Raw genomic sequence first — 41092 nt, forward strand, 5'->3', positions numbered from 1 at the left:
CTACTAAGAAGGAAATAGAGAAGGCAAGAATTTCAAGACAGATGGGCGAACATGTTGTTCCAGCCGCTGCTTTTGAGATAACATCTGTTAAACCAAATTTATTATTAGATTCAATTCGAGTGTTTTTTAAAAGTAAATGGTTTTTATCAAAGAGGAAGAACTATATTCGTTCTATTGTCAAGCCTCATTTTCATGAAGAAGGGGGAATTTTATCTATTTCTAAAAATGCTGTGAGACAAATTATTGAGCATTGTGTTTCTGAATATAACAAAGATTATATTGTTTATAATTTGAAGATTAAAAAAACCCAAGGTAGTTATTCTTTTAAACTCTTTTTGGATGTTCCACTTGAGAATAACTTGTTTGATAATGCAGAAATGCTTAGAAGTTATATTATTGCAAATGTATTGAAATATACAGTAATCAACATATCTAGTGTTGATGTTGTAATACATAAATTTTTTGATCAGAAAGGTGATTTGGAGAAAGAAGATTATGTATATTGACTTGGATAATTTAAAGAATGTCTTTTTAGTAGGAATCAAGGGTTCTGGGCTTTGCTCACTTGCTTGTTTTTTAAATGCTAAGGGGTATTTTGTAGAAGGAGTTGATGTTCATTTAAAATTTTATACAGAAGATATATTAAATAGCAATAATATAACTTATTATGAAAATATTTATGAGTTCTCACTAAAGGCTTGTAATAGATCTTATGATATTTTAATATATTCACCAGCTTATGATAAGGATAGTTTGGACATTTTGTTAGAAGCACGTGAGCTTAGAATTCCTATTTTATCTTATCCTGAGATTATCGGAAAGATTTCTAGTAAATATTATAGTATTGGCGTTGCAGGTTCTCATGGTAAAACTACTACAACAGCATTTTTAGGTATATTGTTTAGTATTCTAGGACTTGAACCTAATGTGATATTAGGTGCTAGTGTTAAGGATTTTGGAGATAAATCTAGTCTTGTTGGGCGAAGTGATATATTTATTGCAGAGACCTGTGAATATAGAAATCATTTTTTGAATTTTTCACCAAATATGATTGTTTTAACTAATGTTAATTATGAGCATGTTGATTTTTTTGAAAGTTATGAAGCCGTTGAAGATGTTTTTTTGCAATATATTAATAATTTAAAGAAAGGTGGGATATTAATAATCAATGCTGACGAAGTTAATTTGATTAAGATTAAAAATAGAATTTTAAGAAAGGATATTAAAGTGTTTAGTTTTGGTTTTAATTCTTTGGCTGATTTTAAGATTGAACGTTTTGAAGTGATAGATGAATTTTTAAAGTTTGATTTTTTAGGGGGTATTGGTATTGAACTTAGGACTCCTTTAGTACATAATGTTTTAAATTTTTCGTCAGCACTTTTGGCTGTAAAACTATTTTTAGAAAATCATAAACAATTAGTATGGAGTTTTGATGAAAGAATAAAGATAGCAGCTAAAAATTACATGGGCGTAAAAAGAAGGGTAGAGTTTATCATGGAAAAAGATGGAGTTATATATCTTGATGATTATGCTCATCATCCAAAAGAAATTGAAAATACGCTTTTGGGAGTGAAAAATTTCTATAAGGATAGGCGTATTGTTTTAGATTTTATGCCACATACATTTACAAGAACAAAAGTTCTTTTTAATGATTTTGTTAAAGCTTTAAGTAATGTTGATGTATTAATTTTGCATAATATATATCTTTCGGTGAGAGAAGATTTTGAGCCTGATAAACTTTCTAGAGAGCTATTTTTAGCTCTTAAAGATTTGAAACAAAATGTTTATTTTTTTAAGGAAGTAGAGGATTCTGTTGATTTTATAAAGGGTCTATTAAAGGAAAATGATTTATTTATTACAATGGGAGCTGGTAATAATTTTATTTTACATGATTTTTTATAAAGGTATTTTTGATGAAAAGTATGACTGGATTTTTTCATTTGGAAAAAGTTATTTCAAATTATATGTTTAGTGTTAATTTAAAATCTTATAATGGTAAATTTTTAGAATTGAAATTCAAATTGCCTGAGATTTTATATGCTTATGAGCTTGAGATAAGAAATTTCATTTCAAATTATATTAAAAGGGGAAATGTTTTCTTAAGTGTGGGTTATAAGGAAATAGTTCCAAATGTCCATTTTAGTTTAAATCCTCATTATATTGAGGCTATTGCCCGTCTTAGAGATAGTTTATTGAATAGTAATTTAAATATTAAGGATGAATTAAGGCTTGGTGATTTTTTGTCTTTAAGAGGGGCTTTAATTTTTGATGAGAGTGATGTTGATCAAGAAATGGTTTATAGTGCTTTTAAGGATGTTTTAGAAGAAACTTTATTGAATTATGATAAAAGTAGGGTCTTTGAGGGCGAGAATACTAAGAGAGATATAATTTCAACTCTTGTTTTAATACGTCGTGATTTGGGACTATTAAGGGAATCTCAGAGTAGTATAAATAATAAACTTTTTTTGAGCCTAAAGGAAAATTTATCTAAATTAGTAGATGATTTTAGTGATGTTAGTGTTGTGGAAGAGGCCGCTAAAATGTCAATTCGGTTAGATATTAATGAAGAAATAGTAAGATTGTATTCACATATAGATAATTTTTATAAAAATCTTGAAAGTGATGTATGTGGCAAATTTTTGGAGTTTATTACTCAGGAAATGCATAGAGAAGTTACAACACTGAGTAGCAAAGCAATTGATCTTGATGTTAGAAATCTAGTTTTAAACATGAAATTAAATTTGGAGAAAATAAAAGAGCATGTAAGGAATATTGAATGAGAATAGCTGTTTCTGGTAAGAGTGGTTGTGGCAATACGACTATTAGTGGGTTGCTTGCACAACACTATGGTCTCAAGCTTATTAATTATACTTTTCATGACATTGCTAGGGAGAAAAATATGTCTTTTGATAAGTTTTATGAGAAAGAAATAATAGGTAGAAATGATTATTATTGGGATGAATATCTTGATAGTAAGTTATTGGAATTTTCAAAAGAGGATAATACGGTTCTTGCGTCTCGTCTTGCAATTTGGCTTTCAAAAAATGCCGATTTGAGGATATATCTTTATGCTAAGATAGAAATTCGAGCAGAGAGAATAATAAATAGAGAAGGCGGTATGTATTCTGATATTTTAAGGAGTACTTTTAATAGGGATTCTAATGATTCAAGGAGATATTTATCTGTGTATAATATAAATGTTGATAATTATTTAGATGTAGCTGATTTTATAGTTGATACGACTGATAGATCTGCAAATAAAGTTTTTGAATTGATAAAGAATGAAATAGAGAAAAGGAATTTATATAAGTTAAATAGATAGTTAAGGAGGCTTTAAGAGAATGAAAATACCTTTGAAAGACATACAAGATTTTAGTGGCAATTATTATGAGCTTGTTATGGCAGTAATAATGCGTACAGAACAGATTGTTGAACAAATTTCTTTGGCAGAACATGCTATTTCTGATGAAAGAGTAGTCGCTCATGCTTTTAATGATATTTTGACAGGTAAATATATATATTCAATTGAAGAAAAATAAAATAGTTTTTATATTTGGTCCTACGGGTGTAGGTAAAAGTGACATTTTATTCAATTTTCCTAAAGGTGTTGCTGAAGTCATTAATGTTGATTCTATTCAAGTGTATAAAGAATTTGATATTGCTTCTTGCAAGCCTAGTTTTGAATTAAGATCTCATATAAAGCATCATTTAGTAGATTTTTTGGAGCCAACTAAAGAATATACTCTTGGGATTTTTTATAAAGAGGCGTGCCAAATAATAGAGAATTTAAAGAAGGAAAAGAAGCTTCCTATATTTGTAGGTGGTTCAGCTTTTTATTTTAAACATTTAAAGTATGGATTGCCTGAAACGCCAGCTGTTTCTTCTCAAGTGAGGATTTATGTAAACAATCTTTTGACTACAAGGGGCAAGAGTTACCTTTTAGAAGAGCTTAAGAGAGTAGACTTGAATAGATATGAATCAATCAGCAAAAATGATATTTACAGGATTAAAAGGTCTCTTGAAGTTTATTATCAAACAGGTGTTCCAATTAGTCAATTCTTAAAAAAAGGTCAGAAGATTGAAAATGTCTTGGCTATTGGATTGAGAAGACCTATGGATGAAATGAAGTTTAGGATAATATCTAGAGTGAATAATATGATTGATTGTGGATTGCTTGAAGAGGTTAAGAGATTGTTAGGGAAAGGATACAATGAGGCAACTCCAGCCTTTAAAGGGATAGGATATCGTGAATTTTTGTTATGGAGAGGTAGACCTTATTCTATGTTAAGTGATATAATAAGCTTGATAATTAAGAATTCATTTTTGTATGTAAAAAGGCAGATGACTTTTTTTGATAAGATTCCTAATGTTTTGTGGTTTCATCCAGATGATAACTTAAAGGACATTTTGGATTTAATTTTTGTTTAATAAGGAGATATAAAGCGTGCCTTGCGGAAGAAAAAGAAAATTACAAAAAATATCTACTCATAAGCGAAAAAAAAAGAGAAGAAAAAATAGACATAAAAAAAAGAACAAGTAATATTAAGTGTTAGTTAGTTGTTTGCTGACTAACATTTTGATTTGTGCTATATTAATCTATTCAATGATTATATTATCTATTATGTTGATATCTTTGCTAAAGAGATATCCCCTTTTCCCTTTGTAGCTTGCCAATATCCATTTGCCTTTAATTCCATGCTTTTCTGTGTTTTGCATTATTCTTTCAATTTTTACTATTTCGTTTTTTCTAATTATTGTTAGGTAATCGTAATTAGTGTTATCCATTTTAGTTGTATTATTTAAAGTAACATAATTTTTTGTTACTATTCCCATTTTTATTGAAAATCCTAAGATACTGCTTTTTGGCAAGTTGAATTTTTCTGTTAAGGAAAATTCTGATCTCTTGCTGCATGTTAAAAACATTATGGATATTAAGCGCAATAATTTTATTTTCATAATTTTCTTATATATGTTACTTGATATAGATATATATTAATAATATAATGTTTTTTGAGAAAGTTTTAGGATTATCAATGAAAAAGTATATTTTTTTATTATTGCTGTTTTTTTATTCGAGTATTTTAATATTTGCATATCCATTATCTTTTGGAGGAGGATTATCTTATCAATTTACTAATTATACTACTAGTAAGAGTGATATAGATAGGTTTGCAAAAAATGATAATAGGATAGATAATGGAATGAACTTAAATTTGTTCTTTGATGCTAATTATGCTATTTTGGATTTTTCTTATAAGGATGCTTTTTTATATAATCATCATGGTAGTAGATATTTTGCTTTTGGGCTTTATGGAATTTATCCGATTGTTTTTAATGAATATGTTAGGACATTATTTCCCCTGCTTGGTTTTAAATATACAATTGATTTAAGTACTAAAAGACTAGATCTATTGTTTTTATCTTTGGGTTTTGCTACAGATCTTTTCATTCCTGAGATTGAAGGACTTTATATTAGGCCTTTATTTATGCTTTCACTTTCACCTACCTCTTTTTCTGGCAATAGATTTTCTTCGTTAACAACTGAAATTACTCTTGGAATTAATATTGGTTGGAAATTTCTTAATTAGGCAGTTTTATGCCTAAGTGAAAAGGTACTATTCTCTCGTGTCCAAAAAAATTAGATGTAGAATTGAGTTTATAGGAAAAATTGTTGGATTTTATTACAAGTGTGCTTGAACCACCTCCATCTAGATTGATAGAATTGGTAATACCATAACTTAATGATAGATCAATTGCTTCATTTAACGAGATTCCTTTGCTATTGTTAGTGCCTCTTCCTTCGACTGTTATAAGATATAAGTGTTTGTTTTCTTTATCAGTGCCTATTATTGTTCTTGGATGTTTATTTTTTTTAAAATTTTTAATATAGTTTCCATTTTTAATTAAAGAAAAGAAACCGCTAAAACCATAATCAGAATTTTTGATTTCCTCTTGTTGAGGATTTAAAATAATTTGATTATTTTTGATTATAATTATTCCTTGGCCTTTTTTTGCATTGGATATTATTTTTTTATCATACATATATAAACCATTGGGGCAGAACACGTTTTCTTTAATTTCATATGGGCTAGTATTAATGGCAATATCCACTTCGTTAGAAAGTAAAAATTGACTTGTTGTTTGGCCTTTAAAATAATAATTATTTTTTTTTATATCATAAATAGGCTTTGATATTATGAACTTTAAATTTTTATTTTTAATCTTAGCAATAACATAATTGCTTTCCTTAAAAGAACCTTTTATTATTTCATATCTCATTTTCATATCTTTTAGATTGAGTGATTTTTGTGATGACAATATGCTTGACACTAAGATTAATATTATTGAATATAAGATTTTTTTATTCATTTCTTTTTATTTTATAAGAATAAATGCTTTTAGGATATTTTTTCAAAATTATATTTTTTATCCTTAAAGATATTTTATCATTTTTTATTCTTGCAATATTATATAATTGATAAATTATTTTTATGTCTAGAGCTTTATCTTTTTGTAAGAGTTCATTGATTTCATCTTCGCTTATGTTATCTTCGTTGATTATAAGTTTTAATAATAAAACTTCATTTTGTGTGTTTTTATCTTTGGGTTCTTTCATTTTTTTTAAGAAATTATTAGCTTCTTCATATTTCTTTATTTTAAGTAGATATTTTGTCATGAGTAAATAATAGTACTCTAAGTTTAGATTTTTAATTGCATTTATTGTTTCAAGTTCTTTTGGTAAATTGTTATTTAAATTGTATAGCATGTATAATTTATTTAGTTTTTCAAAGTTTTTTTTATCTGTTCCGTATGTTGGAACAAGAGGAATTATGAGTAAAAAGACTAGCAGTATTTTAGATAAAATTAGATCCATTTGAATTAGATAAGATTAGTATACTCTTTTTTAAAGAGAATAAGAAGAAATGAGTAGTATTTTTTCTTCTTATTCTTTTGCTTTTTAATTTAAATTTTGGATTTGATGTAATTTGAAATTTGTTCGGACTTTGCTCCAAATATTGCTTGAGCTTGATTTCCTGGTGTAATGATCATTCCAGTAGCCCCAAGCTTGATCATTAAGTCTTTGTTTAATAATGATGGAGATTTTACGTCGACTCTGAGTCGTGTAAAACATGAGTCAACGTTTTTAATATTATCAAGTCCACCAAGAGCTTCGATAACTTTCTCAAATTCTTCGTTTTGAAGAAACTTAGTCATTGTTTCTCCTTTAGTATCGTCTTCACGGCCAGGTGTTTTAAGATTAAAAGTTTTTATTAGTGTGATAAAAATAGTGAAATAAATGGTTCCAATTACAAGTCCTATTGGGAGTATGAGCAGAGCATTTGTTGCTTTTGGAAACATTAAGAAGTAGTCTATTATTCCTGCTGAGAGTGCGAATGCTATACGTATTCCAAATATATTAGTAATGATTAATGATATTCCAGTTAAGATAGCATGTATGAGATAAAGTAAAGGTGCTATTAACATAAAGGTATATTCTATTGGTTCTGTAATTCCTGTTAGAAATGATGTGAATGCTGCTGAGAATAGAATTCCACCGACTTCTTTTCTTTTTTCTTTTTTAGATGTTAAATACATTGCAAGAGCGGCACCTGGTAATCCGAATAGCATAATCGGATACATTCCTGATGTGAATGATCCAGCACTTGGATCTCCATTTAAGTATCTTGTGATTTCCCCTTGAACTATGTTTCCATCATTTGTAGTGTATTCTCCGAATACAAAATATACTAAAGTGTTTAAAAGTTGATGTAATCCAGTTATTATGAGTAATCTGTTGAGGAATCCAAATACGAATAATCCTATATGTCCAGCTTCTATCATCCAGATTCCAATTTGATTAATACTTATTTGTAGTGGTGCCCATAGAAAACCAAATATTTCGGCAAGTATTGCACATAGTATTCCATTAGCTATTGGTACCAGTCTTTGTCCTGAAAAAAAGCCTAGGAATTGTGGTATTTTATAGTTTACTACTTTGTCACTAAGAGTGGCTGAGCTTATACCTGTAATAATACCTCCCAAGACTGACATATTAACAGGTTCTGATTTTCCATTAATTATTATTGTAAATGTAGATAACCCTGCATTGAGAATTAGGTATCCTACTGCACCTCCTAGTGCTGCTGCTGCTTTGTTATTTTTAGATAATCCCATTCCGGTTCCAATTGCAAATAATATTGGTAAGTTTCCAAGAATAGCACTGCCCGATTGTTCCATTAATTTACCGATTTGCATTATTATGTTAGAAGCTTTTGTAGTTTCTATTATTAAATGTCCAAAGCCAAGTAAAATACCAGCAATTGGTAAGACAGCTGCAGGAGTTTGTAAGGCTTTTCCAAGATTTTGCATATTTTTAATTAAATTATTCATATTTGCCCCCATTTATATTATTTGTTAATTATATTTTAACTTGAAATATGACTTTAGGTTAAGTGCTGCTTCTTTGTTATTTGTTTTTGCAATTTTAAATATAATATGTAAATTATAATATGTAAATTATAATATGTAAATTATAATATGTAAATTTTAATTTTTAGAAAAAGAAGTTTAATTTTTTATAAACTTTATTTATTATTTTTTTAATAGACGTAAGTTTTTTAATATTATCTTGATTATCAATTAGACTTTTTATGCTATCCATTGATTCCTCGATTGCTATGATAAAGCTTTTTTGAGGCTTTATCCAAAAATTGTCACAGTAATCACTTCTAAGTGATAGGAAAAGGACTGATTTTTTATTTGGATGTTTAATAAAATTCATAGTGCATTCTAAAATATTTTTTATTTTATCAATTTCATTGATATTGACATTTGTGTTTTCATATGTTTTTAGAAGTGTCCAGTCTGATTCCATACCATTTACTATACGCATTATTTCTATTAATTTTTTATTTTTGAATATTGTTAAGTTTTCATGTGTTAATTTTGCAAAAATATCTTTTAGGGCTTTCTCTTCTTTGTTTGTTATTGTTTTTGAGATTAATTCTTGAACTTCCTTTAAGCTAAGTATTAATTGATTTTTGCTTTCATTTTGAATATTGAATTTCTTATTTCCAATAATTATTTCATTTTTTGATAAAAGATTTTTATCTTTTTTTGCTATAGTTTTGTGGATATTATTTAGATTTTTATTCTCTTTTTGAGTGTTTTTATATTCGTTTTCTTCAAATTGAATGTCGTTGATCCATTCTTTTTTAAGTACTCCAATTGATCTGGCATATCTTTTAGTTGTTTCTATGATTTCTCCAGCAACAAAGTATTTTACAGAATCTGTATTAATAAGTGAGCCAGGATGTATTACTACATTTTGAGCTTTTATTGTTTTATATTTGTTTTTTGAGCTTTTAAAGCAAATATAATCTTTCATCCCTCTCATTATGGATTTTAGGTAGCCTTCATGATCAATTTCATGTTTGTTTGTTATTGGAATATTGAAGCTACTTACAATATTTTCAAGTTGTCTTTGTACATTAGCAATTTCCTCAAGACCTTGTAAGTCTAAGTAATTTTCTTTGGCAAAAATTTCTTTGTTAATAGCTTTTTTATAGTCTTCAAATATGTTAATAAATCCTATTAAATCTCCTAATGGATTTTTATATTTTAGATGAGCTTGTCTGGCCTCTATTTCTTCGCTTTGAGGTAGTAAAAAAATTCCACTTGTAGATAGAAATGAGAGTCCAATGGTAGTTGGGTATATTGCTTGTTGATAGTTTATCATTGCTTCGACTAATGCTCTTGAATGTATTGGTATTAGAGGAAATATTATCATATATTTTCCAATTTCTGTAAGCTCATTTTTGTCGTTTATTGCATCTAGGGATTTTAATATGTCACTTGCTGTTTGAATAGATTTAATTGATGGTTTTGAAATAAAGTCAAATTTTGTAAAATTTCTTATACCAATATCTGCCATTCTTAATATTACTTCGGAAAGATCTGTTCTGTATATTTCTTCTTTTTGATATTCGTCTCTTAAATGATATTCATTTCTTTTGTACAATCTGTAACATGTTCCCTTTGCAAGTCTTCCTGCTCTTCCTGCTCGTTGTGTAGCGGATGATTTTGAAATTGGTACTTCTTGAAGCGAGTAAGTATGTGTTTTCATTTGAAATTTGTTTGTTTTGACTTTTCCACTATCAATTACTATCTTAATATTTTCAATTGTAATTGATGTTTCTGCAATATTTGTAGATACTATTATTTTTCTTTTATTCTTTGGTGTAGGCATGAATATTTCTTCTTGTGCTTTTTTTGCCATTCGACCATATAAAGGTAATATTACTAAGTTTTGTTTAGAATTCAATTCATGAATTTCTTTTATTGTTTCTTTTATTTCCTTCTCTCCAGATAGAAATATAAGGACATCGCCTTTTTTTTCTTCTTTTATTATACTACTGATTATCTCTTTTATTTTTGATATCATTGCTTTTGATGTATTGGCTGGGGGTGGATTATAGATTATTTGTACAGGATAAGTAATTGTTTCTATGTTCAGTATAGGTGCGTTGTTAAAGTATTTCGAAAATACTTGTGTATTGATTGTGGCAGACGAAATGATAACTTTAAAATCATCTCTTTTGTTTAGTATATCTTTAATAAGACCTAGTATGAAATCTATGTTTAAACTTCTCTCATGAGCTTCATCTATTATGATTACGTCATATTCATCAAGTAGGGGGTCTTTTTTGAGTTCTTGTAATAAAACTCCATCAGTCATTAATTTGATTTTGGTTTTAGAGCTTGTGATTTCTTGGAATCTTATCTTGTAGCCTACCTCTTCTCCAAGTTTTACTCCAATATGTTTTGCGATATATTCTGCTATAGATACTGTGGCTATTCTTCTTGGTTGTGTTACACCAATTTTACCAACTCTTGCAAGTCCAGCTTCATATATTATTCTTGGTATTTGTGTTGTCTTTCCACTTCCTGTTGGACTTTCTACTATTAAAACGTTATTTGTTTCTAAATTTTTAATTAATTCGTCTTTATATCTGTAAATGGGAAGCTCAAAATCATTCATATCCTACATTAGTCCAAAAACATAAGTTGCATCTATTTGACTAAGGTCAATGCCAGGAGGCAAATAGACTTTAGTTCTTTTAATTTTAGCATAGAATTTATCATTTTGTTTGTAAACATAGATTTTATTGCCGACTTTGTTTTTTGATAGTGGTATTATTTTTACAATAATTCCGTTTTTTTCTAATTTTGCGTCTAAGAGTTTGATTGATTCTTCTAGTGTTATTTCGTATGCCTTTATGTCTTTTTTTAGTGTGCATATTATACTGTTTTTTTCAGTTTTAATATAATCTCCAAAAATTCCTGTTGTAGCAATTATTTTTTCATTAATTTTTGGATATTCCCCAATTATTTTTGGAAGTGAAAGTAGTTTTAAAGCAAGTTCTAAGTTTATGTTTGCATATTCTATGTTTTTTGCTGAAACTTTTTTAGCTTTTATTATTTTAGGTTTTTTTAGTTTGCCTGTTTTTGTGAATTCTTGTGGAGCATATACATCTTCTCCAAGTTGGACAATTCCTCCATATTTCGAATTTTTGTATATTACATTAAGTCCTGTTTTAGGATCAATCCCTAATATATTAGGTTTTATTTCTTTTTCTGCTATTATTTTTTTGATTTCATCTTCTTTGTATAAGCTTTCTAATGGTGTTTTTACATTAATCGAGTAATTATTTCCGTTAGAGATTAGATAAGGACCGAATTTTCCAATGTTGATTTTATAATGAAATTTCTCATCATTCTTGTATTCATAGACTATTCTAAATTCTTCAGGGCTAATAATAGGTTCTATTTTATTTATTGTATTCTTTAGACCTTCTTCACCATTATAAAATTTACTTAGATATTTTACTTTATCTAGTGTACCTATTGCGATCTTGTCTAAGTTTTCTTCCATATGAGATGTGAATTTTAGTTCAATGAGTACTGGAAAATATTTTTTTAATAAATTTATGACTGCAGCTCCTTTTATTGTTGGTATTAATGTGTTGTTTTGTTTAAAGATATACTCTCTTTCAAAGAGTGTTGAAATAATGGTGGAATAAGTTGAAGGGCGTCCTATGCCTTCTTTTTCAAGTTTTTGTACAAGTGATGCTTCTGTATATCTAACTGGCGGCTTTGTTTCATGTTCTTCTTGCTTTATATCCAATATGATAAATTTATCTCCTTCTTTTATGAGAGAAAAGTCTATGATATTCTCTTCATAATATTCTTTATTATTTTTCAGAAATCCATCGAAAATCATTTTTGTGAAACTTGATTTAAAGGTCAAATTTTCATATTTGAATGTTATTTTGATAACTTTTTTTATTGCGTCTTTCATAAAGGATTCGATAGTTCTATCCCATATTATTTTATATATTGCTCTGGCGGTCTCGCTTTCTATTTTGATTTGCTCAGGAGGAGTGAACATTTCAGAAGGTCTTATGGCTTCATGTGCATCTTGAGCCATTTTAGCTTTAGCATATACTCTGTCATTCATTTCTATATATTCTTCACTATATTTTTCTTTTATGATAGTTTTTATTTTATCTCTTGCAGTTTTTGTAATATTATAAGAATCTGTTCTCATATAAGTGATATAACCATTCTCATACAGTTTTTGAGCATAATTCATAATTTGTTTAGTTCCTATTTTTAATCGTCTGTTTACTTCTTGTTGAAGGGAGGATGTAATGAATGGTTTGGGAGCAGTTTGTTTTATATTTTTTGTTTCAATAGAGATCACCTCTATCTCTTTTGTCTTTGTTAACTTGTTTGTAAGTATGTTCATTAATGCTTTTTCTATTACAATTGTTCTATCAGGATTTTGTAAAGTTCCTGTATCGTTTAAAAAATCTTTACTCTCAGCTACATTTTTATTCTCAATTTTTTCTAATATTGCTTCAATCCGTATGTCATTTTTTTTATGTTTACATTCAAGTATAATGGAGTAATAATTGGCTTTCTTAAAATTTATTCTTGCTGTTTCTTTTTCTATAATTAATTGCAGTCCAACAGATTGTACTCTGCCAGCAGAGAGTCCATATGCAATTTTTTTCCAAAGTAGAGGAGATATGGTGTATCCATAAAGCCTATCTAGTATTCTTCTTGTTTCCCCGGCATTAACTAGATTCATATTAATTTCTCTTGTATTATTCAGTGAGTCTACTATTGCACTTTTTGTAATTTCATGAAATACCATTCTTTTATAATTTTTAATTTGTAGAACTTCTTTTAGATGGAATGCTATTGTTTCTCCTTCTCTATCTTGGTCAGTTGCAAGATATATCTCATCTTTTTCCTTTATGAGATTTTTAAGTTTTTCAATTACATTCTTTTTTTTACTTGGAATAATGTATAGCGGTTTAAAGTTGTTTTGATAATCTATAGAAAGGTTTGCCCATTCAAATTTTTTATATTCTTCAGGTATTTCTTTAGCACTATTGGGTAAATCTCTTATATGTCCTATGCAAGCTTCCACTGAAAATGAGCCATCAAGATATTTCTTTATTGTTGTTGCTTTTGTAGGTGATTCTACTATTATTAATTTTTTTTGTTGCATAAAACCCTTATATATATATAATATAACATAATGTATAAATTATTTTAATTTTAATAAAAATAATGCGGTATTTATGAGTACTTATAAGGTGTTGCATACATCTGATTGGCATATTGGTAAGAAAATTGGACATTTTTCTAGGATTGGTGAGCAACAGAGGTTTTTAAATTTTTTATTGGAGTTTATCAGAAATGAGAAAATCAATCTTTTACTTATTGCAGGTGATGTTTATGATTCAAAGAGACCTGGACTTGATGAGCAAAAGTTAGTAAATGATTTTTTTTATGAATTATCTTTTACATCTTGTAGATGGTGTATTGTCATTACTGGGAATCATGATAAAAAAGATTATTTCAATATTAATAAAAAAATACTCTCAAAGTTTAATTTTTTTTTGGTTACTGGAGATGAACTTTTCAATCAAGTGGTCTTTTTAGAAGATTGTGGTGATATTAAATTTGTTATTGTCTGTATGCCTTATGTTAATGAAAGATTTCTTGCAAATCAAAGTTATGGGGATATAGAACATCATAATGATGTATTTCTTGCAAATTTTGAAAGTGCTTATAGAGCTCGAATAGCAGATATTATTGCTTCACTTGATGATAAGTACTTTCATATCCCTAGAATATTGATTGCACATTCTTTTTTTTCTGATAGTGCTGTAGCTAGCAGTATTGGAAATAATCCTATTTTGCCTATTAATGTTTTTGGCAGTAATTTTTCTTATGTTGCACTTGGGCATATTCATAATTTTAAAAAATTAAAAAGTAATATAGTTTATTCAGGTTCACCAATTCAGTATTCATTTGATGAAGATGTTAGAAAATATGTTAATGTCTTGTTTTTTAGTGATAATGAGTTAGTTGAGCAAAACAAGATTTTACTTCCTGTGTTTGGTGAATTGCATTTTTTGAAAGGTTCTTTTAATGATATTATGAATGATTTGGATAAGATTAAGAATGATATTTCTTGTCTTTGTTACTTAAAAATTGAGATTAATGAGAAAATGAATGCAGGATTTGAAGAACAGATTTATAATTTGGTCAGGTCAAGTTCAATTAATGTATTTGATATTTATTATCATTTGGTCGGTTCTGGGGAAGAATTCTTGAAAGATAAACTAGGATTGCTTAGTCGGGATGAAGTATTAAGTAAAGATGAGAAATATTTTTTCCAAAAAAAATTAAGAAGAGATATTATGAATGGTTTTAGGAGAGGAAATAAATTTAAAGAAGAAGATCTTGTTGCTCTTTTTGAAGAAGTATTACTTAAGGGAAGGGCAGGCGGCTATGAGAATAAATAAGTTAGTATTTAAAAATATTGCTTCTTATAAAGGTAAATATGAAATAGATTTTGATATTTCTGTGTTAAAAAAATCTGGTATTTTTTTGATTTCTGGAAATACTGGATCTGGTAAGAGTACAATTTTGGATTGCATTACGCTTGCTCTTTATGCAAGAATTTATAGGCTTGATAGGAGCATTGCAGATTCAATTTCAAAAGGTTTTGAAAGTGCTTATGTTAGGCTTACTTTCACTGTTTCTGGAAAAATTTATGAGTCATTTATTGAACTTAGTATAAGACAAAAAGAAACCCCTCAAAATATGGTATTGAATTGTATTAGTGATGGAAGTTTGATTGAAAATAAAGACGATGTTTTGAATTATATAAAGAGTCTTTGTAGATTAGATTTTGAACAGTTTTGTCAAACTGTTATTTTGCCTCAAGGTAATTTTCAGGAATTTTTAACTTCGAAACCAAGAAGTAAGACAGCGATAATTGACAATATCTTTAATTTAAAAAAGTATGATGATATAGAAATTTTTTTAAAGAAGGAATTAGAACTTACAAAATTTAATAAAGAAAAATTGCAGTTCTTAGATACAGAAGAAAGAAATAGATTTAATCTCAACGAGAAAAAATTAAATGAATTGACTAATTTTTTGAATTCTATTGATATACAAACTTTAAGAAATAATCTTGACAATGTTTATGAATTGATATTTATTTGTGAAAAAATAATAAAGTTTAATCAGAATTATTTAGATATTCAATATAGGATTGGTAATTTAGACTTAGAATTATTTTCTAAGATTAAAAGTAAAGAAAAGATAAATCATGAGTATTCTTTGCAGGAAAAGATTAAATTAGAATTAGATGAAAGCCTTAAATTTTATAATTCTAATGATTTTTTAGATTTAAAAAATTTTGTTAACAGACATAGTGAACTTCTTAATGATAAGAATCGATTTCTGTTGGAGCTTTTAAATGTTCAAAAGGATTTAGAAGAATTAAAATGTTTGGATTTAGACAGTTTTAATTTTGATTATATAAAAGACTTGTATTATGAAAATATTCTTTTCTTTGAGATAGATTTTGATGAAAAAGCTTGTGACAGGTTGCTTATAAAAGAGAGCCAATTAAAAGAACAAAGAAAAGAATTATTGGAGAAACAAAGAAGAAAAAATATTGAAATAAAAAGTATTACTTCAGAGGAAACAAAATTTGATTTTGAAAAATATGTTTATTATGAGGCATTAAAGTTATTAAAGGGGTTTAATGAAGAATTGATATTAAAATATAGAAATAGATTAGAGTTATTGTTAAATTCAAGTGAGAGCGATTCATCACGAGACATTGGTATCAACATTAAAATTGATTTATATAAAGAATTCTTAGAGCATCTTACTAATAATAAGCAGTCTGTTGAAAGAGATATAAAGAATCTTGAATATCTTGAGGATGAGCACAACGTATATCAAGGGAAAGAGAAATTGAAAATGAATAGTCTAAATGATCTTTTGGAGTTAAATTCAAGTCTTCAGATTTTACAATCTGAATTGGATGTTATTAAGCAAGATGTTTCTCGTACTAAAGAAAATAAAATTAAATGGGAAGGTCAAGTTTTAAACTTTAAGAAAAATAATGCAGAAATTTTGAAAAGAATTGGCTATGATTTATTTCATAAATATATAGATTATTTTAATAGAGATAGGATTTTAATTTTTGAAGATAAACTTAAAGAAGTTTCAGTTTTAAAGTCAATTCTTAATGATTTAAGTTCTAAAATTTCTTTAAAGGAGATAGAAATTGAAGAAAATTTAGATAAGATAAAAAATTTATTATCTAATATCAATTTAAATATAAATTTAAGTAATTCTACTTGTTTAGAAAGGGAGTTTGCAGAATTTTTAAGATCTAAAGTAAAAATAGAAAAAGAGCATTTTAAATTGAACTTGCATCTTAATAATATAAATAACATAAAATTTAGGCTTGAAAGTCAAATTGAGTTTATGGAACAAACAATGTTAAGTTTAGAAATGGATCTTGAACGTGAACTAATTAATTTTACTTCTAATTTTTTGAATTTTAAAAGATTAGTGGGAGATGGTTTTTATGTTCAAAATTCTATTTTGTCTCTCGATTCTTTAAAACCTAGTAAAAATAGTTTAGATTATTTTTTAGAGTTGAAATCCAATTTTATGTCTCAGATTGGGGTTTTTTCTAGAGATATTAGTCAATATGAGACAAGTTTTTTAAGTTTACAGACTCTTCAATCAGAAATTAATGAACAAAAGATCAAGTTAGAAAATATTAGGAGTGAGTTAAGTAGTATAAATGAGCGTAATGATAAGTTAGAAATTTTAAAAAAGGTTGTTACTACTTCTCCTAGTTTGAAGTATTATGTTCAAAGTTTTTTAATTAATGAGATTTTAAATATATCAAATAGAAAGTATTTAAATATTATTTTCCCCGATTTTGAGCTTGAAATTAATATAGATAGCAGAGATTTTAATTTTTTAGTAAAAAGCAAAAGAGATGGCAATATGACTCGTAGTGTTAAAACTTTATCTGGTGGTGAAAAATTTCTTATTTCTTTGTCGCTTTCTTTAGCTCTCTCAGATATGATAAGAGATAGTGATCTTAAAATAGAGGCATTTTTTCTTGATGAAGGATTTGGAAGTCTGGATGAGGATACTTTAAAAATGGTTATTCCAAAAATTTCTGACTTACAGCGTATTGATGGGCGTCAAATTGGTATAATATCTCATGTTTCTTATTTAAAGGAAGAGATTAAAACTCAAATAGTTATAAGTAAAATTTCAACAGTTTCTAAAATTACTATAGAGAGTTTTTAATTTTTTATTTTATAATTACTTGGGATGTTTTAAAATGTGGAGATTTGTACGAAGCTTTATGTTCCAATTGATATTGGAGATACTAAATATTCTCTTGTATATAGTGGTGATAATTTGCTTGATAGGCATTAAGTTAAATCATCAGATACTACTTCTGATGAGCAAGTAGGTGTTTTAGTAGATATAATTAATTTTTATAAGGTATGAAAATGTCAAAGGTGTTGCAATTTGTATGCATGGATTTGTTGAGTCTGAGGGTAGTGTAGTTCTGGCAGAAAAATTTAAAGGTAATTCTATTTATTTTAATAATTTTGTTGCTTTGATTCTTGAAGTAGAAATTGATAATGGAATATTTATGGATGGAAAAATTTTAAGGAGAGATTTTTTTATGTCTGGTGGAGTTAAATTTATGATTACTATGGCTCTTAGCAATAATATTCCTTTTGATTGTAAATGGGAGTTTATAGCTTAGTCTTTGAAATTAGGGCATATATATATTCACGATAATGATATCAAGAAGCTTATTAAAGTTGATACAGGTAAACTTAATAATGAGTCTTGCAAAATTGGAGCATTATTGTAGTGTTATTTTGTTAGAAATAAGTTCTTATTCAATTGAGGGGGTTTGATGATAAAAGAGGCATGTGTATTTAATATATTAGAAGCTTTAAATGCTGTTAAACTTGGTGCTAATAGGATTGAGCTTTGTGAGAATACGACTTGTGGGGGGACTACGCCTTCTTATGGTACCATAAAAGTTTTGAAAGAAACTTTGAATGTTCCTATTGTTGTAATGATTAGGCCAAGGTGTGGGGATTTTGTATATTCTGATTTAGAATTTAAAGCTATGAAGGAAGATATTAAGCTTTGCAGGAGCCTTGGAGTAGAAGGTGTCGTTTTTGGAATTTTGAAGGATGATCATGAAATTGATATCGATCGAACTAAAGAGTTGCTAAGTTTAGCTGACTCTTTAAAAGTTACTTTTCATAAGGCAATTGATGAGACTTGTGATATTAGGTCTTCTGTGATTAAACTTTTAGATATTGGTGTTCATAGGATATTAACTTCAGGAGGAGGTATGAAAGCAGAAGATTCATTGATAGTACTTAGAGATTTGATATTAATAGCTGGAGAAGAATTAGAAATTGTTGTTGCAGGTGAAGTTAATAAGTATAATATTGATAATATTGATGCTATCTTATGTTCAAGAGCTTATCATGGGAGACTTATTGTCGGTGATTTAGGTTTACAGTTATTTTAATCATGCTGATGGTTTGTAATAAATTAATTTTAAATATTTACTCTACGACTAAATTGATTGTTTAATTCAGAGACTTGCATTCCTTGATTTTTATTGAGTATTAAGCTTGTTATAAATTTTTTAACGCTTATTTTACTAACGTTAAATCGGAGTTCTAGGGTATTTTGATCTTTGATTCTAGATTTTATAGGACTTGAAACTATTATTTTTGTTGTATTTTTCAGGATTGTTGGCATTAATTTTTTTAGTAAAATGGAGAGTATTTCTGGATTATTAGTGTTTAAATAAGATTTTAGATTATAGTCATTTTCATTTTTATCACCGTTTGCAATTAATATTCCTTTATTAAAGGGAATCATATTTGTTTTTTTTATATTATTTGGTATTAATTTGGTGATATCATTTATCCAAATGAACATTTCATTTCGATCAATTATATCAATATATTTTGTTGTTAATATATTTTCATTTTCATTAGTTGTTTCTTTTTGATTTATTAAAATTCCTTTTTTATTTTTAGTAGGTTTAATATATATATTTGAATTTTTTATCTTCCATTTTGGATTTGTAAATATATTGCCTTGAGATTCAAAATTTGAGTTGTTTTGTATTCCCCAAAAGATATTTTTGGGAAAATTTCCAGTTACTATTAATGAGAAAGTTTCTGAATTTTTTGTATAGCTTAAGTATAGATTACCAATAGTATGAAGGCCAATTTTATATTTGAAGTTGAGTTCGTCATAGATAAATCTGTTTTTAGATAAGTTTATGTATGCATATATGTCTGATGACGGGTCTAACAACATGATTAAAGATATATTCTTTTTAGGTGCATGGTAAGTTAAGGTTTCGCATCCTATGAGAAGAATAGTTAATAAAGTATTGATAATTAGTTTTCTCATTTTTCAATACCTATCTTTTTTTTTCAATACCTATCTTTATTAACTTTCCATCGTCAATTTCTACTTTTGTTAGTGCCTTTTCTTTATTAATCTCTATTTTTAATGTTAGAGTTTCAGCTTGAATATAGCTTTCAAATTGACTTATTACTTTTTTTAATGTTTCATTATTGTCTATATAGAGTATTATTCTATCACTAACGTTGAAGTTATTTTCCTTTCTTAAATTTTGTACTTTTCTTATCAGTTCTCTTGATAGTCCTTCTAAATATAATTCTTCTGTTATTAGTGAATCTAGACCAATTGTGACAGAATCTTCATTAATTACTTTAAAATTTTTTCTTGCTTGTTTTTCCAATATTATGTCTTTTAGTGTGATGTCATATGCATTTTCTTTGATTTTAATTATATGTTTATTACCTTTTATTATTTTTAATATGTCTTCATTGTTTAGCTTCATTATTTCTAATGCTATTGTTTTCATATTTTTACCAAGTTTGCTTCCAAGTTCTTTAAAATTTGCTTTTGCTTTGTAAATTACAAGTTCTTCTTCATTGGATTTTATTTTGATTTCTTTTGCGTTAATTTCTTCAAGTATTATTTCTTTCATTTCACTTAGTATTTGTTGTTCTTTGTGGTTTGTGGTAATAACATAGATTGTGCTGATAGGTCTTCGTATTTTAATGTTGTGCGATGCTCTAAGTGCTCTTGCAATTGAAACTACTTTTTTTATAAAGTTCATTTTTTCTTCAAGATCTGTGTTAATAAGTTCTTTTCTTGCTTTTGGATATTCATTTAGATGGATTGATTCTTTTTCATCTTTTGCTTTCAGATTTTGATAAATTTCTTCTGTTAAAAACGGGATAAATGGTGCAAGCATCAAAATTAAACTTTTTAGTGTGTAATATAGAGTTTCATAGGCATCGAGTTTATCGTTGTCATTTTCAGATTTCCAGAATCTTTTTCTTGATCTTCTTATATACCAATTATTTAGTTTGTCGATAAATGCAATAAGTTCTTCTATTGATTTTGTTAAATTGTATTTATCTATTTCTTCGTTTAATATTTTTTTTAGGCTTTCGGTTTCACTAATTATCCATTTATCAAGCATATTAGTTTTGTATAAATTTGTGTTATCTTTAGGTGCAAATTTGTCAATTATTGCATAGGTTATGAAAAATGAATAAGCGTTCCAGATAGGTATTATAATGTTCTTTAAAACATCTTTAACCCCATCATCGCTGTACTTTAGGTCATCACCTCTTACTACAGGACTCATTACTAAATAAAGTCTTAAAGCGTCAGCTCCAAATGTGTTTATTACTTCCATTGGATCTGTATAGTTTCTAAGTGATTTTGACATTTTTCTTCCATCACTAGATAATACAAGTCCATTAACTATTACATTTTTAAACGCTGTGTTCTCAAAAAGTGCAGTTCCTAGAATTGTTAATGTATAAAACCATCCTCTTGTTTGGTCTAGTCCTTCTGCAATAAAGTCAGCAGGAAAAATGGTGTGAAATTTATCTTTATCTTTAAATGGATAATGTTTACTTGCGTAAGGCATAGATCCAGATTCAAACCAACAGTCCAAAACCTCACTTGTTCTAATATACACACCGCCATATTCACTGGACCAAGTTATTTTGTCAACTTTATCTTTGTGCAAGTCATTAATCTTTTGTCCCGACCTTTTTTCAAGTTCTTCTTTAGACCCTATACATATTTTGTTTCCTGTTTTTGAACATACCCAAACTGGTATTGGATTGCCCCAAAATCTATTTCGGCTTATTGCCCAGTCTCGTGCATTTTCTAACCATTTTCCAAATCGTCCTTTTTTTAAATGTGAGGGCATCCAGTTTATTTGCTCATTTGATTTTATAAGTTTTTCTTTTATTGCTTCAATGTTTACAAACCATGATCTTATGGGCCTATAAATTAGAGGTGAATTTGTTCTGTAGCAAAATGGGTATCTGTGTAGAATGTTTTCTCTTTTGAATAGAAGGTTCATTGATCTTAATTTTTCTATTATTTTGTTATCTGCATCCTTAACAAATAATCCTTCAAAATCTTTTACTTCGTTTGTAAATCGGCATTCGTCATCTATAGGTGTTATTATATCAGTTTTTGTGTTATTTTTAAGTATTTTATAATCTTCTTCTCCAAAGGGTGCGATATGTACTATTCCTGTTCCATCATCAGTTGTGACATATTTTGCTGTATGAATTCTGAATGCTCCTTTATTGCGTTGTTTCAAAAAATAGTCAAATACAGGTTCATATTCTATTCCTTCAATGTGTTTACCTTTAAATTGTTTTATAATTGTGTATGCTTTTTCATCTTTGTAATAGTGATTTAACTTTTTTGTGCCTATTATGAATATTTCATTTTTTTCCTTATCAAGTATTTTAGAATATTCTATGTCTTTACCAACAGCAATTCCAAGATTTGTAGGTAATGTCCAAGGTGTTGTTGTCCATGCAAGTAGATATTCATTTTTATCTTTGATTTTAAACTTTATAGTTAGTGATGGGTCATTAACTTCCTTATATTCGCCAAGATTTACCTCAAAGTTTGAGAGAGGAGTTGCAAGTTTTGGAGAATATGGTAATACATAGTAACTTTCATAAATTAAACCTTTATTATAAAGTTTTTGGAATACCCACCATACAGATTCCATAAAGGTTATATCCATTGTTTTGTAATTATTCTCAAAATCAACCCATCTACCTAGTCTTAAAATTGTTTTTTGCCATTCTTGTGTGTATCTCAGAACTATGTTTCTGCATTCTTCGTTAAATTTTTCGACGCCATATTTTTCTATCTCATATCTGCCAGAGAGTTTTAAAGCTTTCTCTACTTCATATTCCACTGGTAAACCATGAGTATCCCATCCAAAATATCTTTTGACGTGTTTTCCTTTCATTGTTTTATATCTTGGGATTATGTCTTTAATTGTATTTGGAACAAAATGCCCAAAATGTGGAAGTCCTGTTGCAAATGGAGGACCATCATAAAATGTAAATTCTTCACAACCTTCTCTTTGTTGCATAGATTTTTCAAAAATTTTATTGTCATTCCAAAATTTTAATACTTTTTCTTCTATCTCAGGAAAGTCTACTTTATTTTCTACTTTTTTGAACATAAAATTTCCTTTTGTTTGATTTTTATATTATTTTGTTCTAAATATACTTTTATTAGATGGGTATTAGGATTTTGAAATATTTGATTAATGATTTTTTCTTCTATTTTTTCTTTTATTGCATTTAAAATACTTCTTGCTCCAGAATTTTTGTCATAATATTTTTGAATAATATAATTCTTAAGAGCTTCATCAATTTCTATTTTGATTTTTTTTAAGCTAAATTCTTTAGTAAGTTCTTTACAATAATTATTGTAGATTATGCTTGCGTCTTCTTCGTTTAAAACATTAAGAATTATTTTCTTTTGTATTTTATCTAGTAGTGTTGAGTTGAATCTTCTTTTAAGTTCATTGTTGATTTCGCTTTTAAAATTTATATTATTGTCTGTATTATTAAACCCAATATTTCCTTTTCCAAGTAGTGTTTTAGTACCAATAGATGTACTTAGAATAATAATGGCATTTTTAAAAGATATTTTATCGTCTTGGTTACTGATTAGTTCTCCATTTTCAAGTATTTGTTCTATTATGGTAAGTACAGAATTATGAGCATTTTCGATATTTTCAAGTATTATAAAGGCTCTGGGATTATATTTTAATCTATTTGTTAAAATGCCGCCGTCAGCATAACCAGTATATCCTGGATTTGTTCCTATTAATTTTGATATGGAAATTTCTTCTCTATAGTCTGACATATCTAGTTTTAATATTGAGTTTTGATCTTCAATAATGGTACTGGATATTTCATTTGCTATTATTGTTTTTCCACTTCCACTTGGGCCTATAAGTAGTATTGATGTTAAAGGTTGTGTGTTGTTATTGATGCTGAGTTTTGTTTTAACTATTTCTATAATTATTGCATTTATGGCATATTCTTGTCCTATGATTTTTTCTTTTATGCGTATTGCTTCTTTTTTAAGCGTATCAATTTCTTCCTTAATGTTAGATTTTATTTTGATATTTAATAATTCATCTGCTGCTCTTTTAATGTCTTCGACATCAACTATTTTTTTATTGATTTCTTTTTGCTTTTTATGAGCCCCAGCAATGTCAATTAAATCAATTGCTTTGTCAGGAAATCTTTTGTTAACTAAGTATTGTGATGATAGATTTATGACATATTCTATGGCTTCTTTTTCATAAGTGACACCATGGTAGTATTCAAAATTTTTTATTATATTATTAACTATGTTAAGTGTTTCTTTTTCACTAGGTTCTTTGATTGATATTGTTTGAAATCTTCTAGTAAATGCTTTGTCTTTAGCGATATGTTTTCGATATTCATCATAAGTTGTTGCACCTATAATTTGTATCTCAGAGCGAGATAAAATAGGCTTTAAAATATTTGCTGCATCAATGGAACCTTCAGAATTTCCAGCTCCTATTAAAGTGTGTATTTCATCGATGAATATTATTATGTTTTTGTTGTTTTTAATAGATTTAATTATGTTGTTTAATCTTTCTTCAAATTCACCTCTGTATTTTGTGCCTGAGACTAAATCAGAAGTATCGATTTGTAATATTACTTTGCTTTTTAATTGGCCCTTTATTTCTTTATTTGCAATTTTGATGGCAAGTCCTTCAACGATTGCCGTTTTGCCGATTCCAGGTTCTCCTATTAAGATTGTACTATTTTTATTTCGTCTTTCAAGTACATTGATTAGTGTTTGGATTTCTTTTTCACGACCGACTAAAGGATTAAGTTTTTTTTCTTTTGCAAGTATTGTTAGGTTTTTGACATATCTGTCTATTTCAAAATGTTCATTTGCAAGTCTTATTTCATCTTCAAATTCTTTATATGTTTCAATTAGTCTTATTTTATCTATGCTAGTTATTATGTTTTCTTCGTTAAAGTTAAAGCTCAATTTATTAAGTTTATATTTTTTTAGAAGTTTTTTTGTTTTTAATATTTGATAAAAAATTTCTTTTATTCCTATTGAAGTTTTAGATTTGAATTCTTTTTTAGTTTTTTCAATAAGAATAAAGATTTCTCTGTTTATCTTTGGGATTATAATTTCGTTAGTACCAAGTAGAACTTTTTCTAATTTTTCTATTTCATATAGTGTATCTTGTTTAATATTTTTTAAGGTTTTACTATCTATATTTTTTATTTCAGATTTTTTAGGGCAAATTAGTATAGACATTAACAGATGCCAAGTTGAAACTTCTCTATTTTTATTTTTTCTAGCAACTTCCCTTGCGGATACTTCGACTAGATTTATTAAATTTTCTGCTATATTAATATTTTTCTATCTCCATCTTTATACTGTTAATTATATCAAAAATATTGTTTTTTTGTTCGTATCTTGAATGTATGGATACATAAAATTTAATTTTTGGTTCTGTTCCAGATGGTCTGATCGTTATTTCTATTTCATTTTCTAATAAAAATTTTATTGCATTTGTGGTATGTTTATGTTCTTTTATTTTATGTACATTTCCTTTAATATCAGTTTCTTTTAACGTTTTGTAGTCTAGCTTTTTAATTATATTAATCCCTGCAAATTTTTTTTGGTTTTCTTTTCTAAATTTCGATATTAACTCTTCTCTTAAAAAATCTCCGTTAGATTCTTTAAAATTTTTGTTAATTGTAAAGTCTTTATAATATCCAAATTCTTTATACATTTCCTGTAGGTATTTTCCTATTGTTGTTTGATTTTCTTTTAGTTGAAACATTAAATAGCAAACTCCTTTTATTGCTGAAAATGCGTCTTTGTCTCTGGTTGCATTTCCGATTAGGTATCCATGACTTTCTTCACATCCTAGAATAAATTTTTTGTTTGGTTCTTTTTTTTGTATCTCATCTATTAAATGTCCTATCCATTTGAATCCTGTATATGTTCTGAATAATGTTGAGTTATATTTTTTTGCTATCTTGTCTAGCATTGGAGTTGTGACAAAAGAAGCTATCACAAATACATTTTTGGGATCATCTTCTCTGGATAATAAGTAATTCATTAGGAGGCATGCAATTTGGTTACCGTTTAAAATTTTCCATTTTTTATCTTCATTAAAAGCTATGCCCATTCTATCAGCGTCTGGGTCAGTTGCAAACGCAATATCACAGTTCTCTTTCTTTGCAAGTTTTATTACTCTGGACATGGCAGCCTGATCTTCAGGATTAGGATATTTAATTGTAGGAAATGCTGGATCGGGATTTATTTGACTGGGTTCAGTTAGAAGTTCTACTTTACTACCTTTGAATAGTTTCTTTATTATTGTTCCTCCTGTTCCATGCAAAGGAGTATATGCTACTTTTAAATTTATTTTTTTGCTTTTTGCATTGAAATCAGGAAATTCTTCGTTTATTTTTTCTATATATTGCATATCAATTTCATCATTGAGTTCAATTATTTTTTGTTTGTTTATTCCTTCTTGTTTTGAAAGTGTATTTTTAATATTAGATGTTTTTTGGATTTTCAATATTATTTGTGTGTCATTAGGGGGTATTATTTGAGCACCTCCTTTCCAATATATTTTGTATCCATTATATTCTTTTGTGTTATGACTTGCTGTTACCATTATTCCAATATCACAATCTAGTTTTCTAACTGTATAGGATAACTGGGGGGTTGGTCTTGGATTTTTGTATATATAAACTTTAAATCTATTTGAAGCAAAAATTTTAGCGGCGTCGTATGCAAATTCTTTTGAGAAATATCTTGCATCATAACTTATTACAACTTTAGGGTTTTTTATTATTTCAAGAATGTAATTGGCAATTCCTTGACTTGCTTTTTCAACGTTATAGGTATTGATATAATATGTTCCAGCTCCAATGATGCTTCTCATGCCAGCAGTACCAAATTCTATGTCTTTATGAAATCTATTGTGCGTTTCCCTTTCATTATTTTCTTTTAGTAATTTTATTGCTTCATCTTTAAAATATTTGTTTTTTTCAAGTTGGATATATTTTTCTAATTTTTTTTTAAGTTTGTTATTTTTCATATTATTTTTCTATATTTTATCATTTGAGAATTTATAATTAAATTCTCAAATGATAAAATATAGAAAAATAGAATTTGTAGAAGTTAGTTCTGATATTTTTAGTTATAGTTTTTTTACTTGAGGTTTTCATGCGATTTTGTTTAAAGTTTGATTATTATCCTGCTGGTGATCAACCAAAAGCAATTAAAGAAATTAAGCAATCTATTTTACTTAATAATAAATATCAAACTTTAAAGGGTGTTACAGGTAGTGGTAAAACTTTTACGATAGCTAATATTATTAGAGATTTAGAGCGTCCTTCTTTGATAATTAGTCATAATAAAACATTAGCAGCACAGCTTTATAGGGAATTTAAAGATTTTTTTCCAAATAATGCAGTTGAATATTTTGTTTCTTATTATGATTATTATCAACCTGAGTCTTATGTCCCTTCAAAAGATTTGTATGTAGAAAAAGAAGCTACTATTAATGAGGAAATTGAGATAAAGAGGATAAGGACGATAACATCTCTTTCCAGAAGGCGAGATGTTATTGTTATTGCTACAGTTTCTTCAATTTATGCGTTAGGCTCTCCAGAACTTTTTAAGAATGCGGCTCAGTTTTTTTTTGTAGGACAAAAAATTTCTATTAAGGAGATAGCAGATATTTTTGTTAAGCTTCAGTATGAAAGAACACTTGTGAATATTGAACATAATAAGTTTTCTATTAAGGGTGATGTTATTGAGGTATGGCCTAGTAATGAACATGGTGATTTTGCATATAGAATTTGTTTGGATTTTGATGAGATTGTTAGGATAACTAGGATTAGTCCACTTACAAAAAAGGTTTTAGGATCTACTGATGAATTCACTCTCTTTGCTAAATCTTATTTTGTTATTCCTTATGAAAATATATTGGATTCCCTTCCTAAAATATATGCTGATTTAGAAATACAATGCCATTATTTTAAGGAAAATGGTAAGCTTGTTGAGGCCGAAAGACTTAAACAGAGAGTAGAGTATGATATTGAGATGTTAAGAGAGACTGGGTCGTGTCAGGGTATAGAAAATTATTATAAATATTTTGATAGGAGTGAAATGGGTAGACCTTATTGTCTTTTTGATTTTTTTCCTAGAGATTATTTGCTCTTTATTGATGAGTCTCATGTTACTTTACCTCAGTTTAGAGGAATGTATAATGGAGATTATTCAAGAAAATTGAATCTTGTTAATTTTGGATTTAGACTTCCATCGGCACTTGAGAATAGACCCCTTAAATATAATGAGTTTGAGTCTTTGATTAATCAGGCTGTCTTTATTTCAGCAACTCCTGGTCTTGAAGAACATGAAAAGAGTAATATTATTGTTGAGCAAATAATACGTCCCACAGGTCTTGTTGATCCAGAAATTGTGCTTAGAATTTCGGACGGACAGATGGAAGATATTTATAGAGAAATTCAGAAAAGAATAGCTTTAAATGAAAAAGTTTTAATTACAACTTTGACTAAGAAAATGGCTGAGGATTTAACCGATTATTTGTTGAGTCTTGACATAAAGGCTAGATATCTGCATGCAGAGCTCAATGCTATTGAGAGAGTAGATATTATTACATCTCTTAGAAGATCAGAAATTAATGTTATTGTAGGTATTAACTTGTTAAGAGAAGGTTTAGATATTCCTGAAGTTTCTCTTGTTATTATACTAGATGCTGATAAAGTAGGCTTTTTAAGATCTACTACTTCTTTGATTCAAATGATTGGTAGGGCTGCTAGAAACTCAAATGGTTGTGTTATAATGTACTATGATCAAGTAAGTTGTGCAATGCAAGAAGCCATTGACGAAACTAATAGAAGACGCAATATTCAAATTGAGTACAATAAAAAAAATAATGTTATTCCAAGAACGGTTATTAAAAGAGTACAAAATATTTTAGAGAAAGAATTAAAACGTGAAACAGTTGATTATAATATTGAAAAAGTTATTTCTGATAAAAAATTGTCTCAAAAAGATCTTATTATTAAGCTTAAATTTAAACTTGAGGAGGCAGTTAGTGATGAAAGGTTTGAGGATGCTATCTTTCTACGAGATAAAATAAGAAAGATTCTTAAAGGATAAAATTTTTAAAAAGAGGAGTTTATATTTTTGAGAGAAAAAATTACTGTAAGGGGTGCAAGAGAGCATAATTTAAAAAATGTTAATATTGATATTCCTAGGAATAGTTTGGTAGTTATATCTGGAAAAAGTGGTTCTGGTAAGTCTTCTTTGGCTTTTGATACAATTTTTGCAGAAGGTCAAAGAAGATATATGGAATCTGTATCATCTTATGCAAGACAATTCTTGGGGGTAATGAAGAAACCTAACGTTGAGTATATAGGAGGACTTTCACCTGCTATTTCAATTGAGCAGAGAACAATAAGCAATAATCCAAGGTCAACTGTTGGGACAATTACTGAAATTTATGATTATTATAGATTATTATTTTCAAAAATTGGTAAGCCATATTGTCCAAAAGATGGGAGTTTAATAGAGGGGCAATCTCTAGATACGATGATTAATTCTGTTTTAAGTTATTCTGAAGGATCTAAGGTTATATTATTTGCTCCTGTTGTTATGGGAGCAAAAGGTACTCATAAAAAAGAGCTTGAAAATATATTAAATCAAGGGTTTAATAGAGTAAGAATAGATTCCCAAGATTATTTAATAGAAGATGCTGTTAATTTGAGTTTGGATAAAAATAAAAAACATAATATTGAAGTTATAGTAGATAGGATAAAATTGAATAGTGATATAAGAATTAGGCTTTCAGAATCTATTGAAACTGCTTTATTTATTTCTAATGGGTATCTACGTGTAGAGATTGAAAATGATTTAGAAAAGATAGACAAAATTTTTACAGAACATAATAGTTGTCCTTTGTGTGGGTTTTCTCTTCCTGCAATAGAACCAAGGCTTTTTTCTTTTAATAGCCCGTTTGGGGCTTGTAGTGAATGTTCTGGTCTTGGTATTACACTTGATTTTGATTTTGAAAAGATTTGTCCTAATGTAGAACTTTCTTTTAATGATGATGCATTTATTACTTTTAAAACCAGTTCATCTTGGTCTTTAGCGATTTTTAAAGGACTTGCTAAGCATTATAGTTTTAGTTTAGATACTCCTATAAAAGATATTCCGGAATGTATTCTTAGAAAGATTTTGTATGGAGCCAATGAAAAAATAGATTTTGTTTATCAGTCTAAAGGAATGGCGAGTGAAGAAATAGATGGTGGTTTTCGCTATTCTAAGGAATTTGAGGGCCTTATTCCTCTTTTGAAGAGGCGTTATCTTTCAACTGAATCTGAGAGTGCTAGATTGTTTTATGAAGGTTTGATGTCTCGCAAGATTTGCAATTCTTGTAAAGGTAAACGCTTGAGCCTTGAGGCTTTATCTATTAAGTTAGATGGAAAAGATATTCAGGAACTCAGTAACCTTTCTGTTATAGATTCTTATTTATTTTTTGAGAATATTGAGCTTGATGAGCTTGATACAAAAATTTCTAAAGAGATTTTAAAAGAGATTAAGAGCAGGCTTAAATTTTTAATTGATGTTGGACTTTCTTATTTATATTTAGATAGGATGTCTGGTACCCTTTCAGGGGGTGAGGCTCAACGAATTAGGCTTGCTACTCAAATAGGTTCAGCTCTTGCTGGAGTTCTTTATATACTTGATGAACCTAGTATTGGATTGCATCAAAGAGATAATGAAAAGTTAATAAGTACTCTTATTAGTTTGAAAGAACTTGGCAATACAGTAATTGTTGTAGAGCATGATGAGCAAACTTTGCGTACTGCTGATTATATTGTCGATGTTGGGCCTGGAGCTGGTATTCATGGTGGAGAGATAGTTGCTCAGGGAACTTTAGCTGATATTTTGAATAATGAAAATAGTTTGACCGGAAAGTATTTAAGTGGTCAGCTTAAAATAGAAGTTCCAAAAACAAGGCGTAAGAAGGGAAAAGAAGAAATTTTGCTTTTAAATGCTAATAAAAATAATTTAAAGAATATTGATGTTCGCATTCCTTTGGGAATTTTTACTGTAATAACGGGAGTTTCTGGTAGTGGTAAAAGTACTCTTTTAAATGAAGTATTATATCCTGCTCTTGATAGTAGGTTGAAATTAAATACAAGTTATTTTGATGGGTTTGAGGATATCATTGGATATGAACAAATTGACAAAATTATTCAGATAAATCAAAAGCCAATAGGTAAGACACCAAGATCAAATCCTGCAACTTATGTTGGGTTTTTTACAGAAATCAGAGAACTATTCGCTAAGCTTCCAGAGTCTAGAGCGAGGGGATTTAAGGCTGGTAGATTTTCTTTTAATATTAAGGGTGGGCGTTGTGAAAAGTGTCAGGGTGATGGATATTTAAATATTCAAATGCATTTTTTGCCTGATATTTTTGTTCCTTGTGATTTGTGTAAGGGTAAAAAATTTAATGAGGAAACCTTAGAAATTAGATATAAAGGAAAAAATATTTATGATGTTTTAGAAATGAGTGTTCTTGAGGCGAAAGATTTTTTTGAAAGTATTCCGAAGGTTAATCATTATTTAAACGTTTTAAAGGAAGTGGGTCTTGGATATATTAAGTTAGGTCAAGCCTCAACAACCCTTTCAGGAGGAGAGGCTCAACGGATCAAATTAGCTTTTGAGCTTGGAAAGAAGAGTACAGGGAAGACTTTTTACATTATTGATGAACCAACAACAGGTTTACATTTTGACGATATAAGCAGATTATTGGAGGTATTACAATTGCTTGTTCAGAATGGAAACACTGTGGTTTTAATAGAACATAATTTAGATGTGATTAAGCAAGCAGATTATATAATAGATTTAGGTCCTGAAGGTGGAGTGTCTGGAGGAAATATTATTGTATCTGGAACTCCTGAAGAGGTTTCAAAATGCAAAAATTCCTATACAGGAATGTTCTTAAAAAGTCTTTTGTAATATTATTTTTAATAAATATTTTTAATTATTTTGTCTTATTTGCTCAGGATGTTAGTGATAGTAGGAGTCTTGATAATAGGAAAAATCTGACTTTACTTCAAAAGGCTAATTTAAAAGAGCTTGAGCTTTCTAGTGATGAAGATTTGAAAAAATGGGCTTTAAAAGAAGGTATTCAAGAGAAAGATATTTCTAAAATAAAAGCGTTATTATTGGAACAATTTGGTATATCTCCTAATCTTTTTTCAAAAGATATAAAAGATTTAGGCAGATATAAGATAATTATTGAGAGTACAGATAATCTTGAAAATTTTACTTATGAGCTTACTGAGGATGAGAATATCATATTTAAAGGAAGAGTTAGTATTGTTATTGAAGATGTTAAAGATAATAAAAAGCACAGTATTAAGGGTGATAAAATTATTTTTAATAAAAAAACTAAGAAGCTTTTTTCTAGTGGGAATGTTGAATATACTCTTGATTTGAGTGTGAATGATAAGCTATATTTTTATGGTAGTGAATTATTTGTTGATTTTGATTCTCAAAATTTTCTTCTTAAAGATGGAATTGTTCAGAAGAAAATACATAAGAATTTAGTTGATCATATTGTTTCGTTTGGTGGAAAGGTTTTAAAGAGATTAGATAATGAGGTAAATATAATAGAAAGGGCTTTTATTACAACTAGTAAAGTTTTAGAGCCTTATTATTCTATTAAGGCTTCTAAGATGTGGATTTTGCCGTCTGGAGATTTTGGTTTTCTAAATGCCGTGTTTTATATAGGGAAAGTACCTATATTTTATGTTCCGTTTTTTTTTAAGCCAGGTGATAATTTGTTTTTTTATCCATCTTTAGGATATTCTTCAAGGAAGGGTCTTACCCTTTTTAATACTGTATATTTGTTTGGGAAAAAGTCTGCTGATATTAATGAGACTTCTTTTTTAGATTTTGATTTGCATGCAATATATAATACAGATAAAAAACCTTATATTAGAAATGGTTATTTAACTTATTTCTTTGCAGAAGATGTTGTCTCTAAAGTTAATAAGGACCATGTTAAATTTATTTTCGATATTTATTCTAATTTGGGATTTTATTTAGGTTTTGATTTTGATTTAAGTAATACTTTGGATGTTTTTAAAACTTTTGAAGGTACTTTCGGCATAGGTTTAACAAGGACTTTATATCAGAATAGTCTATCTGGTGGTTCCTATAGGTCTTTTGAAGAAAATAGTATAAAGTACTCTCTTTTTAGTTTTGATAATATAAATAAGGGTGATATATTTGGATTTGAGGTGCCATTTAGATATTTACTTAAATCTAAATCAGAATTTTTAGTTCGTGATGCGCTTTTTTCAGTGATTTTTGAGCATTATTCAGATCCTCATGTGATAATTGACTTTAAAGATAGATTAGAGAGTTCCACACTTTTTTCTATTTTGAGTTCTCAAAAAGATTTATCAGAAACAGAAAATCTGATAAAAACATTTGATTGGAATTTTTCTTCTTTTTATAATCAAACTTTTAGTAACAATACTCTTATTGATTATAGATTAAATAATTTTGGATTTACTTTTAAGTTGGCAGATTATGCGAATATCTTTGGTAAATCTCCTAAAAGAATTAAGGACCCAACTAGTAGATGGTTTTATTTAGAAAGAGTTTATATTCCTTATATTGATTTAAATTTTCAGAAAGATCTTTATAATAGCAGTTGGACATATTCTTTTGATGATAAAAATAAAGAGATACTTATGGCACCCAGAGTTAAAAATATTGGACATGATATTGTAGAAGATAACAAAGATAAAAAAAATATCAAAAAACATAAAGAAGAAAAAGATTTGAGTAAAAATTTGTATTTGTCTCCTGAGCCAATTGTATCTAACGATTTTGTTAAGCGGGATACTTTTTATTTGAGATTTGGAATTAATCCGTATTTGAAAAATAATATATTTTTTGAGAATTTTAAAAAGTCTCCCCAGGATTTTAAATATGATGTAAAGGCCTATTTATTTGATATTAAAAATAAAATGAATTTGAAGCTTCATGTTGATTTTTATGATCAACTTGTTAATTTTGAAGATGTTTTGTATCTCAATACTGTTGAGTATAATCCTTTAGATAAAGATTATAATTTAATCGCTAAAGATAAGAAGAGCGAACATTCAGTTATTAATAAAACTAATTTAGATTTGTTGCCTTTTGTTATGTATCCTTCTTTTTCTAGGAGTAGTATTAAGTATGAAAGCAAAGTAACTCTTTATTCATTTGACAGAAAGTATGATCAAAGTTCTAAAGTTTTGGATAGCAAGAGCAGTACTATTTTTTGGAAAAGTCCTGAAACTTTTTATCAAGAAGTTAATATGGGATTGATCTATGATTACAGATTTTTAACAACTAGTCTTTCAGGTATACTGAAAAATACTTTTGAAAATATATATGCTTTGTCTGAGCTTAAATTTACTTTGGAGTTTCCTTATTTATTGCAAGAGGTAGGTGTTGGAATAAAATATGATAAGAAATTTGAGGAAAAAAAGAATAAATTTCCTCTTAAGAAAATTAATATTGATAAAAATTTGAAGATGAGTCCTGCTTTATATTATAAGATAGAACCAAGATATTTAGATTATTTGAAACTTACTTTTTTAGTTGCTTATGATCCTTTGATTAATAGAGTGTCTGAGCTTTCGTTTAAGTTTAATTCTTATGATTTTAAATTTGCGTTTGCGATGAAAGATGAATTTGAATATAAATATGATAAATCGATTGGTGATTTTGTAAAAGTAGGATCTACAACTAAGTTTGTTCCATATTCTTTAAGTACTCAATATAAAAGAGATTTACATACTTTCAAATTTTTTGATGAAAAGTTTTCATTTGGATTAGCAATAGATGTTGGATGGGAAATGAATTTACAGAAATTTGTCGATAATGAACTTTGGGCTGAGTTCATTATCGAATTTAAGTATGCTAAATTTTTTGAATTGCACTTTTCTACTCGTTCTCTTAATACGAAAACTTTTAGATATTTTAGTGGATATATGAATCAGGTTGGTCTTGAGACAATTAATATTTTTACAGATCTGCTTGAATCATTTAATTTCTTTGACATTCAGGATAGAAAAGAATCATTATTTAAAATTAAGAAAATTAGTACAGGCTTTAAATTTAATTTTTACGATTGGAAATTTGGTGGAGAGTATAGTTTAAATCCAGATATTTTCAAGGATGCTAATGATAGGTATTCTTCTATTTGGAGAAATAATTTTTCAATTTATATTTCTTGGAACTTTTTTGAACCTGTTAAGTCATCGTTTGAAAATAATGCAAGTACTAATTATAAACTTTTAATTAACCGTAAATCTAATAGGTAATTGAAAATTTTAGATATAATAATGATATTAATTAATATTAATGTCTACTATTAAAAGCATTCTTATTATAGGTTTAAGTTTGAGTATATTTCTAGCATTTTTATTGCCAACATATCAGTGGTTTGGATTAATATAAATTTTACTATGTTATTTGCTTTGTAAATTATTGTTTCATCTTTTATGAAAACCAAGATCTGCAATATTATTACTTCCTGATATCAATAATATTTTTCCTCCTTTTTCTTCAAAGGTATTTCTTAGTTTGGTTACATTTTGAATTAATTTTATGGTATTTATATTTAAGTTTTTATTATAAAATCCTTTAGACCAATAATCAATTACTAGCTTGCTATCTCCAAATATGTTTTTTATGTTTTCTTTTAAAGCTATTTTTAATGCAACGTATAGCCCAAATAGTTCGCCATAATTATTGCTGATTCCATCGAAATTTTTGATATAATAATTATTATAATCATTAATTAGACTTTGATCTATAATCTTGTTGATTATAGATATTCCTTTTTCATTGACAACTCTGATTTCTATGCCTTTGCCTCTTCCGGTTCCAGAGTCAAAGTATATTCCTTCTGGATAGTAGATATCAGTTTTACCATCTCTTAAGAGCCAATTTTCTGCTTCTTTTTTTGTTTGGAAGCTTTTTATTTTGTTTGATTGTCCTTTAATTTTATTTTTGCATTCTTCCCAGGATGTAAAGATAATTTTTTCATTTTTGTTTTTTAATACGCATGCATAGTATTTTTTCATATTGAATTAGCTCCTTAGATATCAATAATTAGTTATATTGTAAGTTTTGCCAAATTTTTTCATTGAAACTTTTCATTTTATTGAATCTTTTATTTCTATATTATACTCGATAATTTTTTCTTTAAAAGTTGATTTAATGATGCTTTTTTTTCGTACATATGAAAAAAATATTCCTGGTATTCTATTTAATAAAGATCTATAATCATTTGCTTTTATTTTTTCGGTGGAATTCAGTTTACTAGATAATTCATAATGTTTTGATATGTCAAGATCAGTCTATCCTATTAACTTTCACAATAGTCAATCAAATAACAAATAGTGATTGGATTAAAGAGGTGGAGGCTAATCTGTCATTTATTTAATTAAGTATTGTATCTGTTTATTTTTTATAATTTTAATTATATTTAATTTTCATCTTTTAAGATTTAATATAAAATAAATTAAGATTTTTAAATTTTTTTATAAAAATAAGGAGTTTGTTATGCGATATTCAAAGCCAATAGATATATTTTCAGAAATAGGTTATTTAAAAAGAGTGCTGCTACATAGGCCAGGAGAAGAATTGGAAAACTTGACTCCTTTGATAATGAAGAGATTGTTATTTGATGATATTCCTTATCTTGAAGTGGCAAGGCAAGAGCACGATGCTTTTGCGAACATTTTAAGAAGTAGTGGAGTTGAGGTTGTCTATATTACGGATTTAATTAGTGAAACCATTGCTAAGTATGATGATGTAAAAGAACAATTTGTATCTCAATTTATTCTTGAGGCAGGAATTAGGACTGAAAATAGGACTAAATCTTTGCTAGATTATTTCTATAATATGTCTATTAAGGATATGATTTCAAAGATGATAGCTGGTGTTACAAGAGATGATCTTAAGAATTATAAGTCTGATTCTCTTAATTCTTTGGTAAACAATGAGTATCCTTTAGTTATTGATCCTATGCCCAATATGCTTTTTACAAGAGATCCTTTTGCAAGTATTGGTAATGGTATATCAATAAGTAGAATGCGAACTAGAACAAGGCGCAGGGAGACAATATTTGCTGAATATATTTTTAAATATCATCCTATTTATAGAGAAAATGTTCCTATATGGTATACTAGAGATGAAGATACTTCTTTGGAAGGTGGAGATGAGTTGGTTTTAAGTCAGGATATTTTGGCTATTGGCGTTTCTGAAAGAACTGAAGCTGAGTCTGTTGAAAAAGTAGCTCGCAATCTTTTTAAACAAAAAGCATCATTTAGTACTATTTTAGCTTTCCAAATTCCACAAAGTAGGGCTTATATGCATTTAGATACAGTTTTTACCCAAATAGATCATAATACTTTTACAAGTTTTACTAGTGGTGATGTAAGGTTTACAATTTATGCTTTGACTTATGATTTGAGTTCTGGAAGTATTAAAGTTAAAAGTGAAAATACTAGATTGGAGGATATTTTAGGTTTCTATCTTGGATGTAAGGTTAATATAATGAAGTGTGCCGGAGGAGATTTGATTCATGGAGCAAGGGAACAGTGGAATGATGGTGCTAATACTTTAGCAATATCACCTGGAGAAGTTATAGTTTATGATAGAAATCATGTAACCAATAAATTGCTTGAAGAATTTGGAATTAAGGTTCATAGGATTCCTTCTAGTGAGCTTTCACGAGGAAGGGGAGGTCCAAGGTGTATGTCAATGCCTTTGGTAAGAGAAAAATATTTAGTTTAATGGGGGTAAATATTTATGTCTGATTTACGAAATAGAGATTTTTTAAGGCTTTTGGATTTTAGTCAAAAGGATATTCGGTATTTACTTGATTTGTCTCATAAATTAAAGAAATCTAAGTATTCAGGAATTGAAGAACAAAGACTTAAGGGAAAAAATATAGCTATGATTTTTGAGAAGGATTCAACAAGAACAAGGTGTGCATTTGAGGTAGCTGCTTATGATCAAGGAGCGAATGTTACTTATCTGGGACCAACAGGTAGTCAAATAGGTAAGAAAGAGTCTATCATTGATACGGCAAGAGTACTAGAAAGAATATATGATGCTATTGAATTTAGAGGATTTTCTCAAAAAGCAGTTGAGGATTTAGCTAGATATTCTAATGTTCCGGTTTATAATGGATTAACAGATATTGCTCACCCAACACAGGTACTTGCTGATTTTATGACGATTGAGGAACATAAGGGGTGTTTGAGCAATTTGAAGCTGGTTTTTTGTGGTGATGGTAAAAATAATGTTGCTAATTCTTTAATGGAAGGATGTTCTATTATGGGAATGGATTTTAGAATATTTGCCCCAAGAGAACTTTTTCCCGATCCAGAATTGGTAGCAAAGGCAAGATTGATAGCAGATGAAAGTGGAGGTAGTATTGTCATTTCTACTTCTCTTGAGGAAACAGTTAGAGCTGCTGATGTTATTTATACTGATGTATGGGTATCTATGGGAGAAACTAATTGGAATGAAAAAATAAAGCTTTTAAGGCCGTATCAAGTTAATAGTAAATTAATGAAATTAGCAAAAGAAGATGCTATATTTATGCATTGTTTGCCCGCTTTTCATGATTTAAGTACATCCCTTGGTAAGGAAATATTTGATAAGTATGGACTTGATAGTATTGAGGTTACAGATGATGTTTTTGAACATGCTCGTTCTGTTGTATTTGATGAAGCTGAGAATAGGTTGCATACTATTAAGGCTATCATGGTCGGGACTTTGGGATAATTGTTAAAACCTAGAGATTAGGAAAAGATAAGATATAATAGGAGAGATAAAATGATTGAAAAAAATAAAATGCCAAGTAGTTTTACAATAATATTTTCTTTAATAATAGTGATGACTATATTAACTTATATAATTCCTGCTGGTGAATTTTCTAAGGAGAAGAGAAAAGTTAATGGGAATTTGAGAGAAGTTGTTGTGGCTGGAACTTATCATGCAGTAGAAAGGGTGCCTAGGGGATTTTGGGATGGTATTTTTACTATTTTAACTGCAATGCCTAAAGGAATGGAACATGCTGTTGAGGTTATTGTATTTATTTTAATTGTTGGTGGGGCTTATGGAGTGATTTTAAGAACAGGTGCGATTGATGCAGGAATAGTCTCAGTAGTTAAAAGGGTGGGAGATAAAGATAAACTTCTTATACCGTTAATGATGTTTATCTTTTCCGTAGGAGGAACTGTAATAGGCATGTATGAAGAAACGCTACCATTTTATCTTATTATGATTCCATTAATAATAGCTTTAGGTTATGATACTATTGTAGCTGTTTCAATTATTGGATTAGGAGCTGGTGTAGGAACTATGGCATCTACTATTAATCCATTTTCTACTGGGATAGCGTCAGCTATAGCTGGTATAGAAATAAAGGAAGGCTTTTATTTCCGTATTATTTTATATATAATTTCTGTGTTTTTGGCTATAGTGTATGTATTAGTATATGCTAGTAGAGTAAAGAGTGATCCTAAAAGATCTATAGTGTATGCGCAAAAAGAAGAGCATTACGATGCTTTTGTCAAAGGTGGTATCAGGGATAGTATACCTGAATTTACAAGTAGACGAAAGATGGTATTGGTTTTATATGGAATAATGATCTTGTTTTTAATGTATAGCATTGTGGAGCTTGGTTGGTGGATGCAGGAGATGGCGATGTTATATCTTGGTACAGCAATTTTATCGGCATTTATATGTAGGATTAGCGAATTACAGATGTGGGAATCATTTGTAGAAGGGACTAAAGATATGATAACAGCAGCACTTGTTATAGGTATGGCTCGAGGTGTAATGATAGTAGCTGATGAGGGCATGATTATAGGAACTATGTTGAATGCAGCATCAAAGTTTTTGTATGGAGTGCCTAAAGGGATGTTTGTAGTGTTAAATCAGCTTGTGCAGGTATGTATAGGATTTGTTGTTCCCTCATCATCTGGTCATGCAAGTCTTACTATGTCAATAATGGCACCATTGGCTGATTTTTTAGATATGCCAAGGTCATCAGTTGTGTTGGCTATGCAAACCGCATCAGGACTAGTTAATTTATTAACACCAACAAGTGGAGTTATAATGGCTGTCTTAGGTATAGCAAAGATAGGTTATGGTAGTTGGTTTAGATTTGTATTACCAATATTTGTGATCGAATTTGTAGTATGTATTTTAGTGATAATGGTGAACGTTTATTTATAAGTTGGAGTTGTATATGAGTAGAAGGGTTGTAGTAAGTATTGGGGGGAATGCATTAGAAGGTGGGGAAGGGGGGGCATTTTATCAAAACTTAATAAAGTTAGAGACTGGCGTATGTAAAATAGTAGATTTAATAGAGAATGATTATGAAGTTATTATCAGTCATGGTAATGGTCCACAGATAGGAAGAATTTTGCTAGAGAATGAGATGTGTAAAGAAACACCTTTGATACCGCTTGATGTGTGTGTGGGTATGAGTCAGGGAATGATAGGATATTATATTGAGCAAGTTATAAGAAATGAGTTATATAAGCGAGGAATTAGACGTGGAGTGGTAGTACTACTTACACAAGTGCTTGTGGATAAAGAAGATAAGTGTTTTAGAAATCCTAGCAAACCTATTGGACCATTTTATGATAAGAAAAGAGCGGCTGAGCTTGAGAGTAAAGGATATATTTTAAAGGAAGATAGTGGAAGGGGATATAGAAGAGTTGTGGCATCACCTAAACCTATTGAGATTATAGAAATAGAGGAAATAAGTGAATTAATGAATAAAGGTTTTATAGTTATTGCATGTGGAGGAGGAGGGATTCCCGTTATAATAGATGATAAAGGGGTACTTAAAGGAGTAAGTGGAGTAATTGATAAGGATTTTTCGTCATCTAGATTAGGACAGGATGTAGGTGCAGATAAGTTGGTGATGGTTACTGCTGTTGATCAAGTAGCATTAAATTTTGGTAAAAGAGATGAAATTTTGCTTGATAAAATAAGTAGTGTTGATTTAAGAAGATATATAGGAGAAGGACATTTTGCTTCTGGCTCTATGTTACCTAAAGTAGAAGCAAGTATG

General features: G+C 28.4%; 29 protein-coding genes (1 of these 29 running past the window's edge). 18 read left to right on the forward strand and 11 right to left on the reverse strand.

Annotation, left to right across the window (positions count from 1 at the left end; genetic code table 11):
• The 6 genes in view from K5Q05_RS04080 to miaA are tightly spaced (at most 19 nt apart) and all read left to right on the forward strand, a layout consistent with a single transcriptional unit that may run on beyond the window.
• A protein-coding gene (locus tag K5Q05_RS04080; protein WP_044003296.1) for a hypothetical protein crosses the window boundary here: on the forward strand, positions 1-506 show its 3' portion. The gene continues 442 nt to the left of window position 1, outside the view; the window shows 506 of its 948 coding nt (coding positions 443-948); its start codon lies off the left edge, out of view; it ends in the stop codon at positions 504-506.
• Positions 496-1902 (forward strand): UDP-N-acetylmuramate--L-alanine ligase, encoded by a 1407-nt coding sequence (gene murC, locus K5Q05_RS04085; protein ID WP_025443411.1) that lies wholly within the window; start codon positions 496-498, stop codon positions 1900-1902. The genes K5Q05_RS04080 and murC overlap by 11 nt, the downstream gene beginning before the upstream one ends.
• 11 nt (positions 1903-1913) lie before the next feature.
• A complete protein-coding gene (locus K5Q05_RS04090; protein WP_025443410.1) occupies positions 1914-2780 on the forward strand; it encodes a YicC/YloC family endoribonuclease in 867 nt (288 codons plus the stop codon).
• Complete coding sequence (gene cmk / locus K5Q05_RS04095) at positions 2777-3322, forward strand: (d)CMP kinase (RefSeq protein WP_020955178.1); 546 nt, start codon at positions 2777-2779, stop codon at positions 3320-3322. The genes K5Q05_RS04090 and cmk overlap by 4 nt, the downstream gene beginning before the upstream one ends.
• A 19-nt stretch (positions 3323-3341) precedes the next feature.
• Positions 3342-3539 carry a DNA-directed RNA polymerase subunit omega gene (locus K5Q05_RS04100; protein WP_025443409.1) on the forward strand — a complete coding sequence of 66 codons (198 nt, stop codon included), beginning with the start codon at positions 3342-3344 and terminating at the stop codon, positions 3537-3539.
• Positions 3526-4428 (forward strand): tRNA (adenosine(37)-N6)-dimethylallyltransferase MiaA, encoded by a 903-nt coding sequence (gene miaA, locus K5Q05_RS04105; protein WP_025443408.1) that lies wholly within the window; start codon positions 3526-3528, stop codon positions 4426-4428. The genes K5Q05_RS04100 and miaA overlap by 14 nt, the downstream gene beginning before the upstream one ends.
• 168 nt (positions 4429-4596) lie before the next feature.
• Here the strand turns inward: miaA and K5Q05_RS04110 are convergent, their stop codons facing one another.
• Entirely contained in the window at positions 4597-4956 is a 360-nt protein-coding gene (locus K5Q05_RS04110) for a hypothetical protein (RefSeq protein ID WP_025443407.1), read from the reverse strand.
• 77 nt (positions 4957-5033) lie between these two features.
• Between K5Q05_RS04110 and K5Q05_RS04115 the strand changes: the two genes are divergently transcribed.
• Entirely contained in the window at positions 5034-5588 is a 555-nt protein-coding gene (locus K5Q05_RS04115) for a hypothetical protein (protein ID WP_025443406.1), read from the forward strand.
• Here K5Q05_RS04115 and K5Q05_RS04120 read toward each other — a convergent pair.
• The 5 genes from K5Q05_RS04120 to topA all read right to left on the reverse strand — a co-directional run bounded on the left by K5Q05_RS04120 (position 5581) and on the right by topA (position 13582).
• Complete coding sequence (locus tag K5Q05_RS04120; RefSeq protein ID WP_099497043.1) at positions 5581-6369, reverse strand: phosphodiester glycosidase family protein; 789 nt, start codon at positions 6367-6369, stop codon at positions 5581-5583. The genes K5Q05_RS04115 and K5Q05_RS04120 overlap by 8 nt on opposite strands.
• Entirely contained in the window at positions 6362-6874 is a 513-nt protein-coding gene (locus K5Q05_RS04125; RefSeq protein ID WP_025443405.1) for a hypothetical protein, read from the reverse strand. Before K5Q05_RS04125 ends, K5Q05_RS04120 begins: the two co-directional genes overlap by 8 nt.
• Before the next feature lie 89 nt (positions 6875-6963).
• Entirely contained in the window at positions 6964-8403 is a 1440-nt protein-coding gene (locus K5Q05_RS04130) for a PTS transporter subunit EIIC (RefSeq protein WP_259655174.1), read from the reverse strand.
• Positions 8404-8554: 151 nt separating this feature from the next.
• Positions 8555-11041 carry an ATP-dependent RNA helicase gene (locus tag K5Q05_RS04135; RefSeq protein ID WP_025443403.1) on the reverse strand — a complete coding sequence of 829 codons (2487 nt, stop codon included), beginning with the start codon at positions 11039-11041 and terminating at the stop codon, positions 8555-8557.
• A 3-nt stretch (positions 11042-11044) separates the two neighbouring features.
• A complete protein-coding gene (gene topA / locus K5Q05_RS04140) occupies positions 11045-13582 on the reverse strand; it encodes a type I DNA topoisomerase (protein WP_025443402.1) in 2538 nt (845 codons plus the stop codon).
• A 73-nt stretch (positions 13583-13655) separates the two neighbouring features.
• Between topA and sbcD the strand changes: the two genes are divergently transcribed.
• The 4 genes from sbcD to K5Q05_RS04160 all read left to right on the forward strand — a co-directional run bounded on the left by sbcD (position 13656) and on the right by K5Q05_RS04160 (position 18985).
• On the forward strand, positions 13656-14888 hold the full coding sequence (sbcD, locus tag K5Q05_RS04145) for an exonuclease subunit SbcD (protein WP_099497042.1): 1233 nt from the start codon (positions 13656-13658) through the stop codon (positions 14886-14888).
• Positions 14875-17724, forward strand: coding sequence for an SbcC/MukB-like Walker B domain-containing protein (locus K5Q05_RS04150; protein ID WP_025443401.1), 2850 nt, complete (start codon positions 14875-14877; stop codon positions 17722-17724). Before sbcD ends, K5Q05_RS04150 begins: the two co-directional genes overlap by 14 nt.
• A 232-nt stretch (positions 17725-17956) precedes the next feature.
• Entirely contained in the window at positions 17957-18196 is a 240-nt protein-coding gene (locus K5Q05_RS04335; RefSeq protein ID WP_025443400.1) for an ROK family protein, read from the forward strand.
• A 156-nt stretch (positions 18197-18352) separates the two neighbouring features.
• Positions 18353-18985, forward strand: a complete 633-nt coding sequence (locus tag K5Q05_RS04160; protein WP_025443399.1) for a copper homeostasis protein CutC — start codon at positions 18353-18355, stop codon at positions 18983-18985.
• 29 nt (positions 18986-19014) lie between these two features.
• Here the strand turns inward: K5Q05_RS04160 and K5Q05_RS04165 are convergent, their stop codons facing one another.
• The 4 genes from K5Q05_RS04165 to K5Q05_RS04180 form a co-directional block, all read right to left on the reverse strand.
• On the reverse strand, positions 19015-19887 hold the full coding sequence (locus K5Q05_RS04165) for a hypothetical protein (protein WP_025443398.1): 873 nt from the start codon (positions 19885-19887) through the stop codon (positions 19015-19017).
• A gap of 10 nt (positions 19888-19897) precedes the next feature.
• Positions 19898-23029, reverse strand: a complete 3132-nt coding sequence (ileS, locus tag K5Q05_RS04170) for an isoleucine--tRNA ligase (RefSeq protein WP_099497040.1) — start codon at positions 23027-23029, stop codon at positions 19898-19900.
• Entirely contained in the window at positions 23014-25170 is a 2157-nt protein-coding gene (locus tag K5Q05_RS04175; RefSeq protein WP_025443396.1) for an AAA family ATPase, read from the reverse strand. Before K5Q05_RS04175 ends, ileS begins: the two co-directional genes overlap by 16 nt.
• Before the next feature lie 94 nt (positions 25171-25264).
• Entirely contained in the window at positions 25265-26974 is a 1710-nt protein-coding gene (locus K5Q05_RS04180; RefSeq protein ID WP_025443395.1) for a phospho-sugar mutase, read from the reverse strand.
• A gap of 128 nt (positions 26975-27102) precedes the next feature.
• Here K5Q05_RS04180 and uvrB point away from each other — a divergent pair, with 128 nt between their 5' ends.
• Genes uvrB through K5Q05_RS04195 form a run of 3 tightly spaced genes read left to right on the forward strand, consistent with a single transcriptional unit; the run spans position 27103 to position 35306 of the window.
• Positions 27103-29067: an excinuclease ABC subunit UvrB gene (gene uvrB, locus K5Q05_RS04185; RefSeq protein WP_025443394.1), complete on the forward strand. Its 1965-nt coding sequence runs from the start codon at positions 27103-27105 to the stop codon at positions 29065-29067.
• A 27-nt stretch (positions 29068-29094) separates the two neighbouring features.
• Positions 29095-31935 carry an excinuclease ABC subunit UvrA gene (uvrA, locus tag K5Q05_RS04190; protein WP_025443393.1) on the forward strand — a complete coding sequence of 947 codons (2841 nt, stop codon included), beginning with the start codon at positions 29095-29097 and terminating at the stop codon, positions 31933-31935.
• Positions 31890-35306, forward strand: a complete 3417-nt coding sequence (locus tag K5Q05_RS04195; protein WP_044003287.1) for an LPS-assembly protein LptD — start codon at positions 31890-31892, stop codon at positions 35304-35306. Before uvrA ends, K5Q05_RS04195 begins: the two co-directional genes overlap by 46 nt.
• Before the next feature lie 171 nt (positions 35307-35477).
• On the opposite strand, the gene K5Q05_RS04200 is transcribed toward K5Q05_RS04195, so the two are convergent.
• On the reverse strand, positions 35478-36071 hold the full coding sequence (locus K5Q05_RS04200; protein ID WP_025443391.1) for a ribonuclease H family protein: 594 nt from the start codon (positions 36069-36071) through the stop codon (positions 35478-35480).
• Between the two features lie 481 nt (positions 36072-36552).
• Here K5Q05_RS04200 and arcA point away from each other — a divergent pair, with 481 nt between their 5' ends.
• The 4 genes from arcA to arcC all read left to right on the forward strand — a co-directional run.
• On the forward strand, positions 36553-37788 hold the full coding sequence (gene arcA / locus K5Q05_RS04205) for an arginine deiminase (protein WP_025443390.1): 1236 nt from the start codon (positions 36553-36555) through the stop codon (positions 37786-37788).
• A 15-nt stretch (positions 37789-37803) separates the two neighbouring features.
• Positions 37804-38787 carry an ornithine carbamoyltransferase gene (gene argF, locus K5Q05_RS04210; protein ID WP_025443389.1) on the forward strand — a complete coding sequence of 328 codons (984 nt, stop codon included), beginning with the start codon at positions 37804-37806 and terminating at the stop codon, positions 38785-38787.
• Between the two features lie 51 nt (positions 38788-38838).
• Complete coding sequence (locus K5Q05_RS04215; protein ID WP_025443388.1) at positions 38839-40245, forward strand: YfcC family protein; 1407 nt, start codon at positions 38839-38841, stop codon at positions 40243-40245.
• Positions 40246-40258: 13 nt separating this feature from the next.
• Positions 40259-41092, forward strand: an 834-nt coding sequence (arcC, locus tag K5Q05_RS04220) for a carbamate kinase (protein WP_221019296.1), incomplete at its 3' end; no start/stop codon positions are given.

This window comes from Borrelia miyamotoi (genome assembly GCF_019668505.1).
In the GTDB taxonomy this organism is placed as follows: domain Bacteria; phylum Spirochaetota; class Spirochaetia; order Borreliales; family Borreliaceae; genus Borrelia; species Borrelia miyamotoi.

Coding starts and splice junctions, on each gene's coding strand:
- K5Q05_RS04125 (WP_025443405.1), bottom strand. CDS start 6,874: ATGGATCTAATTTTATCTAAAATACTGCTAGTCTTTTTACTCATAATT.
- cmk (WP_020955178.1), top strand. CDS start 2,777: ATGAGAATAGCTGTTTCTGGTAAGAGTGGTTGTGGCAATACGACTATT.
- argF (WP_025443389.1), top strand. CDS start 37,804: ATGTCTGATTTACGAAATAGAGATTTTTTAAGGCTTTTGGATTTTAGT.
- K5Q05_RS04115 (WP_025443406.1), top strand. CDS start 5,034: ATGAAAAAGTATATTTTTTTATTATTGCTGTTTTTTTATTCGAGTATT.
- K5Q05_RS04150 (WP_025443401.1), top strand. CDS start 14,875: ATGAGAATAAATAAGTTAGTATTTAAAAATATTGCTTCTTATAAAGGT.
- murC (WP_025443411.1), top strand. CDS start 496: ATGTATATTGACTTGGATAATTTAAAGAATGTCTTTTTAGTAGGAATC.
- K5Q05_RS04180 (WP_025443395.1), bottom strand. CDS start 26,974: ATGAAAAATAACAAACTTAAAAAAAAATTAGAAAAATATATCCAACTT.
- K5Q05_RS04110 (WP_025443407.1), bottom strand. CDS start 4,956: ATGAAAATAAAATTATTGCGCTTAATATCCATAATGTTTTTAACATGC.
- K5Q05_RS04100 (WP_025443409.1), top strand. CDS start 3,342: ATGAAAATACCTTTGAAAGACATACAAGATTTTAGTGGCAATTATTAT.
- K5Q05_RS04130 (WP_259655174.1), bottom strand. CDS start 8,403: ATGGGGGCAAATATGAATAATTTAATTAAAAATATGCAAAATCTTGGA.
- K5Q05_RS04165 (WP_025443398.1), bottom strand. CDS start 19,887: ATGAGAAAACTAATTATCAATACTTTATTAACTATTCTTCTCATAGGA.
- K5Q05_RS04175 (WP_025443396.1), bottom strand. CDS start 25,170: ATGTCTATACTAATTTGCCCTAAAAAATCTGAAATAAAAAATATAGAT.
- arcA (WP_025443390.1), top strand. CDS start 36,553: ATGCGATATTCAAAGCCAATAGATATATTTTCAGAAATAGGTTATTTA.
- K5Q05_RS04335 (WP_025443400.1), top strand. CDS start 17,957: ATGCATGGATTTGTTGAGTCTGAGGGTAGTGTAGTTCTGGCAGAAAAA.
- sbcD (WP_099497042.1), top strand. CDS start 13,656: ATGAGTACTTATAAGGTGTTGCATACATCTGATTGGCATATTGGTAAG.
- K5Q05_RS04120 (WP_099497043.1), bottom strand. CDS start 6,369: ATGAATAAAAAAATCTTATATTCAATAATATTAATCTTAGTGTCAAGC.
- K5Q05_RS04160 (WP_025443399.1), top strand. CDS start 18,353: ATGATAAAAGAGGCATGTGTATTTAATATATTAGAAGCTTTAAATGCT.
- topA (WP_025443402.1), bottom strand. CDS start 13,582: ATGCAACAAAAAAAATTAATAATAGTAGAATCACCTACAAAAGCAACA.
- ileS (WP_099497040.1), bottom strand. CDS start 23,029: ATGTTCAAAAAAGTAGAAAATAAAGTAGACTTTCCTGAGATAGAAGAA.
- K5Q05_RS04195 (WP_044003287.1), top strand. CDS start 31,890: ATGCAAAAATTCCTATACAGGAATGTTCTTAAAAAGTCTTTTGTAATA.
- K5Q05_RS04135 (WP_025443403.1), bottom strand. CDS start 11,041: ATGAATGATTTTGAGCTTCCCATTTACAGATATAAAGACGAATTAATT.
- K5Q05_RS04200 (WP_025443391.1), bottom strand. CDS start 36,071: ATGAAAAAATACTATGCATGCGTATTAAAAAACAAAAATGAAAAAATT.
- K5Q05_RS04215 (WP_025443388.1), top strand. CDS start 38,839: ATGATTGAAAAAAATAAAATGCCAAGTAGTTTTACAATAATATTTTCT.
- K5Q05_RS04090 (WP_025443410.1), top strand. CDS start 1,914: ATGAAAAGTATGACTGGATTTTTTCATTTGGAAAAAGTTATTTCAAAT.
- uvrB (WP_025443394.1), top strand. CDS start 27,103: ATGCGATTTTGTTTAAAGTTTGATTATTATCCTGCTGGTGATCAACCA.